This is a genomic window from Marinitoga hydrogenitolerans DSM 16785, assembly GCF_900129175.1.
GTDB lineage: Bacteria > Thermotogota > Thermotogae > Petrotogales > Petrotogaceae > Marinitoga > Marinitoga hydrogenitolerans.
Window position 1 is genome coordinate 57,672 of sequence record NZ_FQUI01000001.1, and the last position, 57,671, is coordinate 115,342.

Below are 57,671 nucleotides of genomic sequence, written 5' to 3' on the forward strand. Positions count from 1 at the left end.
TTATGGAAATACCGGTGCAGTTAGTATCCCTTTAACTTTATTTAAAACATACGGAAATTCAAAAATTCAATTAAAAGATCATTTATTAATTTCCGTTGGGGGTGGAATGACCACATCAGCAATTACTTGGAGGTGCATTGATGAATAGAGTTACAAAATTATTAAACATAGAATATCCTATTTTAGAAGGCGGAATGGCCTGGGTGGGAACAGCAAAATTAGCTGCCGCTGTATCCGAAGCTGGTGGATTAGGTACAATTGGTGCTGGAAGCATGACACCAGAAATTTTAAAAGAAGCTATCAAAAAGATCAAAACACTTACAAATAAAACATTTGCTGTTAATATAATATTAGTGAATCCCTATGCTGATCAATTAGTTGAAATTGCAAAGAATGAAAACGTACCAGTTGTAATATTTGGCGCTGGGAATCCCGGAAAATATATATCTTCATTAAAAGAAAAAAATATTAAGGTTTTAGCTGTTGTATCATCAGAAAATTTAGCTAAAAGATTGGAAAAGGCTGGAGTTGATGCCATTATTGGAGAAGGAATGGAATGTGGTGGACATATTGGTGATGTTACAACTATGGTTTTAATTCCAAAACTTGTTGACGTATTGAATATACCTGTAATAGCAGCTGGAGGAATTGCGGATTTAAGGGGTATGAAAGCTGTTGTTGAATTAGGGGCTGAAGGCATTCAAATGGGAACTCGATTTATAGCTACACCTGAATGTGAAGCACATGAAAACTACAAAAAAATAATATTAAAAGCCGGTATTAGAGATGCAATCGTTACAGGTGCAGCAATTGGACATCCTGCCAGAGTAATAAAAACAAAATTTGCAAAAAAAATCAAGCAATTAGAAGCTTCTTCACCAGAAGAAGCCGAAGAAATGCTCATTGGAAGTTTGAGAAAAGCTTTTATTGATGGTGATCTTGAAAACGGCTCTTTCATGGCTGGACAAAGTGCTGGATTAATTAATGAAATAAAATCTGTTAAAGATATAATAGATGAATTTGGAAAGGAATTTGAAAAGATGCTAATAGAAAAGGATGTGAAAAAATGATTGCTTTTGTTTTTCCAGGTCAAGGATCACAAACATTAAATATGGGAAAAGAACTTTTAGAAGAATATCCAGAATATAAAAAATACTTAGATATTGCATCTAAAACTATTGATGTTGATCTTGAATCAATTATATTTGGAGATGATGAAAAAAAATTAACCCTTACTGAAAACACACAACCTTCATTATTAACCATATCATATATAATGTATTTATATGCAAAAGAAAAATTAAATATTATTCCTGATATTGTTGCCGGTCATTCATTAGGCGAATGGACAGCTTTAGCTGCGGCAGAAGTTCTATCATTTGAAGATGCCGTAAAACTCGTACGATTAAGAGGAAAATATATGAGTGAAGCATGTCCTCCTGGAATTGGTGGAATGGGAGCTGTAATAGGATTATCAATAGATAAAATAAGCGAAATAATATCACAATTTGAAAATATTAACATCGCAAATCACAATTCACCTGAACAAATTGTCATTAGTGGTGATAAAAAAGAAATATTAGAAGCATTAAAATTATTAAAAGAGGCTGGAGCAAAAAAAGTGGTTGAACTTAATGTTAGTGGACCTTTTCATTCAAAATTAGTATTCCCTGCTCAGGAAAAAATGGAAAAAGAATTAAAAAAATTGAAGTTTAAAAAACCCATATATAAAATAATTCAAAATTATACTGCACAAATAGAAGAAAACCCTCAAAAGATAAGAGAAAATTTAGTAAAACAAATAACAGGTACTGTGAGATGGGTCGAAACTATACAAAAAATGAAGGATTTAGGTGTTAAAAAAGTTTATGAGGTGGGACCTGGTAAAGTTTTAGCTGGATTAATAAAAAGAATAGATAAAACATTAAAACCACAGAGTATATTAAAAGTTTAATATAACAAGACAGCCATTACAAAACACCCCCAAAATTTTTGGGGGTGTTTTGTAATTTTTATTTTAATTTTTCCAATACCTCTTTTAACTTTTCTTTTTTTATTGGTATAGCTAAAAAATCTTTTGCACCATTTAAAATAGCTTCTTTTACATATTCTTTTTCTGAAAATGATGAGGTTACAATAATGTTCGCTTCTGGATCATTTTCTAAAATAAAATTCATAGCTTCAATACCATTCATAACAGGCATTAATAAATTCATAAAAACAACATCTGGTAATAATTTAAAATATTTATTTATAGCTTCTTTACCATCTTTTGCTTCGCCTATAACAATATGCCCTAATTTTTCTATCATATCCATAAGTACTATTATATCAAATTTTGAATCATCAACTATTAAAATATTAAATTGCATCGAGTTCACCTCACATTAAACCTTCAAATAAATTAACCTGATTTTTTTCAGGTAATCCTTTTAAAATACCCATTTTTTTAAATGTTTCTACAGTTGTTTTATTTATACCCGTTCTATTTAATAAATCTTCTATAGATAAAAATTCCTTTTCTTCTCTCGCTTTAACAATACTTATAGCAGCTTTTTCTCCTAAATTGGGGACTTTAATAAAAGGTATTCTTAAATTATTTCCTTCAATAATAAAGTTTTTTGCATCTGCTTTATATATATCTGGCGGTAAAAAACCAAAACCTCTTAAAATCATCTCATATGCAATTTCCAATACCGTTAATTCGTTTTTTTCTTTTACATCCAATGACCTTGATTTTAAATCAAATATTCTATTTCTAATTGCATTTTTTCCTTTTAAAATAATTTCTGTATTAAATTCATCACCTTTTACTGAAAAATATGTCGCATAAAAAGCGAGGGGATAATGAACTTTAAAATACGCAATTCTAAATGCCATACTAACATAAGCAGCCGCATGTGCTTTCGGGAATAAATACTTAATTTTTTTACATGAGTTGACAAACCATTCTGGTACATTATTTTTCTTCATTTCATCTTCATCTTCTGGAGCTAATCCTTTACCTTTTCGTACTTTTTCCATTATAAAAAATGAATGTTTTTTATCCAATCCTTTATGTATTAGGTAATTCATAATATCATCACGACATGCAATAACCTCGTCAACAGTTGCCTTACCTGATACTATTAGATCTCTGGCATTATTTAACCATACATCGGTACCATGGGATAGCCCCGAAATTCTTACTAGTGCTGCAAATGTTTTAGGCTTTGTTTCTTCCAACATACCCCTAACAAATTGTGTTCCAAATTCAGGAATTCCTAAAGTTCCCACAGTTGTTCTTAAATCAGAGGTTAAATCTACACCTAAAGCTTTTGAAGAAGAGAATATGGACATTGTCTTTTTATCATCCATTTTTATATTTTTATATTCAATACCTGTTAAATCACTTAACATCTTTAAAAAGGTAGGATCATCATGCCCAAGTGCATCAAGCTTTACAAGATCATCATGAATAACATGATAATCAAAGTGCGTTGTCTTCGTATTCGCCTTTCTATCATTTGCAGGAAACTGAATTGGTGTAAAATCAAAAACTTCCATATTTTTAGGTACAATCATTAACCCACCGGGATGTTGTCCTGTAGTTCTTCTCGCACCTTCTATAATTTTAGCCAATCTAATTATTTCAGGATTTTTTAATCCCCCAGCATATTCTTCTGCATATTTTCTTACATATCCATAAGCTGTTTTTTCTGCAACTGTTGAAATTGTTCCTGCTCTAAATACATGATCTTCTCCAAATAATTCTTCAATAAACTTATGTGCTCTTGTTTGATATTCACCGGAAAAGTTCAAATCAATATCTGGAATTTTGTCTCCCTCAAATCCCATAAATGTTTCAAAAGGGATGTCTTGCCCATTTTTTTTCAATTCAATTCCACATTTAGGACACTTTTTATCTGGCAAATCATAACCAGATTCATATGATCCATCTGTGATAAATTCGCTATATTTACATTCAGGACATATATAATGTGGTGGTAAAGGATTTACTTCTGTTATTCCCATCATTGTAGCTACTAATGATGAACCTACAGATCCTCTCGAACCAACAAGATACCCATCATCATTTGATTTTTTTACAATTTTTTGGGCCATTAAATACAATACAGCATATCCATGATTAATTATAGATTTCAATTCTCTCTCTATTCTGGCTTTTACTATTTCCGGCAATGGTTCTCCATATACTTCTTTTGCTGTTTCCCAGGTTAATTCTCGAACAGTATCGTCGGCCCCTTCTATTATTGGAGGATGTAAATTCCCCTCTAAAGGCTTTATTTCTTCAACTAAATCTGCGATTTTATTGGTATTTTCGATTACAATTTCTTCTGCTATTTTTTTATCCTCAAATATCTCATAAGCTGCATCTAACATCTCTTTAGTTGTTCTAAAATATTTATTTGAATTATACACTTTCTTTTTTTGACCTTTTGTGGCTGATCCTATTATTAAAGCATCTCTTGCTTTTTTATCCTCTTTATTCAAATAATGTGCATTACCAGTCATAACTACTGGAATATTATAATTTTTTGCAGAATTATATAACAATTTATAAAATTCTTTAACTTTTTTCGAATCCATATTTCCATTTTCAGAATCTTTATCGGGATGTTCAATACTATCAAGCGGTTGAATTTCTATATAGTCAAACAAACTAATTAAAGCATTTATTTCCTCTATAGATGCACCTCTTGAATATTCTTCAAATATTATATTTTTTGTACAGCCACTTCCAATTAAAAGACCTTCTCTGTTCTCAAGTAACTCATTTAACAGCACCGTTGTATCTCTATAAAAATATTCAGTATGTGCTTTAGATATTAATTTATATAAATTCTTCAAACCAGTTCTGTTTTTAACCAATACTGTCATATGATATTTTCTCAATTTTTTAAAGTCTATCATCTTTTCAAGGTTAATTAAATCATTTAATGTTCTAATCCCTCTACCTTTTGCTTTTTCAAGAAGTTTTAAAAAAACATGTGCTGTAATCTTTGCATCTTCATGTGCCCTATGGTGTTCAAAATTTCCTAATCCTAATACCTTAACTACTTTATCAAGAGAATGTCCTCCTTTCAAATTCAACAATGCTCTGGACATAGAGAGTGTATCAATATACGGAATTTTTATTTCAATATTCATTATTTCTTTAACCCAACGTCTTAAAAATCTATAATCAAAATTGGCATTATGGGCAACCAAAACTGAATCGGATATAAAACTCATAAATTCAGGAAGTACCTCTTTTATAGATGGTGCATTTATTAACATCTCATTTGTTATACCTGTAATTTCTTGTATTTTTTGTGGTACATTTTTTTGTGGTTTTACCATTTTATGAAAAACATCTGTTATCTCACCATTTATTATTTTAACAGCACCAAATTCGATAATTTCTTCAATATTTGGATCAAGACCAGTTGTTTCAAAATCAAAAACCACAAAATTCGAATCAAAAGGTATTTCATCGCTAAAATTGTAAATTATTGATGCTCTATTATTTACAACATTTATTTCACAACCATATATAGGTTTAATATTCTCCTTCTTTGCAATATTATAAAAGGTTGGGATCGATTGAACAACTTCATGATCTGTAATAGCAACAGCTTTATGCCCCCATTTCGCCGCTGTTTTTACTAAATCTTCAACATCCAAAACAGAATCTAGCGCACTAAATTTGGAATGCGCATGTAACTCAACTCTTTTTTTCTCAAAATTATCAATTCTTTCTTTGGCCTCTATTTTCATAATATTTTCAGGTATTATAACATATTCTTTTTGATATTCATCATATGTAATTTTCCCTTCAACTTTTATAAACTCCCCTTCTTTAATATTATTATTTAATCTTTCTGCTGAATTTTTAAACGCCTTTATTATGATGGAATCTGTATTATCGGTAATATACATTGTTAGTATAATAGCTCTATCATTATATTCTTTATAAAACACCTTTCCTTCAATTACTACTTTTGAAGTTTGATACATAATATCGTTTAATTTATCTAGCGGAATAGACACCTTTTTAAATTTATTACCCAAAATTACATAATCATCCTGCTTTTTTGATTCAATGTTATTATCAACAGATTCATCTACAACAATTACATTATCAAATTCTTCTGATAATTCATAATCACCCTTTTTATTTGTTTCAAAATTTTTATAATCAATTGCTATTTTTTCATCAAAAACAAATTCATAGTCAGGTAAATAACCCAAACTTCTACTTAATATATTATCAATGATTTTTCTGTTTTTTTTCACTCTCTCAAGAGCAAATTTATTTGAAACTCTAAAAATCAATTCATTTTCAGAAATATCCGGTAATAAAAATCTTAGATAATTTTCTTCTTCATTACCATTTATTAAGTCTATCCAATTTTCTAAAATATAACTTAAATCTTTTTTGGAAAGCAATATGATTTTCACTGGCATTTTCATTAACCTTGAAAAAAATTTTTTTACTTTTTTTTCATCACTTTCATTAAGAGGATTATTCAATTTTAAAAGAAGAAAATCATTTATTTCAACTTCACCTTGAAGATTAAATGGATCAAATTCTAATTTGGAAAGTAAAAAATCTGATATTTTCATCGAAAGACCTCCTGAGAGTTTTGCTAAATTAACTATAACATATTTTTTTTAAATTTTATAGAAATTTAATAAAAAATGGAGTTCTATCGAACTCCGTTATAATTTTTTAACTGCTTGTGTTGCTGCAACAAGATCTATATCCCAAACAGGAGAAAATGGTGGAGAATAAGCTAAATCCATATTTCTTAATTGTGAAACTGTTCCATTTGTATAAATAAGAGATGTTATAGTATTTAATCTAGGATGAATTTCACCACCTATTAATTGAGCACCGAGTATTCTTCCTGTTTTCTTTTCAAATACTAATTTTATTTTTATTTTCTTTGAACCAGTATAATAATGCGCTCTACTTCCAGATTTAATAAACACAGAATCAGCGTCAAAACCTTTTTCTATAGCTTCTTTTAATGTTAATCCCGTTTTTGCATATTCAACATCCTCAAATTTAGTTATTAAAGATCCAACTACTCCTATAAATGAATCATCATCTCCTGCTAAGTTTTTCCCCGCTATTCTCCCTTGTTTATTTGCAGTAGTTCCAAGAGGTATATACACATTCTCTTTTGTAATAAAATGATTTACAGTTGCACAATCCCCAGCAGAATAAACATCTTTAATATTTGTTTCCATATTTTCATTTACAATAATTGCCCCATTTCTTGCCATATTTAAACCTTTCTCTTTTAAAAATAAGGTGTTTGGTTTTACTCCAATTGATACTATTATCATATCTGATTCAAAATTTCCATTTTTTGTAATTACTTTAAACTTATCATTCTCCTTTATTATATCATCAGCAAAAGTATTAAATAGGATCTTTACTCCTTTTTCTTTTAATCCATTTACAAACTCTTCGTGGATCTCCGGCTCTATGTTACCAAGAACATGATCTGTACCTTCAATAATTGTAATACCTATATTATGTTTTTTTAATGCTTCAGCTGTTTCAATTCCTATAAATCCTCCGCCAATTACAACTGCATTTTTAGGATTATTTTCATTTATATACTTTAAAATATTCTTCGCATCATCAGGATTTCTTAGCTTAAAAATTCCATTTTCCCCCCATGCCCTAAAAGCTGGAATAATTGGCGAAGCACCTGTTGCAATAACTAATTTATTATAAGAAACTTCTATTTCCCCATTATCTGATTTCACATAAACAATTTTATTTGAAAAATCTATTTCATATGCCTCATGATTAACGAAAACATCTGCACCTTTTTTTTCTTTAAAAATTTCAGGAGTCAATGCGATAACAGATTCGGGTGACTTAACATCACCACTAATTACATAAGGTAATCCACATCCACCATATGAAATATATGGTTCTTTTTGAAATATTGCTATTTTTAAATCTTTTTTTACTCTTTTAGCGCTAGCCGCCGCACTCGTCCCTGCTGCTACACCACCAAGAATAACAACATCATACTCCATTTTTTTCATATTTGCACCTCCAAATACAAATAAACTTATTTAACATTTATAAAATCCAATCAACTTTCGATGCTTATCAAAAAATTGTTTTACTTTATTAAATACTAATAATATTAATTATTAAATTTATACTACTATTATTAACATATAGATAATAAAAATATTAATTCAATATATCATAATATGATAATAAAGACAAAAATATCGAATAAGTTAAATATATAATACTTGGTATATAAAATACCTCATTTTTCCCTAAAGAAGTATTCCCAAATAGCGATGCTCCAAACCACTGAATACCGTGTTTGAAAATAAGATACAATATAGTAAAAATCATAATAACTGAAATTAAGAATTTTAGAAATGCTGTAATTTTTGTACCTTTTATACTCCTTTTTAAATAGTAAATTGCATTAAACTGTTCGAAAATACTGTATAACAGAAATAAAATACCAAGAACTATAATATTGGTTACATCGAGAGAAAATTGACTCCCCAACATACTTTGAATTAATGGCTTTTGAAAATAAACACCAAGAATTAATAAGGTTAAAATCAAAGAAATCAAAAAATTAAAACTGGAAAATATTATTTTCAACCAACCCATTCCAGCATTACCTAAAGGTAAGTTTTTAATTGCTTCACCTTTTTCCAAATTTTCGAAATGATTTATTTTTTCTTGTGTTTTACTTTTTTTAGATAATATATGTTTTTTTCTTTCTTTTTTCTTTTCGTTATGTATCTTTAAAGTTGCCATATCTTCCTCCTATAATCTCTTTTAACAAAAAAGCTCTGTTTTTATCTAAAAAACAAAATCTTATTTCACTTAAATTTTTTGCTTTTTTAGAAAATTCCTCGATAGCTTTAATATATACCTCACATGCTTTTTCAAACGGATATCCGAATATTCCTGTACTAATAGCTGGAAAAGAAATTGTTTTCAGTTTTAAATCATCTGCTTTTTTTAGAGAATTATATATTGCATTATATAAAAGCTTTTCTTCGTTATTGTTACTTCCGTTCCAAACTGGTCCTACAGCGTGAATAATATATTTTGCTTTTAAATTGCCTCCGGAAGTAACCCCAACTTCTCCTGTTTTTATTATACCATTTTTTCTTATATAATCATCGCTTTCTTTTTGTATTTGATATCCACCCGCTTTCACAATAGCTGCTGCTACGCCACCGCCATGCGCTAAATAAGAATTGGCTGCATTAACAATTACATCAACATTCTCTTTTGTTAAATCTCCAATGACAATTTTAAAAATAACCTTATTTATTTTTCTTTCAAAAATTTCTTTATTCATATTCTCACTTCCCTACTTATATGAAAAACAAATATATAGTTCCTAAAATAAGAGGTATCAAAACAGAAAAAAATGATTTTTTCATATATTCTCCAAAAGTTATTGTTTGATTATAGTTTTTCTCAAGCAAAGAAACTCCAACTATATTTTGAACAGCACCAAGTGGTGTTAAATTAGTCCCCAGATTAGCACCAATTGCATATGCATACCAAAGTTCATATGGCGCCCCATGTAAAACTAAAAGTTTAATAACTGGAGCTAAAATCAAAGTTCCTGGTACAGCACTTAAAAACGGAATAACAAATGCTGATAACCACATAATTACGACCATCAATAAAAATGGTGTTGCCATCAACGGATTAAAAACATTGGCTATTGCTTGAGTTACCCCAATTTCCTCAAGAGAAAAAGCTATTGTAAATAAACCACCATAGAAAAACATTGTATCCCAATCCAGATCCTTTGACATACTTTCAAAATCCTTCTGAGTTAATAACATTAATACTAAAGCACCAGCCATAGCTATCAATGCTAAATCGATTTTAATTAAAGAATGAAACATAAATCCTGTTAACACAATTAAGAAAACTGTTAACCCTTTATACATTAATGATTTATTTTCAATAGCTTTTTCAGGATCCATATCTGACAATTTCTTCAATCTTTCATTAAACACTTTTGAATCTACTTTATTATTTATTTTAAACATAATTATTACTGAAATAAAAGATAATATTGTTATTGGAAGCATCACATTTAAAAATTTAGTAAAGTGTAAATCGCCGATAGAACCTAAGACTATATTTAACGGGCTACCAATTAACGTACTCATACCTCCAATATTATCAATAGTTATTGTTAATAAAATTAAAGGCGTTGGATTCATTTCTATTGTGTCTGCAACCAAAAAAATAATTGGAGCCATCAGCATTATTGTGATTAAGTTATCTAAGAAAGCTGAAAAAAATGTTACCAAAACCATTAGCATTGTTAAAACTATCCAAAACTTATAGCGACTTAATTTAATTGCATTAACTGCTGCAAATGTAAAAAAACCACTTTCTTTAAGTATTTCAACAATAATCATCATCCCAAGCAAAATACCTAATGTTTCAAAACTAACAATCCTTCCAATATTTTCAAATTCCAAACCTTCAACAGGTTTCAAAATGAATAATAAAATACCAAAGAAGAATGTAATAATAGATTTTTTTACATTTCTCGCAAAAATAATAAAATAATACGCTATAATAGTTATTCCTAAAACCAATAGTTCTGACATTTGACCGCCTCCAATTTTCAAATTTTAGCATCCTTATTAAACTCCTTTTCTTTAAAGTTCTCTTGAAATATTTTTTACGTTTTTAAAAACTATTTCATTAGAATCTTAAAAATAAATTCTTCATAATTTAGGGAAAATGTGTTAAAATATTATTGAATATGGAGGTGATAATATGTTTGACAACTTTACAGATAGAGCCGCAAAAGTTTTTATCGAGGCACAAAATGAAGCAAGGTTTATGGGCCATCCTTATGTTGGCACTGAACATCTATTATTAGGACTTTTAAAAGTCAACGGAAAATTCTTATCACAAATATTTTCCTATTACAACTTAACTTATGGAAAAATCAAATCTGAAATAACTGGTATAGTAGGAGTAAATGCTTCTCATAATATAGTTGGTTCTTCTCCACAACCAACACCAAGAGCTAAAAGGATTATAGAATTAGCTTATGACGAATCTGAAATCCTTGGCACTTCGCAAATTGATGCAGAACATTTATTACTTGGAATTTGTCGTGAAGGCGAAGGAATTGCCGCTCATGTTTTAAGAAGATTAGGAATTAATCTTGTTGAAATGAGAAAAAAGCTTGCTGATTTAATGCTAAATAAGTCAGAACATGCAAATAGCGATATACAATCATTTAAAGAGGATGAAGAAGAAAAAATTAGACAAAGACAAAATGCTATAAAACAGCTGGAAGGGTATGGGACAGATCTAACTGAAAAGGCAGCAAAAAAAGATTTAGATCCCGTTATTGGTAGAAAAGTTGAAATTAGAAGATTAATGGAAATATTGGCCAGAAGGAAAAAAAATAACCCTGTTTTAATTGGTGAAGCTGGGGTAGGTAAAAGTGCTATTGTCGAAGGATTAGCAAAAAAAATAGTTGATGGTGATGTACCTGAGGTTTTAAAAAACAAATGTATCTTTTCTCTTGATTTAACCTCATTAGTTGCAGGAACAAAATACCGTGGTGAATTTGAAAAAAGAATGAAAAAATTAATGCAAATCTTAGAAAAAAATAAGGATATTATTCTCTTTATTGACGAATTACATATGATTGTTGAAGCGGGTGCAGCTGAAGGTTCTTCAATGGATGCTGCTAATGTTTTAAAACCTGCTTTAGCCAATGGAAAGGTTACAGTTATTGGTGCTACTACTCCTTCAGAATATAGAAAATTTATTGAAAAAGATCCTGCTTTAGAAAGAAGATTTCAAAAAATTTATGTAAATGAACCTTCATACGAAGAAGCGATTGATATATTAAAGGGCATAAAAACCAAATACGAAGAACATCATAAAGTGAAATATACTGATTCAGCATTAGAGGCCGCAGTTAATCTTTCATTAAGATATATTACAGATAGATTTTTACCCGATAAAGCTGTTGATCTAATTGATGAAGCTGGTGCAAGAGTACGTTTAAGCGCTCTTACTTTACCTAAAAACTTAAAAAAGATGCTAAATAAAATAACTGAGTTAGAAAATAAAAAAGAATATTTTATTCAAAATAACAAATATGATGAAATAGAAGATATAAAATCTCAAATAAATAATTTAAAGAAAAAATATTCAAAAAAGTATACTGAATGGCGTGAAAAAGCTGAAAAAGATATTATTGAAATTACAGAAGAACACATATCTGAGGTTGTATCTGATTGGACCGGTGTTCCATTAAAGAAATTAGAAATGTCTGAAATGGAAAGGTTACTCAACCTTGAAGCAGTCTTGCATGAAAGAGTAATCGGACAGGATGACGCCATAAAGGCTGTTTCAAAAGCTATTAGACGCGCTAGAAGTGGCATAAAAGACCCAAAACGTCCTACAGGTGTTTTCTTGTTCTTAGGACCTACTGGTGTAGGTAAAACTGAATTAGCTAAAACTATAGCTGAATATTTATTTGGCGATGAAAAAGCTTTAGTTCGCATAGATATGTCAGAATATATGGAAAAATTCAACGTTTCAAGATTAGTTGGTGCACCTCCAGGCTATGTTGGATACGAAGAAGGCGGTCAATTAACTGAAGCTGTCAGAAGAAGGCCTTATTCTGTTATTTTACTTGACGAAATAGAAAAAGCTCATCCAGATGTATACAATATATTATTGCAAATAATGGATGATGGACGATTAACCGACTCTCAAGGGAGAATTGTCGACTTTAGGAACGCTATCATTGTAATGACAAGTAATCTTGGAAGTGAAACAATAAATAAAACTAAAAGATCCATGGGTTTTGTTGATGAAGAATCAGAAGAGAAAAAATATAATGAAATAAAATTATCTGTTATGGAAGAGGTTAGAAAAGCATTTAAACCAGAATTTTTAAACAGATTAGACGAAACAGTTGTATTCCATCCTCTCACAAAAAAAGATATGAAAGAAATTATAAAAATTCAATTAAAAGACCTTGAAAAGAGATTAAAGGAAAAAGACTTACATCTGAAATTTAAAGAAGAAGCGGTTGATTTATTAATAGAAAAAGGATTTGACCCTATATTTGGAGCCAGACCATTAAGGAGAGCTATACAAAGATATTTAGAAGATCCTTTATCTGAAGAAATTCTAAAAGGTAGATTTAAAGAAAGCGATCGAATAATAATAGATGTTAAAGATAATAATATACATTTTAAAAAAGGTAGAAAATCTTCACCAAAACAGAAGGTGCTCTAATGGTAAAAAAGAAACAAAATTATTTTGTCTGTTCCGAATGTGGTTATGAAAGTACTAAATGGTTTGCAAAATGCCCTTCATGCAAGGAATGGAATACCGCGGTGGAATTCACCGCGGATGCTTTTGATGATAATATAAAATCTTCAACATCAGAAATATTATTTTTAACCGATAATATAAAAGAACCAATAAAAATTAATACAGGATTCAAAGAACTAAATGAAATATTATACGGTGGACTAGTTGAAAATGCTGTTTATTTATTAGCTGGTGAACCTGGAATTGGAAAAAGTACTCTTTTAACACAACTATCTTCTAATATCGGAAAAGAAAAAAGTGTTGTCTATGTTTCTGGAGAAGAATCTGCAGAACAGGTATTTCAAAGGTTTAATAGACTTAATGCAAAAACAAATAATAAAAGAATAGGATTGTTATTTGAAAATTCCTTAGAAAAGATCATTTCCTTAATTGAAAAGCTCAAAGAAAAGCCCGAATTATTAATAATAGATTCCATTCAAACTATAAAATCTGATAACTTTTCATCATATGCTGGTAGTGTTTTACAAGTAAAAGAAGTAACAAGATATCTCTCAGAATATTGCAAAAAAAAGGGAATAACTTTAATTATAGTCGGACATGTTACAAAAGGTGGAATAATTGCTGGACCAAAAATATTAGAACATATGGTTGATGTTGTACTTCAATTTGAATTAGAAAAAACATCTGGATTACGCATGCTCAGAATATTAAAAAATAGATATGGACCAACTGATGAAATTTTAATGTTTGAAATGACTCAAATGGGCTTAAAACCTATTTCAGAATATACTCATTATTTTTTAAAGGATTATAAAAATACATCTGGTAATGTTTTAACCATCGTAAAAGAAGGAAGTAAGTTAATTCCTATTGAAATTCAAGCGTTGGTAAGCAAGCCTGTATATGGAAATCCTAGGAGAGTTACATCCGGTGCTCCACTTGATAGACTCCTTATGATAATCGCTGTTTTAAGTAAACGACTAAGATTACCTATAGAATCTAAAGATATTTTTTTAAGTACATCTGGTGGCTTTAAAATCTCAGACACTTCAAGTGATTTGGCAATAGCTTATGCTTTGCTTTCATCCTTATTTGATATTTCAACATCTGATTCTATAATTGTATTAGGCGAAATTGGCTTAGATGGAAATGTAAGAAATATAAGAGATCTTAAAAAAAGAATTGATTTTGCAAAAAAACTTGGAATGGGAAATATTGTAATACCTAATTCTAAAATGAAATTTGAAAACACCTTGATGATTAAAAATCTGACTGACTTAGTTAAGCAATTCTTTTCTTAAAAGAGGTGAGCTAATATGAAAAACGACTTCTCTGAAATTTTTAGTTTTCTTGCCCCAGGTAAAAAACTAAGAAATGGTATAGATTTAATAATTTCAGCAAATTTAGGAGCATTAATATTTTTAACGGATAATGCTGAAGAGCTTCTAACTAAAGGGTTAATTCAATTAGGTTTTGTTATAGATTGCGACTTTGAACCCGAAAGACTTTACGAATTGGCAAAAATGGATGGTGCAATTGTTTTAAATAAAGATGCTACAAAAATATTATACGCTAACGCTCAATTGAATCCTTCAAGTGACATTCCAAGTTTTCAAACAGGTATGAGACATAGAACTGCTGAAAGAATGGCTAAAGAAACAAATGAAGTTCTTATTGCTGTTTCAAAAAGAAGAAATCAGGTATCTATATATCAAGGTAATCACAGTAGAGTATTATATCCAGAGATCATTATTTTACCAAGACTAAACCAGGAAATTGCAGTTGCTCAAAGATATAAACAGAGTTTTTTTGAATTATTATCCGAGATTAATATCTCAGAAATGGAAAATAGAGTAATATTGTCTAATGTGGTAGAAGCAATATCAAAAGGGTTTATGACATTAAAGGTTGCTGAAAAAGCCGAAAAATACTTATTAGAATTAGGAGAAGCTGCTGAAAGTTCAAGACTTGAAATTAATGAAATAAATAGAATAACCCCAAGATATTTAGGCGCTTTAATAATGGATTATTCAAAAAATTTATTAGAATATCAATATCCTCAAGACTCTTTAAACTTATTTTCCGGATTAAAAACTGAAGATTTTTTAAATATGAAAATAATTGCCCAAAAATTAGGTTATGACATAGAAACAGAAGACGATTTAGAAGAACTCTTTGTTTCACCAAGAGGTTTTAGATTATTATACTCAACAAAAATACCATCAATAATTGTGAGAAATGTTGTTGAAACATTTAAGAATTTAGATTCTCTAATGAAAGCTAATATTAACGAATTAATAAATGTACCCGGAATAGGGAAAAAACGTGCTGAAAGAATTAATCGAGCTATAAAAAGAAAAAGTGAGTTTTCAGAAAAACTTTCTTCTGAAATGGAGGAACTCGAATGAAAATAATAACCAATAACAAACATGCTACTTACCAATATCATATAATTGAAAAATATGAGGCTGGTATAGAATTAAAAGGTTCTGAAGTAAAATCTTTACGAGAAGGTCGTGTTAACCTAAAAGATGCTTTCTGTAAAATTGAAAAAGGTGAAATTTATTTATATAATGCACATATTAGTCAATATAAAAATGCATCTTTATTCAACCATGATCCTGAAAGGCCTAGAAGATTATTAATGCATAAATATGAAATCTTAAAGTTAAACCAAAAAGTAAAAGAAAAAGGGCTTACTATTATTCCTTTAAAAATGTATTTTAATGAAAAAGGGTTAGTTAAAGTAGAAATCGCACTAGTAAAAGGTAAAAAATTATATGATAAGAGAGAAGACATTGCTAAAAGAGATCTTGAAAGAAGAATTAGAAAAAGTTTCAAATATGATATGTGAGGTGTATTATGAGCAAGGCTATTGAAATGAAAAATGTTACTCGAAAATTCGGTGAAGTTATTGCTTTAAATAATGTAAATTTTGAAATTGATGAAAAAAAAATTGTGGGATTATTAGGACCAAATGGGGCTGGCAAATCCACATTAATGAAAATAATATCCACATTAATTTTACCATCTTCTGGTGAAGTAAAAGCTTTTGGAATTGATGTTATTAAAGAAAAAAATACGGTCAGAAATTTTATAAGTTTAGTTTCAGACTATACTGTTTTGGAAGATGAACTAACTCCATATGAAAATCTAATTTTATTTGGAAAAATAAGCAATGTAAAAGAAAATTTAAAATCAAAAGCTTTAAATCTTTTAGAAGATTTTGGACTTTCTCAATATAAAAATAGATTAACTAAAAATCTTTCTTCTGGAAATAAACAAAAATTAAATATAGCTCGTTCTCTAATAAAAGATCCTAAACTTCTGTTATTAGATGAGCCAACAATAGCAATAGATGTAGAAACATCAAGATTTATCAGAGAATATATTTTAGACCAAAATTTAAAAAATGATAAAACCATTTTAATTTCTTCTCATTATATGTGGGAAGTAGAGCAAATTGCTTCGGAAATTGCTATTTTAGTTGATGGAAAAATTGTTATTCAAGACAAAATGATAAATATTATACGCGATTTTGAAAATAAAATATCTATAATTGAGATAGAATTAGAAAGTTCTGATTATTTAACAAATCTTGAGTCACTTAAAAATGAAAAAAATATTTTTGGACTAAAAATTATTTCTCCAACAACTGCAATAATTGAAACACCTTTAAAACAAAATCATTTTGATGAACTATTAAAAAATCATAATATAAAAGGTTCATATAGAAATATGAAAATATCTTTAGAAGATGTATATTCATATATAACTAAAGGGAGATATTAATGGAAAGATTAGATAAATTTCTATCAAATGCAAAAATCGGTTCTCGAAAAGAAGTAAAAAAAATAATAAAAAATGGTTTAATAAAAGTAAACGGTACAATAATTAAAAAATTCGATTTCAAAATTTCTAATTCTGATATTATTGAATTCAACGGAAAACAAATTGAAGGACATAAATTAATCTATATTATTTTAAACAAACCTAAAGGATACCTCTCTTCAACATATGATACCAAAGATAAATATGTTTTACAATTAATTAATCACACATATAAAGACGAACTTAGTATTGCAGGAAGATTAGACAAAGATGCGCATGGATTATTATTTTTAACTAACGATGGAACTTTGATACATAAAATCATATCTCCAAATAAAAACATTTTTAAAACTTATGAGGTTAAAGTTAATGGAAAAATTACTAAAGAAAAAATCGAGAAGTTAGAAAATGGCATCCAATTAAAAGATTTTAAAACAAAACCTGCTATTATTGAAAAAGTTGAAAATAACATTATTACAATAAAAATTTCAGAAGGAAAATTTCACCAAATAAAAAGAATGATGGCATCTGTTGATCTTGAGGTGGTTGATTTAAAAAGAATAGCAATTGGGAATCTATATCTTCCCGAATATTTAAAAATAGGTGAATGGCTGGAAATTAAAAAACCAGATATTTTCAACGATAGCTCCCCAAAATAAATAATAACCAAGAGGAGCCTTTTCTTTCCTTTCAAATATCAACGAAATTATTACAGAAAAAATAATTATATAAAAGATATTTATTCCATAAACTAAAGATAATCCAAATAAAAGCTTTACATCTCCATAACCCAACTTATCTTTTTTCGCATACTGAATTAATAATAAAAATAACATAATTCCTATTGAAATATTTAAAAAAGTTGTATTCAATATTCCAAGAATAATCAACGTATAATTTAAAATATCTGGAATATACAATGTATTATAATCAATAAACGCTATTATACTTAATAACACAATAATTATATTTAATCTTCCAAAAAAAAGAACAAAAAGAACTCCCGAAAAAATCGGGAGTATTATTTTTTTATTTTTTAACAAAGATTCCCTAATTAAATTTAAGTCTTCATTAATCCACAAGTACAGTTTTTTCATTTTCATCAAGAATATCCTCAAGAATATTTTTCATACCATAATAATACCATGGGAATTTTTCTTTAATTTCTCTAATTATCAATTTTGCTTCTTCTGTTTTTCCGGATTTCAAAAGCGGTACAACTAATAATATCTTAAAATGTTCATATTCATTATTTCTATCTAAAAATTTATTGATAAATCTTTCAACCTTTTCATATTTCTCATTTTGAAACATTATTTTCGCCCAAATTTCAACATCACTTACATATTCTGGTTGAGATCGCGAAATTTCTGCTTTTAACTCATTTGCTTCTATACTTCTTTCAAGTTTTTTATAAACCTCCATTAATTCATACTTCGCTAAAATACTTTTTGGATATTTATTCAAAAATTTTTCTAATATTCTTGCTGCTTTTTTAAAGTTTCCACATTGTCTATATGCATCAGATATCATAAAATATGTTACTGTATTTTCTGGCATTAATTCAACTTCCTTCATCCATATTTCAGCAGCTTTTTCATATTCACCAAGATTAAAATACGTTTCACCAAGTTCAGACAATGCTGCTACATTCCAAGGATCCTGTTTAACTGCTAATTCTAAGTATTTTTTTCCCTCTTCTAAATTCCCTTCTTCTATTAACACTGAACCTAATATCTCATATGCTGGTGTATAATTAGGATCTATTTCAATCATAAACTTTATTATACTTTTCAAATCATCAAATTCATGATGATCTGCATAATCCAAAATTATATCATACAATTCATTTAAAGTAGCGTGATTAAAATCAGAAGGACTTAATTCAAATTCTTTCAAATAGGAAAGGAATTCGGAGAATATAAATGGTTTTGTAACAAAATTTGAAGATATGCCTGGTATTTTTTCTGAAATTTTTTTAATCTTTTTTGATTCAGTCATTAATTTTTCCTTTGATTTTAAATCTGCCATCATCAAATCAATATCACCCTCATACATAACATCTGCCAAAATAACTGGAAAAACTGTATTAGTATTTATTTCAATCTTTTCTCCCATTAAATCAATAATAGCCACTGTTTCCATGGGTATCTCCTCCCTATATTTAATATAGCCGTAATTTTATTTTATCATTTTTAACATAAAATAATAAATGCTATTTTTTCTTATAATTTAGTATAATACCTAATAAGAATTAAATATTTAGAATTACTTTAATAAATTTAAATATATATTAAGGCAGGCTAAAATATGACTTTTTTTAAACGCTCAACATTTCTAATAATAATAATAGTTATATATGCTTTTTTCATAGAACCTTTTTCCATTAAAAAAAATTATTTAAATATTAAAATACCCAATTTAAATTCAAAAATAAAAATTATACATATTACAGATTTACACATTTATAAATATATTTTTTTTCATGATAAAATATTAAATAATATAAAACAAGAAAATCCCGATTTAATACTTTATACCGGAGATTCTATTATAAAAAATACTGTTAAAAATGACTTAAATATGTTTTTTAAAGCACTAAATGAAATCTCCCCTGTTTACGCAGTTTACGGAAATTGGGATTATTATAATTTAAATTTAATAAATGATGTGTATAATAAAAATAACATTCATTTGATTAATGATAATACAACAAGTATTTACTTTAATGATTTCTCGTTAAAACTCGTGGGGCTTCCAATATATAAAAAATTAAGTTATTCTGATACTACTCCTGCCAGTTATACAATTGTGTTAGAACATATACCTGATACTATTTTATACAACAAAGAAATATTTGATCAGGCAAATTTAATTCTGGCTGGTCATACACATGGTGGTCAAGTTTATATTCCTTTTATAACAAAATATTTTCTAAAACAATATGCATTTTATTTAAGAGGCGAAATGGATTTTAGCAATAATAAAATAATGTATATAAATAGAGGATTAGGTTCATGGTTTAATCTTCGCCTTTTTTCTCCACCAGAAATTTTAATAATCAAATTATCTAATAATTAAATTTTAATATAATTGTTTATTAAAATATAAATACTTCCTTGACTAAGAAAAAAGAATATGTTATAATTTGTCAGACAAAAAAATTATAATATAGAGGTGAATAACATGAAAAAGGGAATACACCCAGAAATGAAACTCATCACAGTAAGATGCGCATGTGGTGCTGAACATCAATTATACAGCACAGAAGAGAACTTTCGTGTTGATGTTTGTTCAAAATGTCACCCATTCTATTTAGGAGAATCAAGTTCTCAAATTATTGATACAGAAGGTAGAGTTCAAAAGTTTAAAAATAAATATGCAAAATTTCTCAACTCATAAGTGGGAGGATAACCTCCCATATTGTTATATATAAATTATTTTATGGAGGTAGTATTTGTGGCTAAAAGTATGGCATTTGGAGAAACTGTGAAAGTAACGGTAAAAGACATTAAAAAATTTGGAGCATTTGTTACACTAGAATCTGGTGAAGAAGGTTTTATTCACATTTCAAAGATTTCAAATGACTATGTAAAAAACATTTCTGACTTTTTAAAAGTTGGTCAAGAGCTCGAAGGAAAAATCATAGGAAAAACAAAAGATGGAAAGGTTGAACTCTCCTTGAAAACTGAAGATGTCAAAGAAGAAAAGAAAGATGATGAGTTCGAAAAAAAGCTCACTAGATTCTTAAGAGACAGCGACAGAAAATTATCAGAGTACTCAAAAAGACTCGATAAGAAAAGAGGTGGCAAGGGGAAGAGATAATAATCTTATAATCCGTGGGGGATATAAGGCGGCTATGCCGCCTTATTTTTTTTCACTCGATGTTGACGATGTTGATTTAGATTTCGATGATTTACTTGATCCTTTCGAATCATTTATATAAAAACCGTTTCCCTTAAAACTAATTCCTATTCTTCCTATACCTTTTCTAGCTTTACCTCCACATTGCTCACAAAAAACATTTGGTTCTTCATTCATTCCATGCATAACTGTAAATTCATTTCCACAATCTTCACAAATATATCTATATATAGGCATATCTACACCTCCAATCTCTATATCATATATATTAATTCGAAAAAATTTTCACTACTTCTACACAATATCTGATAAATTTTAACAATATTATGTTTAAAATCTATTTCACACAATTTAATTTCCTAAAACAAAATACACTAAAAATTTTCTAAAAATCATTTTTTACTTGAATTATCAAAAGTTTTAGTGTATAATATTTTTTGAGACTAAGGAGAAAAATGTAAAGGAGGAAGATGAAGTGTCAATTTTAACAATATTAGCAGTTATTGTTCATATTATTTTATCTATTGCTTTAATTTATTTTGCATTACAAAGAATGCAAAAGAACGCTGAATTAGGCGGCGCTTTCGGATCAGGTGCTTCCCATACAATGTTTGGAAGAGAAAAAGGTCTTGACCCAGCTGCAAGAATGGCTTTATGGGCAGGTATTTTATTCATGATTTCATGTTTTGTTGTAGCAGCACTTCTTGCGAGGTGATTGAATAGTGGATTTTGAAAGGCATTTTGAAATTATAAAAAGAAATACCATAGATTTAATAACTGAAGAAGATTTAAAAAAGCGTTTAAAATCCAAAAAAACTTTAAGAGTTAAATTAGGTGTAGATCCTTCAAGACCAGATCTTCACTTAGGTCATGCTGTTGTTTTAAAAAAGTTAAGAGAATTTCAAAATTTAGGTCACCAGGTAGTCTTAATCATCGGAGATTTTACTGCACGAATTGGTGACCCATCGGGTCGTTCAAAAACAAGACCTATGCTTACAAAAGAAGAAGTTGAACAAAATGCAGAATCATATAAAAAACAAGCATTTAAAATTCTTGACCCAGAAAAAACCGAGATACGCTATAACAGTGAATGGTTGGATAAACTTTCTTTCTATGATATTATAAAACTGTCCTCTAATTATACTGTTGCGAGAATGTTAGAAAGAGATGATTTTGCAAAAAGATTGGCTAAAAATGAACCTATAAGTGTTTCTGAATTTATGTATCCTTTAGCTCAAGCATATGATTCAGTAATGGTGAAAGCTGACATTGAAATTGGTGGAACTGATCAATTGTTTAATCTTCTCGTTGGAAGAAAAATTCAGGAAGCTTATGGTCAAGAACCTCAAGTTGTGTTAACAATGCCTATAATAGAAGGAACAGATGGAAATTTAAAAATGAGTAAATCTTACGATAATTACATTGCATTTGAGGATGAACCTTTTGATATGTATGGAAAAGTTATGTCTATTCCAGATAGCTTAATATTAAAGTATATGAGATTAGCAACCGATATACCTGAAGATACTATTAAAACATATGAAGAGAAAATGAAAAACAATTCTATTAATCCTCGAGATATAAAAATGCTATTAGCTCATGAAATTGTTACGTTTTTCCACGGTAAAGAAAAAGCTGATTATGCTCAAAATGAGTTTATCAAGGTGTTCCAGAAGAAAGATATACCCGACGAAATTAACGAAATAGCTGTAAATTCTCCTATTAAAGCTATAGACTTAGTAATGGCAACCAAATCTGTGTCCAGTAAAAGTGAAGCAAAAAGGTTGATTAATCAAGGTGCCGTTAAACTAAATGACATTAAAATCAATGATCCTTTCCAATTATTAGAAATTAAGGGCGATGAAATACTAAGAATTGGGAAAAGAAGATTTTTTAAACTAAATACTAATTGACAAATTTTTAATATTTTATAGTATAATATAATTAGTGCGTTTTAGAAATCAAAAATTCAAAATTTAAAAGAGGGGGTAGAGCGTATGCGTAAAACACTTTTAGTATTGGCATTAGTTCTTTTTGGAGTATTATCTTTTGCATTTAAAGATGTTCCAGAAGATCATTGGGCATATGAGTATGTTATGGACTTAGCAAATAGAGGTATTCTTCCTATGGAAGATAATTTCAATCCAGACATTGTTTTAACAAAAGCTGAAGTTGCTGTATTATTATCAGATACATTGACTTATGTTGAAAATGACCCTGTTTTAGCAAAAGCCGAAGATATTAAAAGAGTAGAAACAGTTTTAAAAATGTTAGATAAAAAATTAGCAGGATTATCCTCGTTATCTGATGACGTTGCTGTAAATATCGAAAATATCGATGGATTATGGGAAGAATTAGATACAGTAAAATCTGATTTAGATTATGTTGCTGGACAAAATGTAAAAGAACATCAAGAATTAAAAGATATGATTTCAAAAAAAGCTGATATGGATACTGTAGATAAGTTATCAAAAGATTTAGAAAAGACAAATGCAAAATTAGAAACAATAACAAAAGTTGCTTACAGAGCATTTAACAACGCAGATATGTTAGTAGAAGATATGTTAGATCTTCAAGATCAAGTGGATGAATTATCTGGAAATTTTGACACTTTCAAAACTTATACAGCAAGAAGTTTAATGGAATTAAAATATAAAACTCTTGATTTAGAAGATAGATTGTCAAATGATGAAGATAAATTAGCAAAATTAGAAGGTATTAACACAAAATTAAATGCAATTGAATCAGCTGTAACTGCAAATCAAACAGTTTTAATTAGCTTAACAAAAAAGAGTAAAGATTTAGAAGATAAATTAGGAATGACTTCAAGTGATTTATCAAAAGTTCAATATTTATCTAAAGATTTATCAGATAGAATGGTTAATGTTGAAGGAAAAGTTGCTGCTAATGAAGAATCATCAAACAAGGCTAACATGTTAGCAATGGTTGGAATAGCATTAGCAGGTGTTGCATTAGTATTACCATTTGTAGTAAAATAATTAATCACCTGATTAATTAATTTGACGTTAAGAACTCTTGACTTTTATTTACAAATGTGATAAAATAATTGCAGTTTAATTCAAATTAAATTATATTTAAGGAGGTTGTTTGCATGAAGAAAGTTTTGGTATTGTTATCCGTATTAGTATTTTCTCTTTCGTTATTTGCTCAAACAAACGTAGAAGTTTCTACAGAAGCTTGGGTACAAGGAAGTGTTACTTTTACCTTAGGGTTAGATGAAAATGGTCTTGATTTGAGTTTTAATCAATTTGATAATTATGCAGGTTACACATTACACACAGGTATTTATATAACAATACCTACAGGTGTAAGTGCTGATGACTCAGCAACATTATCTGCAAATGTTTCAGGATCTTTTGGTTTAGATAGTTGGACAACATTTGGAATTAGCGATATGACATACGAAGATGCAAATGTAAAATTATATTTAGCTAACTATCCATACTATGGAACTTTCTCTTCATACACAGTTGCTAACTATGATAACAATTATGATGGTTCTACAGATGATCCTTTAGGATCTCATTATGCCGAATTAACTGTAAAAGATTTTGGATTAGACGTTTTATATGTTGATTTAAGTTCTAGTTATGATGTTACTGATCATTCAACATCTACAAAAGATGCTTCTTTCTTAAATTCTGATGTTTTTGCAGTAAAAAAATCTTTAGATCTTGGAATGTTTGACTTAACAGCTGCTGGTGCATTCTGGGCTTCAGCCCCAATGGCAAGAACATCTGGAGTAGCTTTAGGTTACTCAGCAGACGTTAATTTATCCGGTAAAGAAGGATTAAAAGGGTTAGGGGTAAATGCTGTATATGGTGCTCAAAGTGCTACAGAAACAGATTTATCAGAAAAAGCTATGAGAATATTCGTAGATTATAGTAAAGATTTTGAAGCTGGAATCGTGACATTATCACCATATGTTTCATTCAAATATCAAAAAGGTATAAATAAATTAGCTTTAGTAAACCAAGCATGGTCAGGAGATGCATCAGAAGTATATGCTTCTTTAACATCTAATTTTGATTTTGGTTTAACTTTAGGTGTAGACGGACTATACAAATTATCATCAGATGCTACTCCAGAATTTTCAGCTTATGCTAATTTCGCAAAGAAATTTGCTGATTTAGCAAATCTTGAAATGTTAAAAGTTACAAGAGAATGGGATACAACAGATGTTGCAACAAATGTTCTAAGATTCTCCGTTAAAGTTACAGGTTCTCAAACATTTGATATAGTAACTGCAGGATATAGTTTATTTGCAAGAGTTCCAAACTTATTAGATAATCCAGGGGAAACATATTGGTTATTTGCAAATCCATATGTAACTTTAAAACCTGTAGATAAAGTTTCTGTAGATGCTAATTTATATGCATATATCGACGCGTCTGAAGCTGATGCTGATAAAAAAGATGATTTTGGTTATTCTTTGAATATTGCATATAATCCAAATTCAGTTATTGAATTAGGTGCTCACTTAGGTAATGAAGTAAGTGGATATTCTTATGATGATGATTTTGGAGATTTCTATTATTATACAGGTAATGCTTCTGGATTTGGTGGATATCACTGGTATGCATACGTTACAGGAACTGTAGAATTTTAATATTAAAATCAAATCCCGGCAAAAGCCGGGATTTTTTATACTTTTAAAAAGTAAAATGTATTGGAGGAATGATATGAAAAAGTTATTAATTATATTTGTTTTATTTGCTACTATAATTTCTTTTTCTATTGATTTTAATATAGATTATTGGTATATACAATATAAACTTCTGTTAGATGAAAATGGAATTGATATAAAAAATAATCTTGATATTTCGTATAAAATAACATTTAGTGATTATTTGTTTTCTAAAAAATGGATGTTATCCTTTGAAAACTACAATGATTTTCCTGAATTTGATGAATTAAAAATTCATTTTAATGATGAGTATTCTTTTTTATTTAAATCCAATTACTTTGGAATTGATTATAAAGATAAAATTACCGCATATTATAAAGATTTATCAGAGGATTATGTTGTATCCGAAGATAAATTAAGCGAAGGTATTATCTTTAATTGGGAAAATTTATTGAACAATTCAGAATACGGATTTTTAATAGAACAATACAAATATAAAAATTTTAGAGTGGATTATCTTAATGTATATACAAAAAATGACATAAATACTTATTTGAAAAATATTTATTATATAAATTCAACAACAAAAAATAATGAAATAGAAAGATTAAATCAATTAAAAGCAACATTGGAATATTTAAAGAACAAATATATCAGTGAAATTTACATTTCTGATCCAGGAACAGATGTTTCTTCAAGTTCAACAATCGTTTCCATAAACAATGCTATTGAAGAAATTGAAGGACAAATTAATGCCTTAAACTCGTATTCTCAAACTATTAGTATAGACACTACATATATTGAAAATGGTATATATTCATACCTTAAATATAATGGTTTTTATTTTACTGGCGTATATTTAAAAAAAGAAAGTGAAAATATTGAAAGCGAAAAGTCAACTCCAATTGAATTAGAAGTTGCAAATTATATTAATTTTAATAATTTTGAATTAGATATAGATAATATATTAACTTCAAAAAATATTGAAATTGGAAATGAATATAACTATACTTTAGAAAAGGAATTAAAAGAAAAAAAGTATTTGAAATTTGGTTATAAAAACAGATTCAAAATATTTGATACTTACTTTCTTCCAAATATAAAATTTATCTGGAAAAAAGATAATACATTACCTTATTATATTTATCCAATTAGTTTAAGTGCAGAATATTTAAATTTTGATTCGATTTACAAAATATATTCAGAAGAATCGACCACACTTGTTCTTGGAAGTCAAATAACAAAACTTTTTGATAAAAATTCTTTATATGTTAATTATAACTTTGCAATTGATTTTAATAAAGATAAATTTGTTTATAATCAAGTGTTGGATAGTTTTTTTAGACTACAACTTGGAAAAAATTATGCTAAATTCGGATATAAAAATTTTACTGTAAATTTGAATGATGAAGAAAATAAAGATGTTTTTCAAAAATATTATTTCGAAGGCGTTTTAATTCCTATTAAGAATTTTTATATTAATACTCAATTATGGAATTATAATTATGAAAAATTAAATGATATTGAACATGAAATAGGTTATGAAATCAATCTTTATTATAAATTAAATGAGATGCGAACAGGTTTTGAATTTGGAAATGCTATTATTGATAAAACGACAAAGCTTATTATAGGTTCTAAAGATAACAATTACTGGCAATTTTATATAAAAATAGATGTAACTCCATCAAGTGACGAAGCCTTTGAATATAATGAATGATATGTGTGATGTAAAATAAAAAACTCCTGGATTTCTCCAGGAGTTTTTTGGCGGGGACGACGGGACTCGAACCCGCGGCCACCGGTGTGACAGACCGGCATGCTAACCAACTGCACCACGTCCCCAACCGACCGAATATATTTTACCAAAAGAAATATTACATTTCCAGTCCTAAGTGGTTTCTAATCAATGACATGTTTTTTAGTATTTTTTTAATAAACTAAGTATAAGCTCTATGAATTCAAAATTATTATACAGTAAAAATCTCTAAAATTTACATTGCTGCTTGATTTTAAAAAAAAAATGTGGTAAAATTCCAGTGAAATGTGTTTATTATCAATATATAGGGGGTGCATGTATGAACAAAAAGGAACTCGTTAGCGCATTAGCTGAAAAAGTTAATGTTACAAAGAAAGAAGCCGCTTTATTTGTTGATTCTTTTGTTGAAGTTGTATCTGAAGCTTTAGGTAACGGTGAAAGCGTTAAGATCGTTGGTTTTGGTACATTTGAAGTTGTTGAAAGAAAACCAAGAAAAGGCGTTAATCCACAAACAAAAGAAGCTATTGAAATCCCTGGTGGAAAAGTACCTAAATTCAAAGCTGGAAAAGAATTAAAAGCAAAAGTAAAAGGATAATAATTTAAACGGAGCCTTTAGGCTCCGTTTAAATTTAGAAAGAACGGAGGTTGTTATGACTTTAATTTATATAGGCCTTGGAGGCTTTTTAGGCGCTATTTCAAGATATTTAGTATCAAAATATATAAATACTATCTTTGCGCTGGGAAATATGCCTTATGGCACCTTATTAGTTAATATTAGTGGAGCATTTATATTGAGTTTTTTAATGTCATTGAGTATGCATAAATTAGAAATACCTAAAAATTTTATGTTGTTTTTTTCAACTGGTTTTATAGGTTCTTATACTACATTCTCCACTTTCATGTATGAAACCATAATGTTAAATGAAGAGTCCTTTACTTTATATTCTTTTTTATATCTAATTATAAGTATTATATTAGGCCTTATTGCTGCATTTTTAGGTTATGCTTTGGGGAGGATGGGAACATGAATTTTTTAAGAATTTATTTAGGTGAAAGTGATCATTGCGGACATGAACCTGTTTATAAACATATTGTAAAACTATGTTATGAACATGGATTAAAAGGAGTTACTGTATTAAAAGGTGTCATGGGGTTTGGTGAAAAACATCATGTTCATAGAGTAGATTTTTTAACTTTAAGTGAAGATTTACCTATAGTTATTGAGGTTGTTGATGAAAATGAAAAAATTAGAAAACTAATTGAAGAAATTAAAAAATGTAATTTTGATGGTTTAGTAGTTTATTGGGATGTCAGTACCCTAAGAATAAAGAAAGAAGCCCTCTAATGGGCTTCTTATATTAAGTTATTACTCATATATATCTTTTCTAATGCTTCTTCTCTAAAGCTTTCTACTAATCCATCTACTTCGCTTTCAGAAGCTCTACTTAACATATAATCTAATTTCTTATTTAAAAAATCTTTTATGATTCTCATGTCTCTCCCTCCCCTTTATAATGATTTCAATATTATTATATCTTTATTTTTATACAATTAGGTATCCGAACTATTATGTTATTTATCATTTATCTTTTCACTTCTATTAACTTATATTATTTCAACATGGAGCAGACATGAGCTATTAATATCAACTTAATAATCAAGCCTTTTTTGAATTTTTCTTAAGATAATCAATGCATTTGGCAATAATTTTCTTTATATCCTCTTTTGTGTAATCAAAATTTTTTTCTCCATATTCCTTTAGAACAAAAAGATTTGTTAAAAGTTCAAATTCTTTTGAACTATCTGTTTTATATAACAATTCATAAGGTGTTAAATGAGAAAGTGGTTTAAAAAATCTTTTTCTAATATATTTATATCCAACATCTATTAAATCTGGTATGTTTTCTTCTTCATATTTCTCAATAGAGAATTCCTTTACAAATTTTTCTTCTTTTTCTTGTTTGTTTAAAAATTTTATTATTATAAAAAGTAAAAGTATTCCAAATAATATAGTACTTATCAAATATATCCATTTTATTTCCTGATATAATTTTAAATACGCAGTTCTTGGCGATGATGCAATTTCTCTAAAAATATTCATTTGTTGTTCTGAAGATATAGCATTACGATTTGAAAGTTGATTTGATGAATCAATTGAATTTATTTCTTTATCAACCATTAATTCTCTTCCTCTTTCTAAATAAACAATACCTGTTCCAAGTAAAACTATTATAGTAAAAAATACAATTGTTGAAATAATTACCTTTCTCTTTTCGTTTTTGGTTAAATATCTCCATGTAATAAAAGCTGTAACTATAGCTAAAATCCCTCCAATAATAACATTGATTAATATTATTGCATCTACAATATTATTATTTTTTTTAATAATATTTTTTTCTTCTACTGTAATATCTTTTAAAATCTCTTCTTTTTTCTTTTGAACAACTTGTTTTTCATTTTGTTCATTCAAATAATTGTTCAACTCCGAGTTTTCAAATTGTTTTTCTTTTAAAAGAGATGTATCTGGTGAAAAATGGAAATCTTTAAAAGGATTATAATATACATTAAAGTTCAAAAGGCTAAAAATAATAAATATAGCATACATGGCAATGATTATTTTTTTATTTTTTTGTTCTTTCAATAATTCAAATAATGATATCAATAGCGTAATTAGTGGGAATATTGGATTAATTAAATGCCTCAAAAGAATTATTAATATTAAGAATATAAAGGTATATTTTATTATTTCTTTTGATTCTTGAGGCAAATAATAAGATAAAATAGAAATTGCTATAATATTCAAGCTATAATATAAATTCATTGAACCAAAAGCATTAAGTATAAAAAATGTAATCATAAATATACCAAATAAGGCAAGAAATGCTATATAATAAGGCATTCCAAATTTTCTAATTTTTATGTATATAAAAGAAAATAGTATTCCCATTATTAAAAGAGGTATACCGGTATTCAAATTAAAAGGTATAAAGGTTAAAAAAATTGAAAAAAGATATATAAGTCCTTGCTTTTTCAATAAAACCCCCTCCTTAGATTGTTTCAAAAATTTCTGTTAATGAATTATTAGGTGACACTAATCTTACAATTATATGATTTTCTTCAAGCAAAATAGTTTTTTTTTCAAGATCTATAGCTTCTATCCTGAACATATCATGCTCTTTTATATTTAATTTTCCTTCATGTTCTATTCTAAAACCATATGGCATTATTAATACTATAACCTTAGAAGTTTTTGCTCTTAACTTAATTAAATCTGGAATTATTTTATCTGTTAAATGTATTGATATTATAATTACAGTATCTTCATATGTAAAATATGGAAGATCATGTTCTATTATCTCCTCTATTTTGTACTCTGGTTCTTCTGTTCCTGTGGAAATTGAAAGAATATCATAATAATTTATCCAATCATTTGAAGAAATTCTCTTTATTTCTTTTCCTATCACAACGAGATTAACATCTTCATGTTTTAATTTTTGATTTCTTATAATACTTGCAGCTGCCTTTAATGCATACTCTTCATATATCTTTCTTTCACTTTTCCAAAATATATTATTCTTAGGAATACCATCTGGAAGATTCAAATCAACAAACATATAAACTTTTCCTGTTGATGTATGTGCATATTTTTTTACCATTAATTTATCGTATTTTGCAGAAACTTTCCAATTTATTCTATTCATTGGTTCATTGTTATATTCATCAATATTTTCCACATAGGTTACGTCTTCTAAAACCCTAATATTTGACTTCTGTCCAGGAAGTAATTTTTTTAAACTTTCTTTGTTAAATTCAGAATATATGAATTCTGGCAAAACCTCTATAGTTTTATTAACCTTTTTTATTTTCCAAAATTCAAATCCCAAAGGCGTCTTATAATTTATACTTATATAACCAATCTCTTTAATTCCTCTCGTACCAAAAGATGTAATAAATGTTATTTTTTTCTTTTCGTTTGATAATAATTTTATTCTTTGAAACGGTGGTTTTAATCTGCTTAATAAATTTGATGGTGATATTGTAATATAGATATCTTCATTGGAGTTATTTTTTAAATATATTCTATATTCAATTTCTTCTTCAATAAAGCATTTTTCATATTCTAAATCATATTCAATTTCTAAATTTTCAAATACTTTTTTCTTTTGAAAAAATTCATACCATCCAAACAAAACCAACACTAATAGCAATATTGTATAATTGCTAAAATAAAATATATTAAATAATATAGAAGCTATAGACATCAATAATAAACCTTTTATTTTATATTTCATATTATCATCTACTTTATTACCTTTACTTCTTCAAGAATTTCGTTTACTAATTTATATGTTGAAACTTTTTTTATTTTTGCTTCAGCTTTTAATATAATTCTATGAGCTAAAACATATGGCGCGATTTTTTTTACATCATCTGGAATTACAAATTCTCTACCTTCTATTGCTGCCATACTTTTTGATAATTGCATTAATGATATTGATCCCCTTGGACTGGCACCAACCTTTATATCTTTATGATTTCTTGTCCTGTTTATAATATCAACTATATATCTTTTTATTTCATCTGAAACATGAATACCCTTTATTTCTTTTTTTACTTCCATAATTTCATCAATATTCGAAATACTATTTATATTGTTTATCGGATGCACTTTCTCCTGTGAGTCAAGCATTTTTATTTCATTTTCTATATCCGGATACCCCAAACTAAGTCTGATCATAAATCTATCTAATTGTGCCTCAGGTAATGGAAATGTACCTTCAAATTCAATAGGATTTTGAGTTGCAATAACAAAAAAACTTTGGGATAATTTATGAGTAATTCCGTCAATAGTAACCTGACTTTCTGCTAATGACTCTAATAAAGCTGATTGAGTTCTTGGGGTTGCTCTATTAATTTCATCTCCTAAAAGAATGTTGGTAAAGATTGGTCCTTTTTTTAAAACAAACTCATTTTTATTCTTGTCATATATATATAATCCTATCAAATCATTAGGTAATAAATCTGGTGTAAATTGAACCCTTTTAAAATTTAGATCAAAAGACTTTGCCAGAGCTCTTGCTAACATAGTTTTTCCTGTTCCTGGTACATCCTCTAATAATACATGACCATTAGAAAAAAACACAGATAAAACCATTTTAATTTGTTCTTCCTTCCCCTTTATCACCTTCCCCACGTTTTTTATAATTTTTTGTGATAATTCTGCTGTTAGCATCCTACACCTCCAATATTTCTTGATTTTATACATAAAAATTATATCATAAAAAAATGCTCCCATAAGGGAGCCAATGTTGGTTATTTTATTATTTATATTAAGGGGTTGTAATACTATTATATACTTTGTTTCTTAAAATTGTCTTAGAATTGTTTTTCATTCCCATTTCTTCATTCTTTCTTTTACGTTATTTAATTCTTTATAAGATAAATATATAGTTAAGAATATTAAGATTATAGGCAATACTCCCCCGAGAAAATGGTATAAAGCAGTTGAGTCAAATAAGAAATCAATTAATTGTTCTTTTATTTCTATATTTTTTAAAGAGGAAATATATAAATTTCCTGGCAAAAATATTCCAAGTCCAAGTCCAAGAATAATGCCTTCAAGATAAAAAACTTCTTTTCCACTTATAATATTTTTTTGGGATAAATCTCTTTTAGGATTTTTTAAATAAAGACTAATTCCGAGTATGGAAGAATACATAATTATTAAAATTACTGGAATAATACTCCAAAAAACCTCTATAGATGCTTTTCCTGATAAATATATTAATACTGTTATAGCAATATACTCAACAACGTATATTATAAAAGGCATAAATGCTTTTGAAAAAATTAAATGTCCTATTTTGATAGGGTATAATTTTGGTACTGGCCATAATTTCCCTTCATATGAAATGGCGTAAATAGCAACCATTGCAGCATAAATAGCAGCGATCATAACAAAAATAATACTTATCATATCAAGTGATGTAGAAGAAAACATAAATATTATTGGAAAAAATAAAGGATATAATAAAAGGAAAAACGTTTGTGAATCTCTAAAAAGCAGTTTAAAATCTTTTTTTAATATTGGGAATTTTGAGCTTTTAAACTTAATTTCTGCTTTTTTCTTTTTTCCCTTTTTTCTTGATACAGAAAATTCAAGTGTATTTGATAAGTAATAAATTACATAAGATAATATAAGTATAGTTGAATACAGCAAAATCAAGAAAGGAATACTACCTTTCATTACTTTAATTACCCATGTATGAGGCCAGAAAATATTTAAGATTATATTTGACATTCTTTCAAGGGCGTTGGCTAATTGAGAAGGAGGAGTATTTGCAAAGTTGGGGAGTAAATTACTAATTCCAACATAGAAAAAAATACTTATAAAATACATAATCATTGTCCAGCGCTTAGCGGACGTTTTTGTTAAAAATTTTGAAAATAATATACCTCCTAAATTTGAAATTAATAACAATAGAATTAAAAATCCAATGCCTCCAAGTATGCTGAAAATAATGCTATTTTTAGCTATTAAAGCATAAACTGCAAAAATTGGTATCATCATTCCCAGAGGGAGCCCGGCCATTATTAAACTATCAATGGCACTTGCTATATATATCGATGAACGCCTTATTGGCATAGAAAGCAACAATTGAGTCATTTCACTTTCATATAAATTTGCAACAATAGCAGGTGAATAATTTAAGAAAAACATGAATCCCATAAGTAGAAACCACATTCCAAAAATCACATCTAAAATAGTCCAGGGCAAATTTATACCTAATTGAGAAAACGGAATGTTTAATTCTTTAAACATAAAATACATCATCGGGGCGAGAGAACCTCCAAATATTATAGCAGGAAGTATATAAGCCATTAAAGCTCCCCATGGGCCTCGCTTTTTATATGTGCCATCTTTTTTCTGTTTTGGTCTTAATTTATTTTGATATGAATATTTTAATATTAATATAATCTTATTTTTCATTAGATCCCCCCTATAATTCCTTTATTATATCATCTAATTCCCCAGCACCTGTTAATTCAAGGAATAAATCTTCAAGTGTTTGTTTTTCACCAGTTTTTGATAGGCTTTTTAATTCTTCCAATGTTCCTTCAGCTATTAAATTACCACTTGATATTATACCAATTCTATCACACATTTTTTCTGCAATCTCAAGAATATGTGTTGTCATAAATATTGTTGCACCTTCATGAGCGTATTTTTCTATTAGCATTTTTAATATTTTTGCAGATTTTGCATCGAGGCCAACTGTAGGTTCATCTAAAAATATAACTTTTGGTTTTCGCATTAATACAGAAGCAACCATTAACTTTTGTTTCATTCCATGAGAATAATCTCCAATAAAAGAATCAAGATAATCAATTTCAAAGGCATCACAGATTTCATCAAGCCTTTTTTTTGCATCATCTTTTCTGACTTCATATATATCCATAATAAATTCAATAAATTCCGATCCTTTTAAGTTTTCATACATTTTTGGTTCGTCAGGAACTACTCCGATATTAGCTTTGATTTTAATTTCATGTGTTTTCATATTCATTCCAAGAATTTCGATATTTCCATCTGAAGGTTGTAATGTTCCGGTTAGCATCCTTATAGTAGTGGTTTTTCCTGCACCATTTGGGCCTAAAAAACCATAGATTTCTCCGGGTTTGATATCAAGGTTTATGTTATTTACCGCAGTGAAATCCCCAAATTTCCTCACCAAATTCCTTGCTTTAATCATAAGTTGCACCTCCGTTTAAAAATTGAATTTATTTTTTATATAATTTAAATGGCTTCTGCCAATTTTCAGTTCAGTTCCATTATCAAGTTCTAAAATATAATCCCGAACAAAAAATTTTTTAAATTTTTTTATATGTTCAATTGAGACAATATAACTTTTGTGTATTCTAATAAATTTTTCCGGGTCTAATTTCATTTCTAAATTTTTTAAAGTATCATCATAGTAATATTCCTGATTTTTTGTACATAAAAAAACATATTTATCCTCTGCCTTGAAGTAATATACATCAGTTTCTGGAATTATTAATATAATATCTCTGTCTTTTACCGAAAATTTATTTATGTATTGTATATTAATATTATCTAATATTTTTTTAGTTAATAACTTTTTTCTTTCCGTTGTTCTATCTATAGCTATTTTTAATCGTTTTAAATCAAAAGGTTTTAGTAAATAATCTATAGCATTTTCTTCAAAAGCTTTTATAGCATATTCTTGATATGCCGTTATAAAAATCACAAGTGGTTCATAAGATAAATTTTTTAAAATTTCAAAACCACTTTTTTCTGGTAGATTAATATCAAGAAATAATAGATCAGGTCTTTTTTCTTCTATTAAATCAATGGCTTCGTCACCATTTTTGCTTTCACCTATTATTTCAATGCTTTCAAAATTTTCCAGCATTTTTTTTAATCTATTTAAAGCTCTCTCTTCATCCTCGATTATAATACATTTAATCATCATATTTCCCCCATATTTTGTATTGATATAATAACTTTTATACCTGATGGATTATTTTGATATATATTAAAATTAGCATTATTTTTATATATAAGATTTAGTCTATTGATAACACTTGAAATGCCAAAGCCATATCTTATATTTTCAACTTTTCCTATACCATTATCAGATATTTCTATTATAAATAAAGTGTTTTTTAGATGTATATTTATATTTATAAAACCGCCATTTTTTTTTGGAGCAATGCCATGGATTATGGCATTTTCCACCAAAGGTTCTATAATTAGTGTAGGAATTTTATAATTTAAAGTTTTTTTATCAATGTTTATATAATATTTTAATCTATCTCCAAGTCTCACTTTTTCAATTTCTAGATATTTTGTTACTATATTTAATTCATCTTCAACAGTACAAAAATCTTTGTCTGAAGAGTATAATATTTTTCTATATATGTCTGAAAGATTTATAATAATTTGTTCAACTTTTTCAGGAGATTCATATGCCAGATCTATTATAGCATTCAATGTATTAAAAAGAAAATGTGGGTTTAATTTAGCCCTAAGCGCTATTAATTCTGATTTTAACTTTTCGCTTTTTAATTTTTCGTTTTCAATGATTTTAATTCTGAGTTTTCTATATATTAAAATTATTGATACAATTAAAAAAATAAGTATAATATTAACAATTAAAAATAAGTATTTATATGAAGGGGAAAGATTAAATGATAATAAATTTGACATAATATATTCTGAAATAACTATACCAGAAAAAAAACTAAAAATCAAAATTAAAAATTGTAAAATTTTTCTTAAAAATTGTATTTCAATTTTTATAAACGAATACAATAATTTTTCCAGTAAAAAATATATTATTCCAATTGAATTAGAAAAAATTTCGGCAATTATTAATCCATGCCAGAAATTAAAATAAGGAGAAAAAATATATATGAGAATTAATATAAATATAGAACTTATCTGATTTTCTACTAAAATAATGTGCAATTTTTTATTTTTCATAATATATCAACCTATAATAATTTGGATATTCTTTTAATTTTTTTAATAAAGATTTTGCTTTTTCTTTATTATCAAATTCATATATCCGGTATAATTTATACAATACTTCACCAAAGTCAAATTTATTTTTGAAATCATCATTCACTCTAATATAAATATATTCAAAATCATTAATAAAAATTTTTCTCGCAAAGTCATATGATAAAATTTCAAATGCGGTTTTTCCTCTTATATATCGATATATGAGGTTGTCAAAATTCTCTTTGACAACCTCTTTCATTTCCAGCATTCCACTATAAAGATAATAATATTTTAAAGGTAAAAACCATTCATGTTTTGCTTTTTTAACCAACACACTCCCATGGATTATTTTATTTAATCCATTTTTACTCGATTCTGTAGTATTTAATATCTTATTTAATTCAGCCTTATTTAATTTATCAAAATTATTCAGATAGTAATTTAATATATTTTCTGAAAATACGTATGAAGAAAGTAAAAGTAATATAATTATAATCCGTTTTTTCATTAGAACCCCCAGATAATTCCCGCTCCAAATGAATAATAGTAGTTATAATTAGGCACATTATCCGTTATTTGATATTCTCCTTCAATTTTCCAGTTTTCGGGTGAATAATTATATGTGAATTTACCTTCTATTACAACACTTAAGAATTCCATTAGGTTTAAATAAATTTTAGCTCTTGGGGAAATAGAAACTTCTTCTCTTTTTAATTGTACCACATATGGAACAGAATCAATATTATTTACAATATCATCAATAGATTTTCCATTTCTTGATTCATCAACTTTTTTACTTACAATAGTTTCTCCGCCACCCAGGCCAATTCCAACATCAATATTTATTATGTTTAAATTAATTTGTTTTCCGAAAGTGAAATATCCTTGAGAAACATATAATTTATAATTTCCGTTTGTAGTTTCACCACTATAACCTTCTCCACCAAAGTAAGAACCGCCTGGTATTATACCAAAACCGCCACCACCTTGTAAAATTAATTCATCGAAAGATAAATAATCTTTTAAAGGGTTAATCTGTTTTACCTGATCTTTAGGAATGTAATTAAGTATATATCCACCGCCACCAAAATTAATTGAAAATATTGAAACAGAAAATACCAGAGTAAAAATTAAAATCATTTTTTTCATAATATACACCTCCTCAATATTTTATAATTTGAATATTTTTATTTGAATTTATCTTACCAGTATTATTTTTATTCATTTTTACTGTTATATTTTCTGAAATAGAATTTATTTTAATATTTCTGGAATCATTCCATGTATCCAGAAAAAAGATATTGCCACTTATAGATATGCTATCAAGATTTATATTTTTTAACATTTTAGCCTTTATGTCTATAATCAGCGAAACACTATCAACATTTAAATTTTTTGCAAAAATATTTCCATTGATCCTTATACTTGTTCCATCAATATTTAGAGTATTTCCAATAAAGGTGAATGTATTTTTTAGTATAATATTAGTTCCAGATATTTCTGCAATATTACTATTTACATTGCCATTTAACGTTATATTTAATCCGTTTATTTCAATATTTTCATATGTATATTTAGTTCCAATAATTATTTCGAGATATCTATTTCTACTTCCGCTATTTAAAATTAATTCTTTATCTCTTTTTTTAATTAATATTTTAGATGGATAATATATTTGCGTGGCTTCAGGATCGAATTTTATATTTACATTTAAACCAGTAATTTTTATTTCTTTAATATCTTTTAAATTCATGGTTTTATCTGGTATTAGCGAATAATCGTTAATGCTATATTCTGTAATTTGAAGTGCCATTAAAATAAAAACGATTCCAACTAAAGGAATAAAATACCAATATTCTCTCATATTATCACCTCCCATATCTATAATAACTCTGATAAAAAATCATTCAAAATACTTTTTGATAATATGTCATATAAATTGATATATTGTCAATAAAGTAAAAAGCAGTTCCAAATCGGAACTGCTTTTTACTTTATTTTATTTTCAATAATTTTTTTAAAAACACTTCATTCTCTGCACTTTCAAAAGGATTACCTGTAAATATTACATAGTTTTTATTAAGAATAAATCCTCTTTCTTTACCTTTAAATAATATTTTAAATCCATTATTAAAGTATAATTTATTTAATATTTTATTATTAAATTTTTCAGTTGTTATCTCATATTTAGTTGGAATTAAATTTAATAAATTCTCATTAATTTCATCTAGAACTATTCCAATCCTTTTATTTTTAGATAATTCAACAATTTTATTATACATAATTTCATCTTTTAAAGCACTTGAGGATATCAAAATAATATAAGAATTTTCTGAAAGGTTATTTTTAATTGTATATTTTCCCTTAAAAATTTCCGGATTAATATCTATAGCTGATATAATTATTTTATCTTTTAAAATAATATCATTTTCATACCATAATAAGTTATTAATATAGATTTTTAAATTTATTTTGTCTTTATCAGGGGTTTTTAACATTGTATTTATCATCCTTTTCTCAAAAGAAGATAAATTAATTTTATTATCATATTTTAATGAATCATCTATATATATTTTTATATCAGCACTGGATTTTTTATTAAGAACGTTATATAAATAAAAATTATAATTATTTCCTGAATTTTTATACATAACAGTTTTTGGCAAGTCAAAAAGCCTTATACCATCTTTCGATTCATACCATATCGCTGTAGAAACTACCTTATCTCCATCTTCTTGTTCTAAACTTGCAAAAACAAAGAAATATGGTGAATCTATAGGAATTTCAATTTCTTTTTCAAATTCAAAAGGTAAATTATCAAAAACATATAAATTATTTGGTGTATAAATTTTTAACTTTTTCACATTTTCTTTATCAGGATCTTTATAATAAACATTTAATTTTATATTTTCAGGTATAGAGTTATAATAATATATGTCACCCATCATAGCTTTATTTGTTTCAATCCAAAGTTTAACATTTTTATCTTCAGTTCCATATGTTTTTCTATTGAAAAAAGAATTTAATATTTCTTTTTTTGTCCTTGATTTTACCCATAATGCCGTTCTTGAATCATTTCCTGTCCCCCAATTGGCAGCATGATTGTCTTGACCAACTGTTGCTCCCACATGCCAACCTTTTTTTAATGCTAAAATATAATTAGAAAACATTTCATCATTTATTGTATCATTTTTCGACCAGCTTCCATTTCCTACTTCAATTAAATTTATATATTGATCAACTTCAGGATAATATTCAAAATTTTTGAATATACCAAACATAGAAATCGGATGATTAAATTGAGCTACTGCTTTTTCGTTAACCAGCCAGTTATAAAACTCTTCTGTAGTTGTTTTAACATTTCGACTAGTCCACGTATTTGCTTGAAAAACATTTATATGACCACTACCTGATGTCCATTCAAAACCGGCTAATGCTACAAAATTTTTTGTTGTTTCTTTTTCAGCCATTTCTTTCATAACTTCAAATTTATCCCGGTTGTTATATTTAGCCTCAAAATAATAAGCGTGGTCTGTAACTGCTAAGAAATCAATATTTGCAACATCCCTCGCATATTTATATGCATCCTCTGGTATTGTTCCTGGTTCTCCATCAGAAAATGATGTATGAGAATGTGGATTACCAAATAATAGTATTAAGTCATTTGGAAAAGAGAAAATTAATATAGAATTGATAATCAAAAAAATTAAAACATAGTATCTTTTCATTTTTCCACCTTCCTTTTGCAAAATAATTATAACCTTATATTATATCATAAAATAACAAAAAACCTCCAAAAACCGGAGGTTTTTTGTTATTTATCAAACGACCAACTTTCCTGTTGCCACCAGAATAATAACAACAACAGAAACACTCCACATTATCCCGTATATAGTTTTTTGCATTCCTGACAACATTTCTCCTTTTTCTCTTTTAGCTACTGGATAAGCAAAAATTCCAAATGAATAAATTACCAATGCCGTTATAATATAAATCCAACCAACTGCATATATTACCCATGCTGTATAAATAACTGCAATCCATCCAAAGAACTTATATAAACCACTGTTCTCTTCACGGGCAATTTTTACACCAAATATCGCTGAAAAAAGATACGGTAACAATATTGTTGTTGTTGCTATATAGAAAATTGTATTATATACATTTTGTAATGTATCTGATAATAATGACAATAAGAAAATTTGAGTAATTATATTTGTTACTGTTAAAGAAAATACTGGTGTTGCATGTTCATTTTGTTCTGAAAATTTTTTAGGGAATACATTATCTTTAACCGCAGCAATATAAGGGATTTCTGCTGTTAATAATAACCAACTTAATAAAGCACCAAATACAGAAAATAAAAATCCAAAATCTAAAATATATTGGCCAGGTTTTCCTATTATTTTGCTCAAAACTGTTCCAAGTGGTGATGTTGAATCGACTAATTCACTTGGTGGAACAACTCCCATTGTAAATACGGAAACCGATATATATATTACTAATGTAATTAAAAATCCTATTACAGTTGCTTTACCTACATCTTTTTGAGACTTTGCTTTATTAGATAAAACTACAGCACCTTCAATACCTATAAATGCCCATAACATTGTTCCAAAGCTATTATTAATTTGATTAAATATAGAAGAAGTTTCACCTGTTGCCGCTAATTTTGTTGAGAAAAATATATCTTTTACAAGATCTGGATTAAAGGCAAAGATTGATAATACTGCTACTAAAAATAAAGGAATTAATTTTAAAATTGTTAAAATTGCATTTGTAAAACCTGCTGTTCTTATCCCGCTTATAATTAAGAAATGATATACCCATAATATAATACTTGAAAATATTAAAGCTATTATTTTATTTTCTGCTAAAATTGGAAAATAACCACTTAAAATTTTCATTATAACTGCGAAAAATGCAATATTACCTAGTAATGCTGACCACCAATATCCCCATGCAGAATTAAATCCTACAAACTCTCCAAATTGCTCTTTAGCATAAGAATAAATACCGCCTTCAAGTTCTGGTTTTTTGTAAGATAAAAATTGAAAAACCATAGCAAGAGAAAAAACACCAAAACCTGTAATCAACCAACCTATTAAAATAGCACCTGGATTAGCGACGCTTCCTAAATCAGCTGGCGAATTAAAGATCCCTGCTCCGATCATTGAACCTATAACTATCATAGTTAAAGCAAATAAACCTAATACCTTATTTGTCCCCACACCAACACCTCCTATTTGAATTTATATTATCCTCTATTCATAGGCATTGACATACATCTTGGCCCACCACGACCTCTTGATAATTCACTTGATGGTATCTCTATAACATTAATTCCGTTTTCTCTTAATAAAGTATTTGTCACGTAATTTCTATCATATGCTATTACAACTCCGGGTTTTATAGCTAAAACATTTGACCCATCATTCCATTGTTCTCTTTTTGCGGCAATTTCATCTTCTCCACCACATTTCAATATTTTAACTTCACCATTATTAAGATATTTTTGCAATATTTTTTCTAAAGATGTTTTTTCCTCAATTACTTCTAAATCTTTATCTCCTTTTTTAATTACATAAACTAATAAACTTGATTCTAATTTAGAATGAGCTAAAAACTTATCTGTATCCACCATTGTAAATATTGTATCTAAATGCATATAAGCTCTTTTCTTAGGAATATTTATAGCTAATATTGTTTCAAAGCTTTCATCTGTTTCAAAGAATAATTTCTTAGCCAATATTTCAACAGCCTCCGGCTCAGTTCTTTGAGATATTCCTATAGCTAATACTTTATCTGTTAATATTAAAATATCTCCACCCTCTATTGCAAAATGATTATTCATATCATAATATACTGGAGTATTTTTAAAATCCCTATTATACTTTATCACATATTTCATAAATAATGATTCTCTTCTTCTAGCTTTTGTTCTCATTTTATTAATAACTATGCCTATACCAACAAAAGCTATAGGATCTCTCTGGAAATATAGGTTAGGTAAAGGTAATAAATAAAACTGTTTGTTCATTCTAACTTTTGTAGAAAATGTTTCTTTTTTTAATTTAAATTCATTTATTCTTATTCCGCTAACAATCTTATTTATCATATTTTTTGTATCAAAACTCAACAAATAATCTTTTAAAGCATCTAAAATATATTTATTTTTCACTTCGCTTAATTGCAAATATTCATTTATAAACTCTTTTTTTATTTCATCTTTGCTCAAAGCTGTAGATAATAAATCGGTAATGTATTCAACATGTATACCATTTGTTCTTAATACATCAGCAAAATAATCATGTTCCTGTTGTGCTTTTTTTAAATAAGGTATATCTTCGAATAATAATTCTTCTAATAAATCTGGTTCCATATTTTCTAATTCTAACCCGGGTCTGTGTAATAATACTCTTTTTAATTCTTTCACTTCCGAATATACATTTATACTCATCTTAAACCCTCCCATTATAATTTTTAAATCAGTAATATTATACTTTATATAACAAAAAAATAAAAACTCGAAATTTCTTGAATTTTTATAAGTATGATAAATTTTTCACGGTTATGAGAATTTATTATAAGTATGCGTGAGTATGCTTCATAAAACAATGAAAATTTTTTCAATAATAATGTTATGAAATTTTCTATCAACACCCGATGTTGCAAACGGGTAATAAGTTCTTAATCGTTAGGTAATTGACAGAAAAGTTTTTATCTGGTATAATAACCCACGGATGAGTTGCCGACGTAGCTCAATTGGCAGAGCGGCTGACTTGTAATCAGCAGGTTGGGGGTTCAAGTCCCTTCGTCGGCTCCATATTTTTTTAATTTTTTTACTTACCGGTGGTGAGGTGCCCGAGTGGCCAAAGGGGGCGGACTGTAAATCCGCTGGCGGATTGCCTTCGAAGGTTCGAATCCTTCCCTCACCACCATTTCATTAATTATAATGTTATGTGAGGTGAATAAAATGGCAGCAAAAAGTCCTGTTTTAACCGTATCTTTAAAATGTACAGAATGCAATAGAAGAAATTACTACAAACAAAGAAAAAGAACATTTAAAAAGAAATTAGAATTCAAAAAATATTGTCCTCACTGTAATAAACATACTTTACATGTTGAATCAAAAATATAAATTGTGAAGTTTTCTAAAAAAGAAAATCAACCCCCTAATTTAGGGGGTTATGATTAAATCTTGGGGGTGTTTTGATGTCAAAATTTTGGTTGTTTTTAAGTTCAGTTATGCAAGAATCAAAAAAAGTAAAATGGCCTAACAAGAAAGAAGCAATGACCTCAACTTTAATAGTATTAGCTATTATAATATTCGTGTCTTTGTATTTGTTCATTGCTGATTACGGGTTATTAAATTTATTTTCTAAAGTTATTTATCCTATAATAGGTATAAAAAGTGGTTTAGGCACAAGCGCTTCTCAATGATGTTGCAAAGCAGGTGAATAATTATGCGTAAAAAATGGTATATTTTACAAACTTTCTCTGGAATGGAATACAAAGTTAAAGAATTAATAGAAGAAAAAGCAAAATTATATGACAAAGAAAAAATGTTTGGTAAGATATTAATACCAGAGGAAAGTGAGATTGATTTAACAAATAAAAAAACCGATAGAATTGTTGTTTCTGAAGAAGCTCAAGTTTTTGTGAAAAATGGAGAAAATGTAAAAAAAGGAGATTTACTTGCTGAAGAACCTCCTGTAATTGTAAAAAATGCAGGAATAATCTCTGAAATTAAAAATTTTAGAAAAATAATTGTTGAAACGAAAGATAAAAAATTTACAAAAACTTTCTTAATTCCTGAAAGCGCTAAAATAATTGGTGGTTTAAAAGTGAATTCAAGAATTCATGCTGGCATTCCTTTAGCAAGAGAAGATGGATATGAAGCGGATTTAGATGGTATTATTATTTCTGTTGAAAAATTGAAAAGAGTTACTATACAAACAGAAAATAATACAAAGGATGTTTATTTAATATTTAAAGATAATTTTGACTCTGCAGCTTTTAGAAAAGGTACATATGTTGAGAAAGGCCAAATTTTGGGAAATAAACGACAATATAAAGCAAAGTCTTCTGGAAAAGTCGAAATAAGAGATTTTGCATCAAGAAAAGAGATCATAATTTTAAAAACAAAGATTTCAAGATTATTCCCAGGTTATATGTTTATTGAAATGATTTTAAATAAAGAAACACAAGAAATGGTTAAAAATATCCCTTATGTTATTAATTTCATAAATATCGGTGGAACTCCTGTTCAATTAAAAACCAAAGAAGTAAAAGCATTATTGAGATTAACAGGAGAAGAAGGATATGAAGTAAAAGAAAGTAAATTAAGAGCTGATTACGTAATTGGCGAACATGTAAGAATAATTAATGGACCATTTGAATTCTTTACTGGTAAGATAACTAATATCGATCTACACAAACAAACTGTTAAAGTAACTATAAATATGTTTGGTAGAGAAACAGAAGTAGAATTAGGTTTAACTGAAATAGAAAAAATTGATTGATAATGGTGGGAGGGTTACCCCGCTAATACCACAAAGGAGGGAAACATATGGCAAAAAAAGTTGCTAGATTAGTAAAATTACAGTTGCCTGCAGGTAAAGCTACACCTGCTCCACCAGTTGGTCCAGCTTTAGGACAACATGGTGTTAATTTGATGGAATTTTGTAAAAAGTTTAATGCTGCAACAGCAGACAAAGCTGGAATGATTATTCCTGTTGAAATTACTGTTTATGAAGACAGATCTTTTACATTTACTTTAAAAACCCCCCCAGCATCTTTCTTGATATTACAAGCTGCTGGATTAAAAAAAGGTGCTTCAAATCCAGGTAGGGAAATCGTTGGAAAAATTACATTGTCTCAAGTGAAAGAAATAGCAGAAATCAAAATGCCCGATTTAAATGCAAAAACAATAGAAGCAGCTATGGAAATAATAAAAGGTACTGCAAGAAATATGGGCATTGAAGTAGTCGAAGGTTAAGGGGGTGTATGCGAATGTCAAAACATGGAAAAAGATATTTGGAAGCAAAAAAATTAATCGATAGAGAAAAATTTTATACTCTAGATGAGGCTTTAGAATTAATTCCTAAAATTGCTAATGCTAAATTTGATGAAAGCATAGAATTGCACATGGTTCTAGGTATAGATCCAAGAAAAAACGATCAACAAGTAAGAGGTAATATTTCATTACCGCATGGAACAGGTAAAAAGGTAAGAATTTTAGTTTTTGCAAAAGGTGAAAAAGTTCAAGAAGCTTTAGATGCTGGCGCAGATTATGCTGGCTCCGATGAATTTATTCAAAAAATACAAGGTGGATGGACAGATTTTGATATTGCTATCGCCACACCTGATATGATGAGAGAAATTGGAAGATTAGGTAAAATTTTAGGTCCAAGAGGATTAATGCCATCACCAAAATCCGGTACAGTTACAAATGATGTTGCTGATGCTGTAAAAGCTTTTAAAGCCGGAAAAATCGAAGTAAGGAATGACAAAACTGGTAATTTACACGTTGCTGTTGGTAAAAAATCTTTTGATTCTTCAAAGTTAAAGGAAAATATTGTAGAAGCTATACAACAGATTGAAAAAATGAGACCATCTGGAGCAAAAGGTAAATTTATAAGAAAAGTAGCATTAGCTCCTACAATGGGTCCTGGATTGAAATTAAACGTTTCTGAATTTTTAACTGAAAAGTAATAATCATTGTGTTATAATACTCACGTGAATATGTACTGAAGACAGCAGGTATATATAATGTGGTGAAAACCCGCCTGCCGAGGTACGCTGAAGATAAAACAATAAATGTTTTAGTGCTTCTGCGGTCCTCGGGACCGCAGATTTTTTTAGAGGAGGTGTGAGTCGGTGTTAACAAGAGCTCAAAAAGCTGAGTTGTTAAAAGAATTAGAAAGCGTTTTTAAAGATTCTTCAATAGTTACTTTTGTAGACTTTAAAGGTATGACTGTAGCACAATCTAATGCATTTAGAGGTGAATTATATAAGAAATTTGAAAATAAGGTAACCTTCAAAATTACAAGAAATGCATTGATTAAAACAGCAATTAAAAATGCTGGATTAAATTTAGAAGATTTCGAAAAATTCTTAGAAGGCAACACTGCACTTCTTTACACTAAAGAAGCGGATCCAATTGAGACATTAAAAGTTTTAGTTGAATTCAAAAAGAAAAACAAATTAGATGTTCCTGTAATTAAAGCCGGTGTTTTAGAAGGTAAAATCTTTACTGCTGAAGAAGCGGAAGAATTGGCAAAATTACCTTCCAAAGAACAATTACTTGCTATGTTGGTTGGTGGCTTAAACGCTCCTATTTCCGGTTTAGTTGGCGCATTAGGTGGAATATTAAGAAAATTCTTATATGCTTTAAATGCTATAAGAGAAGAAAAAGAGAAACAATAAGACAGATTTTATAAAAACAGTATTTAAGAAATTTCAGGAGGTGTTTTGGAATGACAAGAGAAGAATTAATTCAAGCAATTAAAGAAATGACTGTAGCAGAATTAGCAGAATTAGTAAAGGCTTTAGAAGATGAATTTGGTGTATCAGCAGCAGCTCCAGTTGCAGTAGCAGCAGCTCCAGTTGCAGCAGCAGCAGCTGAAGAAGAAAAAGATTCATTTGATGTTGTATTAAAAAGCTTTGGTGCTAAAAAGATAAATGTAATTAAAGTTGTTAGAGAAATTACAGGTTTAGGTTTAAAAGAAGCTAAAGATTTAGTTGAAAAAGCAGGTACTCCAGATGCTGTAGTTAAAGAAGGCGCAACAAAAGACGAAGCAGAAGAACTTAAAAAGAAATTAGAAGATGCTGGCGCAGAAGTAGAATTGAAGTAATTTCTTAAAGAAATATAAACTTTTATATGATATAATTTACCCGCATCAGGCTCTAGTCTGATGCGGTATTGTTTTGCTAATAAAAAATTAGGAAGACGAGGTGATTCTTTGTGAACACCCGAGTATTGAAGGTGGGAAAAAGAGAAAGGCATTTTTTTGGAAAAGTTGATGAAGATTTTGAGCTTTTCCATGATTTATTGGAAATCCAACTTAATTCTTTTGAATGGTTTGTTAAGGACGGTATAAAAGACGTTCTAAACAAATACACTCCTATTACAGTTGAATTAAAAGGGAAAAGGAAAACTAAAATTTCTTTAGAGTTTACCGATGTATGGACGGAAGATCCTACATTTGATGAAATGGAATGTAAAGAAAAAGGTTTGTCTTATACAGTTCCATTAAAAGCTAAAATAAGAATCACAGATCATAGTACTGGGGAAATAATTGAACCCAGTGATTCGTTATTTTTTGGAAATATTCCAAAAATAACTGATAGAAGCACCTTCATAATTAATGGTGCAGAAAGAGTAGTTGTAAATCAGCTTGTTAGATCTCCTGGCGTATATTTTGTTAGCGAGGAACAAAAAAGTGTTAAGCAAACAAGACCTTATTTTGTTGCCCATTTTTTACCTGTAAAAGGTGCATGGTTGGAAATAATATATAACCCAAACCCTGGTAAAGATTTTTTACAAATTAGAATTGACAGAAAGAGAAAATTTAATTATTTCCTCTTTTTAAGAGCTTTGGGTTATGATTCTGATCTTGCTATTTTAGATTTATACCCTCAAAAGATAAATTTAAACTATGATTTATCAGAATATCTTGAAAAGAATATAACTATTCTTTCTGATATCAAAGTTCCTGAAACTTCTGAATTTTATAAAGAATCAAAAACATATAGAGGACTAAGATTAACGGAAAAAATTGTAGAAGAATTGATTGATTTAGATATATCCGAAATAACAGTTGCTCATATTGTTGCACAAAATACTTTAGACTTGTTTAAAAAAACTTATGAATCAGAAGACTCTATATTAACTCCAGAAGATGCTTATAAAGAATTATTTAAAAAATTGAGACCTGGTGAAATTCCAAGAGTTAATATTGCTACAGACTATATAAATAATTTATACTTTAATCCTAACACTTTTGATTTTTCTATGATCGGAAGGAAAAAGATTGTTAATAGGATGGAAGATGTTTATAAAAAATATTTAATTGAAGTTGAAGGAAGAAATATCGAAAAAGGTGAAGATATTGAATATCCTTATAAAGAAGAAAAAACTTTGACAAAATTAGACCTTATTTTAGCTTCAAGGCATTTATTGGAAATGAAAGAAAATCCAGAATTGCTTGACACTCGTGACCATTTGGGTAATAAACGTGTAAGGTCCGTTGGAGAATTAATGCAAATAGAATTTGAACGTTCATTCTCTAAAATGTTGCCTATATTAAATGAAAAGCTCAGCATTATTCCAAACATACAAAAATTAAATCCAAATTCTTTAATAAATTCCAGAGCTATAATGACAACTATAAACCAATTCTTTGCAACCAGTCAGTTATCACAATTTATGGATCAAGTGAATCCATTATCTGAGTTAACCCATAAAAGAAGATTATCAGCTATTGGTCCTGGTGGATTAAAAAGAGAACATGCTAAATTTGAAGTTCGTGATGTTCACCACTCACACTACGGAAGAATGTGTCCTATAGAAACACCTGAAGGGGCTAATATAGGTTTAATAACATCTTTAGCTATACTTGCAAGAGTTGATGAATTTGGATTTTTAGAAACACCTTATTATAGAGTAAAAGATGGTAAAGTTTTATATGAAAAAGGTGTATATTGGCTAACTGCTGATCAAGAAGAAGAAAAAATTATAGCTCCCGCTTCAGTAGAAATTGATGAAAATGGAATAATAAAGGCTGAGTATGTTGAAATTAGGCATGCTGGTAAGGTTACCTATGTTCATAGAGAAGATGTGGAATTTATAGCTGTAACTCCTAAACAGATTGTTAGTGTTTCTACATCATTAATCCCATTTTTGGAACACGATGATGCTAATCGTGCTTTGATGGGGTCTAACATGCAGAGACAAGCCGTGCCTTTAATGATTACTGAAGCCCCTTTTGTAGGAACAGGTGTTGAATGGCTTGCTGCAAGAGATTCGGGGTATGTAATTAAAGCAAAACATAGAGGAAGAGTTTCATATATTGATGCTAAAACTATAATAATAAATAGAATAGATGAAGATGGAAAAGATATAATAGATAATTTTGGAAATCCAGTTCAAGATAAATATACATTATGGAAATTTATTAGATCTAACCAAGATACTACAATAAATCAAAGACCTATCGTTGAAATGAATGAAATCATTGAAAAAGGTGACCCTATTGCTGATGGCCCTGCTATAGATATGGGAGAATTAGCTTTAGGTAAAAATGTATTAGTGGCCTTCATGCCATGGGAAGGTTATAATTTCGAAGATGCTATTTTGGTAAACGAAGAATTACTTGAAAGAGATACTTTCACTTCTTTACATATAGAGGTATATGAAACAAAAGCTATGGACACCCAATTGGGACCAGAAGAGATTACCGCTGATATCCCAAATGTAAAGAAAGAATCATTGAGAAACCTTGATGAACATGGAATTGTAAGAGTGGGTGCTTATGTATCTTCAGGAGATATTTTAGTTGGTAAGGTTACACCAAGAGGCGAATCAGAAACCTCACCTGAAGAAAAATTGATTAGATCAGTATTTGGAGATAGAGGAAAGGACGTAAAGGATACTTCATTAACTGTTCCACATGGAATTGAAGGAAGAGTTATTGATGTTAAAGTTTATACAAGAAAAGATATTCCTGATTTAGAAACTGGTGTAAATCAATATGTTAAAGTTTATATAGCATCAAAGAAAACTTTAAATGTTGGAGATAAATTAGCTGGAAGACATGGTAATAAAGGTGTAGTTTCGAATATTTTGAGAAAAGAAGATATGCCATTCTTACCAAATGGAAAACCTATAGAAATGATACTTAGTCCTTTAGGTGTTCCATCACGTATGAATCTTGGGCAGGTATTAGAAATGCATCTTGGATGGCTAGCAAAATTAACAGGAAAACACTTTGCTACTCCTATTTTTGACGGTGCAAAAGAAGCTGAAATAATGCAAGCATTATACGAAGCAAGAAAAAATAATCGTATGGATGAATTAGATAAAGTTCGTAAGGAATACGGATTAGATTTAGGAGATTCTGTTGAAATAGAAAGTGGTAAGATTGTATTAAGAGATGGTAGAACTGGTGAACCTTTTGACTATCCAATAGCTATTGGATATATGTATATGTTAAGGTTAGTTCATATAGCAAAAGATAAAATGCATGCACGTTCCACAGGTCCATATTCTTTAATTCACCAGCAACCACTTGGCGGTAAAGCTCATTTTGGTGGTCAGAGATTTGGTGAAATGGAAGTTTGGGCTTTAGAAGCATATGGTGCTGCACATACATTAACTGAAATGCTAACATATAAATCAGATGATATAAAAGGTAGAAATGAAGTTTATAAAGCTATTTTGAATGGCAAAAATCTTCCTGATCCTGGTATTCCAGAAAGTTTTAAAGTATTAGTAAAAGAATTACAGGGGTTAATGTTAGATGTTCGTTTGTTTGATGAAGACGGCAATGAATTAGATGTAGATAAATTATAAATCCCCTCAAGGAGGGTAAAGCATGGGTAAAATGACATCATCATTTAAAAGGAAAATTGCAAAAATCAAAGTGGGTATTGCTTCTCCAGAAAGAATAAGAGAATGGTCAAGCGGAGAAGTTAAAAAGCCTGAAACTATTAATCACAGAACATTTAAACCAGAAAGAGATGGCTTGTTCTGTGAAAAGATTTTTGGCCCTGTTAAGGATTATGAATGTACTTGTGGCAGATACAAAGGAAAAAAATATGAAGGTACTGTATGTGAAAGATGTGGAGTAAAGGTTGAGTCAAAAGAATCAAGAAGAAGAAAAATGGGGCATATTGAATTAGCTGCTCCTGTTGTTCATATTTGGTTCTTAAAATCATCTCCTTCTATCTTATCTATATTATTAAATATACCAGTTAAAGAATTAGAAAATATTATTTACTACGGTTCCAAAAGAGTTGTTGAAAAAATCTGGTTAATTACAGATCCAAAAGACTCAGACATGTTTGATTACGGCGATATGCTACACAACACTGAATACGAAATATTTAAAGAAAAAATGGATTTTGAAGTTGAACAAGCCGTAAAAGTGTTACATGTTAAAGAAAAACCAATATCCAAAAGAAGTGGTGTTGTAAGTATAGAAAGTGAAATGACTCAGGCAAAACATGAAGTAACTTGGATTAAAATAAAAGATGATAACGGTGTTGAAGAAAAGTGGCCAATATTTGAAGGATCAACATTATTTGTTGAAGATGGTGACGAAATTGAAGAGGGTACACAATTAGCTGATACATTCTTATATGAAGAAGAAATATTAACAGCTAGTGAATACCTTATATTCGAACAATTCTATCCATCAGCAATTGAAATTGAAAGAGATATTGAAAGAGATACTCCTATTTTAGTAATTACGGATATTGATCCCGAAGTAGAAAAAGAAATAGGAAAAGGTATTGGCAACACATTGTTGCAGGAAGAATATGAAGCTTATAAAGAATTATATAATGACAAAATTACTGCTGATTATGGTGGAGAAGCTATTAAAAAATTACTTAAAAATATTGATTTACATGAATTAAAAATACAATTAGAAGCTGAATTAGCAAAATTAGATAAAAAAAGTGCAAAAGCCTTAAAATTAATAAAAAGATTAAAGGTTGTTAAAGACTTTTTAAAGTCCGCTAATAAACCTGAATGGATGATTATTGAAGCACTACCTGTTGTTCCACCAGATATAAGACCTTTAATTCAAATAGATGGTGGTAGATTTGCTGCTACTGATTTAAATGATTTATACAGAAGAGTTATTAATAGAAATAACAGACTTCAAAAATTATTTGAGATCGAAGCTCCTGAAATAATAATCAGAAATGAAAAAAGAATTTTACAACAAGCTGTAGATTCATTAATTTATAACGGCCGTGTTGGAAAGGCAATGACAGACAGAAGCGGAAGGCCTTTAAGATCTTTAACTGATTTAATAAAAGGTAAAAAGGGAAGGTTTAGAAGGAATCTTCTTGGTAAACGTGTAGACTATTCTGGAAGGGCTGTAATTATTGTTGGTCCTGAATTAAAAATACATGAATGTGGTCTTCCAAAGAAAATGGCAATGGAATTATTTAAACCTTTTGTTCTAAATAAATTATTAAAAGATTCTAATGCTTCAAGTAAAAATGCAAGAAAATTAAAGAAAACTATCATAGAAAAAGAAATGCCTGAAGCATGGGAAATGCTTGAAGAAGTTATCAAAGGACATCCTGTAATGTTAAACAGAGCTCCTACATTGCATAGAATTTCTATACAAGCTTTTATCCCAAGATTAATTGAAGGTAATTCTATTCAGTTACATCCATTAGTATGTCCTCCATTTAATGCCGATTTTGATGGAGACCAAATGGCTGTACACGTTCCATTATCAAACATTGCACAAGCTGAAGCTAAATTCTTAATGTTATCAAGATATAATATCATATCCCCTGCAAATGGAAAACCTATTTCTATGCCAGGTAAAGATATGATTGCTGGTGCATATTATTTAACAACAGTAGATCCAAAATATTTTGAATCTAAAAAGCTTCCTAAAAATATAAAAGATTTAGAAACCAAGAAAAGTATTAAATATATTTTTGGAGATGAATTCCAAGCATTTTATGTTCATGAATATGAAAAAATAACAAAACATGAAATTCTTGTTGAAAATAATAAATTAAAATGGAATAAGCCAACTCTTAATTTGCATGAACCTATTGGCTTATATTATAAAGATAAATTAATAAAAACAACTGTTGGAAGATTAATTTTTAAAGAAATATTACCAGAACCTATTGGAAGATTTAATCCTGACTTCAATAAAATTTATAAAAAGAAAGAAATTAAAAATTTAATCTTTGATACATTTAAATATCATGGAATAGATAGAACTGCCGATCTGCTAGATGACATTAAATTTTTAGGTTTCCATTATGCTACTGTTTCTGGTTTAACAATTTCTGTAAGAGATATTGTTGAACCAAAAGAAAGATTAGAAATTATAAAGGAATCCGAAAAAACAGTTATGGAAATTGAAAAATACTTTGAAGAAGGATACTTAACAGATGAACAACGATATAAAGAAGTTGTTAAAGTATGGGAAAAAACTATTAGTGCAGTTACAGAGGTTACAAGTAAAGAATTCAAAAAATATCCTTTTAATCCAGTTTGGATGATGGTTGACTCTGGAGCAAGAGGTAATATTGACCAATTAAAACAATTAGCTGGTATGAGAGGTCTTATGGCCGATCCTTCAGGTAAGGTTATTGAATTACCAATTAAATCAAACTTTAGAAATGGTTTATCAGAATTAGAATTCTTTATTTCTACTCATGGTGCTAGAAAAGGTTCTGCTGATACAGCTTTAAGAACATCAACTGCCGGATATTTAACAAGAAGATTGGTTGATGTTGCACAATCAATTACTGTAACAGAACCAGATTGCGGTACAGAAAAGGGTATTGAAGCAAGAGAGTTAATTGCTGATGGATTAAGAATAGAAAAACTTGCTGATTATTTATTTGGTAGAGTTTTAGCTTCAGATGTATTAGACCCACAAACAGATGAAATTATTATCAATCCAGAAACTGGAAAAAAATATGTAAGAGATGTTATGCTTGATGAAGAAGATGCCGAATTTTTAGCAAATTATAAAACAAAAATTCCAGTTGTAGAAATTAAAGAAAATATAAATATTGATGATATTAACCTGTACCTATATAATATCTTAAACAATGATGTCTTAATTGATGGTGAATTGTTATTTTCAGAAGGAACAGAAATTGATAAAGATATAATTCTCTCGCTAAAACAACATAATGTAAAAACTGTGAATATTAAAGAATATAAAGCTGTTAATTTTGTATTTGTTGGAGATAATCTAAAAGTTGAAGATGAAAATGGAAAATTAATTACTTTAACTAATTATCAAGAAAAAATTGACGCTGATACAGCAAAAAAACTTGAAAGATATAATGTTGAAGAAGTTGAAGTTAGACCATCTATTTATGTAAGGTCTATTTTAACCTGTGAATCTGAGCATGGTGTTTGTGCTAAATGTTATGGAATGGATTTATCAAATCATAAAATTGTGAATATTGGTGAATCTGTTGGTATTATAGCTGCTCAATCAATTGGAGAACCAGGAACACAATTAACAATGAGAACATTCCATACTGGTGGTATTGCTACTACAGGAGATATTACACAGGGTCTTCCAAGAGCAGAAGAATTATTTGAAGCAAGAAAAAATTTAAAAGGTCCTGAAGCAGAATTTTCTACTGTAAAAGGAATTGTTAGAAAAATTGATAGAGATGAAAAAGGTAAACTTATTTTTATTGTAGAAGATTTCACAGGTGAATTACATACCTATATAGCTGATCCAAAAGTTAAACCAACTGTTTCTGAAGGAGATAAAGTAGAACCTGGTTATAGGCTTACATCTGGTAATATTAAACCAAGAAGATTGTTAGAAGAACTTGGTGCAGAAGTCACTTTCGATTATCTTTTGAAAGAAATTAAGAAAATCTATGCCGAACAAGGTGTTGAAATTCATGATAAACATTTTGAAATTATCATAAAACAAATGTTTAATAAGGTTGAAATAACATATGCTGGTGATACTGATTTTATGCCGAGAGATTTGGTTAATATAAAAGCAGTTGAAAAAGTAAATAAGAAAATCTATGAAGAAAATAAAATGATAGAGCAAAATAGAGAAGACGTCATAGGCAAAAAACTGGCTGAAAAAATTTCTATAAAATTAGATGAGACTCCTGAAATTATAGGTAATATTGGTGATGAAGTAACAGAAGAATTATTAAATAAGATAATAGATGTTGGTATAAAAGAAATAGAAGTGTTTAAAACAGAACCACAATTATTAGAAACAGATGATGGCGAAATAAGATTAGTTGGTGAAAAGAAAGTATATCTAATTAACGCCAAAGAACCCGCAAGATTTGAAAGAAAATTATTGAGAATTACAAAATCTTCTTTAGAAAGAGAAGGATGGTTAGGTGCAGCATCTTTCCAACAAACAGTTCAAGTATTAACAGAAGCAGCATTAGAAGGTAAAGAAGATTACTTATTGGGACTAAAAGAAAATGTTATTGTTGGACAACCTATACCTGCTGGTACTGGTTTAAAAGCATTTCTTGAATCTGAAATTTCAATATTTGAATTGCCAACATTTCCAACTGAAGATTCTGAATCTGAAGAAAGCGCAGCATCTTAAATAACCAAACCCTGGAGTTTTTTACTCCAGGGTTTTTTTGAATTGACTCTCACAAATATTCATTTTTTTATTTATTAATAACAACTATAATAACATTATTTTTCTAATATGAAAAATAAAAATAAGGAACCTCAAGGGCTCCTTATTTTTTAACTACTGAAATTCTTACCATATTTTTTTCTATTTCAGCTTGAACTTTGGCTTTTTCTGCAGCATTTTCTACTTGATTTAACTTATCTTTAGCCGATTCTATCGCTTTCATTGCAGTTTCAACATCTATTTCTTCTGGCCTTTCAGCAGCTGTTGTTAAAACAATCATTTCTTTGCCATCCATTTTTATTATTCCACCATGAACAGCAAATAACTCTTCTTTATCATCTTCTGTTTTTATTTTCAAAGGAGAAACTTTTAATTTCGCAACTATTGGCAATCTATCAGTTAAAACTCCCATTCCACCTTCTACAGTTGTAAACTCTGCATATTTTGCTTTTATATTTGCTTTAATTCCTCTGGGGGTTACAATTTTTAAAACAAACATTTTTACCCCCTCCTCACACTTTTATTCCCATTTTCTTTGCCTTTTCTAATACTTGTTCAATAGTTCCAACCATATAAAATGCCTGTTCTGGTATATGATCATATTTACCTTCTAATATTTCCTTAAATCCTTTTACTGTATCCTCTATTTTTACATATTGTCCATCAATTCCAGAGAACTTTTCAGCAACAAAGAATGGCTGAGTTAAAAACCTTTGTATTTTTCTTGCTCTTTGAACTGTTAATTTATCTTCCTCTGATAATTCTTCAATACCGAGGATAGCAATGATATCCTGTAAATCTTTATATCTTTGTAATACTTGTTGCACTCCACGAGCAACTTGATAATGTTCATCTCCTAAAATCGTTGGATCTAATACCTTAGATGTTGAATCTAACGGATCAACCGCTGGATACAATCCTAATTCAGCAATTTGCCTAGATAAAACAATTGTGGCTTCAAGATGTGAAAAGGTTGTTGCAGGAGCAGGATCTGTAATATCATCAGCTGGTACATATACTGCCTGAACAGATGTAATAGAACCATCTTTTGTGGATGTAATCCTTTCTTGCAATTGACCAACATCCGTCGCCAATGTTGGCTGATAACCAACTGCAGATGGCATACGACCTAAAAGCGCAGAAACCTCTGAACCGGCTTGAACAAATCTAAAAATATTGTCAATAAATAACAATACATCTTTCTTTTGAACATCTCTAAAATATTCTGCCATTGTTAATGCTGTTAATGCAATTCTGAACCTTGCTCCTGGTGGTTCATTCATTTGTCCAAATACCAAAGCTGTATTAGGTAAAACACCTGA

The 57,671-nt window shown here is 28.5% G+C and carries 54 protein-coding genes, 3 tRNA genes and 1 other annotated feature (2 of these 58 cut by a window edge); of the genes, 31 read left to right on the forward strand and 26 right to left on the reverse strand.

Translation table 11 applies throughout. The features are described from left to right. The 3 genes in view from BUA62_RS00265 to fabD are tightly spaced (each overlapping or abutting the next) and all read left to right on the forward strand, a layout consistent with a single transcriptional unit that may run on beyond the window. Positions 1–148, forward strand: the final stretch of a protein-coding gene (locus BUA62_RS00265) for a 3-oxoacyl-[acyl-carrier-protein] synthase III C-terminal domain-containing protein (protein ID WP_072862196.1). The gene continues 734 nt to the left of window position 1, outside the view; the window shows 148 of its 882 coding nt (coding positions 735–882); its start codon lies off the left edge, out of view; it ends in the stop codon at positions 146–148. Then, positions 141–1,070, forward strand: coding sequence for a nitronate monooxygenase (locus tag BUA62_RS00270; protein ID WP_072862198.1), 930 nt, complete (start codon positions 141–143; stop codon positions 1,068–1,070). Before BUA62_RS00265 ends, BUA62_RS00270 begins: the two co-directional genes overlap by 8 nt. Then, on the forward strand, positions 1,067–1,954 hold the full coding sequence (gene fabD, locus BUA62_RS00275) for an ACP S-malonyltransferase (protein WP_072862200.1): 888 nt from the start codon (positions 1,067–1,069) through the stop codon (positions 1,952–1,954). Before BUA62_RS00270 ends, fabD begins: the two co-directional genes overlap by 4 nt. Positions 1,955–2,012: 58 nt before the next feature. Here fabD and BUA62_RS00280 read toward each other — a convergent pair whose 3' ends face one another. From BUA62_RS00280 to BUA62_RS00305, 6 genes are all read right to left on the reverse strand, one after another. After that, positions 2,013–2,372 (reverse strand): response regulator, encoded by a 360-nt coding sequence (locus BUA62_RS00280; protein WP_072862202.1) that lies wholly within the window; start codon positions 2,370–2,372, stop codon positions 2,013–2,015. A 10-nt stretch (positions 2,373–2,382) separates the two neighbouring features. Further along, the gene (locus BUA62_RS00285) at positions 2,383–6,609 is read right to left on the reverse strand and encodes a PolC-type DNA polymerase III (protein WP_072862205.1); all 4,227 of its coding nucleotides are present in this window, start codon (positions 6,607–6,609) and stop codon (positions 2,383–2,385) included. A 96-nt stretch (positions 6,610–6,705) separates the two neighbouring features. Further along, positions 6,706–8,055 carry an FAD-dependent oxidoreductase gene (locus tag BUA62_RS00290; protein ID WP_084670624.1) on the reverse strand — a complete coding sequence of 450 codons (1,350 nt, stop codon included), beginning with the start codon at positions 8,053–8,055 and terminating at the stop codon, positions 6,706–6,708. Between the two features lie 154 nt (positions 8,056–8,209). Further along, positions 8,210–8,803 (reverse strand): hypothetical protein, encoded by a 594-nt coding sequence (locus tag BUA62_RS00295; RefSeq protein ID WP_072862207.1) that lies wholly within the window; start codon positions 8,801–8,803, stop codon positions 8,210–8,212. Beyond that, a complete protein-coding gene (locus BUA62_RS00300; protein WP_072862210.1) occupies positions 8,781–9,356 on the reverse strand; it encodes a macro domain-containing protein in 576 nt (191 codons plus the stop codon). The genes BUA62_RS00295 and BUA62_RS00300 overlap by 23 nt, the downstream gene beginning before the upstream one ends. 16 nt (positions 9,357–9,372) lie before the next feature. Next, a complete protein-coding gene (locus BUA62_RS00305) occupies positions 9,373–10,638 on the reverse strand; it encodes an ArsB/NhaD family transporter (RefSeq protein WP_072862212.1) in 1,266 nt (421 codons plus the stop codon). 172 nt (positions 10,639–10,810) lie between these two features. Here BUA62_RS00305 and BUA62_RS00310 point away from each other — a divergent pair, with 172 nt between their 5' ends. From BUA62_RS00310 to BUA62_RS00335, 6 genes are read left to right on the forward strand one after another with little or no spacing between them, the layout of a single operon-like run. Continuing rightward, positions 10,811–13,309, forward strand: coding sequence for an ATP-dependent Clp protease ATP-binding subunit (locus BUA62_RS00310; RefSeq protein ID WP_072862215.1), 2,499 nt, complete (start codon positions 10,811–10,813; stop codon positions 13,307–13,309). Beyond that, complete coding sequence (radA, locus tag BUA62_RS00315; protein WP_072862217.1) at positions 13,309–14,649, forward strand: DNA repair protein RadA; 1,341 nt, start codon at positions 13,309–13,311, stop codon at positions 14,647–14,649. Before BUA62_RS00310 ends, radA begins: the two co-directional genes overlap by 1 nt. A 15-nt stretch (positions 14,650–14,664) precedes the next feature. Further along, positions 14,665–15,756, forward strand: a complete 1,092-nt coding sequence (gene disA, locus BUA62_RS00320) for a DNA integrity scanning diadenylate cyclase DisA (protein WP_072862219.1) — start codon at positions 14,665–14,667, stop codon at positions 15,754–15,756. Beyond that, on the forward strand, positions 15,753–16,202 hold the full coding sequence (smpB, locus tag BUA62_RS00325; RefSeq protein ID WP_072862221.1) for an SsrA-binding protein SmpB: 450 nt from the start codon (positions 15,753–15,755) through the stop codon (positions 16,200–16,202). The genes disA and smpB overlap by 4 nt, the downstream gene beginning before the upstream one ends. Before the next feature lie 8 nt (positions 16,203–16,210). Continuing rightward, positions 16,211–17,140: an ABC transporter ATP-binding protein gene (locus tag BUA62_RS00330; RefSeq protein WP_072862224.1), complete on the forward strand. Its 930-nt coding sequence runs from the start codon at positions 16,211–16,213 to the stop codon at positions 17,138–17,140. Further along, entirely contained in the window at positions 17,140–17,838 is a 699-nt protein-coding gene (locus BUA62_RS00335) for a pseudouridine synthase (RefSeq protein ID WP_072862226.1), read from the forward strand. The genes BUA62_RS00330 and BUA62_RS00335 overlap by 1 nt, the downstream gene beginning before the upstream one ends. Here BUA62_RS00335 and BUA62_RS00340 read toward each other — a convergent pair. Next, the gene (locus tag BUA62_RS00340) at positions 17,773–18,282 is read right to left on the reverse strand and encodes a prepilin peptidase (RefSeq protein WP_072862228.1); all 510 of its coding nucleotides are present in this window, start codon (positions 18,280–18,282) and stop codon (positions 17,773–17,775) included. The two genes, BUA62_RS00335 and BUA62_RS00340, sit on opposite strands and share 66 nt — an antisense overlap. Further along, complete coding sequence (locus BUA62_RS00345; RefSeq protein WP_072862230.1) at positions 18,251–19,324, reverse strand: tetratricopeptide repeat protein; 1,074 nt, start codon at positions 19,322–19,324, stop codon at positions 18,251–18,253. Before BUA62_RS00345 ends, BUA62_RS00340 begins: the two co-directional genes overlap by 32 nt. A 165-nt stretch (positions 19,325–19,489) precedes the next feature. On the opposite strand from BUA62_RS00345, the gene BUA62_RS00350 reads away from it, so the two are divergent. From BUA62_RS00350 to BUA62_RS00360, 3 genes are all read left to right on the forward strand, one after another. Beyond that, entirely contained in the window at positions 19,490–20,260 is a 771-nt protein-coding gene (locus BUA62_RS00350) for a metallophosphoesterase (protein WP_072862232.1), read from the forward strand. Between the two features lie 105 nt (positions 20,261–20,365). Then, a complete protein-coding gene (gene rpmE, locus BUA62_RS00355) occupies positions 20,366–20,581 on the forward strand; it encodes a 50S ribosomal protein L31 (RefSeq protein WP_072862234.1) in 216 nt (71 codons plus the stop codon). Positions 20,582–20,650: 69 nt separating this feature from the next. After that, a complete protein-coding gene (locus BUA62_RS00360) occupies positions 20,651–21,004 on the forward strand; it encodes a S1 RNA-binding domain-containing protein (RefSeq protein WP_072862417.1) in 354 nt (117 codons plus the stop codon). 42 nt (positions 21,005–21,046) lie between these two features. On the opposite strand, the gene BUA62_RS00365 is transcribed toward BUA62_RS00360, so the two are convergent. Continuing rightward, on the reverse strand, positions 21,047–21,280 hold the full coding sequence (locus BUA62_RS00365) for an FmdB family zinc ribbon protein (protein WP_072862236.1): 234 nt from the start codon (positions 21,278–21,280) through the stop codon (positions 21,047–21,049). 238 nt (positions 21,281–21,518) lie between these two features. On the opposite strand from BUA62_RS00365, the gene secG reads away from it, so the two are divergent. The 5 genes from secG to BUA62_RS00390 all read left to right on the forward strand — a co-directional run bounded on the left by secG (position 21,519) and on the right by BUA62_RS00390 (position 27,411). After that, positions 21,519–21,758, forward strand: coding sequence for a preprotein translocase subunit SecG (gene secG, locus BUA62_RS00370; RefSeq protein WP_084670625.1), 240 nt, complete (start codon positions 21,519–21,521; stop codon positions 21,756–21,758). A gap of 7 nt (positions 21,759–21,765) precedes the next feature. Beyond that, entirely contained in the window at positions 21,766–22,956 is a 1,191-nt protein-coding gene (gene tyrS / locus BUA62_RS00375) for a tyrosine--tRNA ligase (protein ID WP_072862238.1), read from the forward strand. Between the two features lie 84 nt (positions 22,957–23,040). Then, positions 23,041–24,042, forward strand: a complete 1,002-nt coding sequence (locus BUA62_RS00380) for an S-layer homology domain-containing protein (protein ID WP_072862240.1) — start codon at positions 23,041–23,043, stop codon at positions 24,040–24,042. Between the two features lie 113 nt (positions 24,043–24,155). After that, positions 24,156–25,673: a hypothetical protein gene (locus tag BUA62_RS00385; RefSeq protein WP_072862242.1), complete on the forward strand. Its 1,518-nt coding sequence runs from the start codon at positions 24,156–24,158 to the stop codon at positions 25,671–25,673. A 73-nt stretch (positions 25,674–25,746) separates the two neighbouring features. Further along, positions 25,747–27,411: a transcriptional regulator gene (locus tag BUA62_RS00390; protein ID WP_072862247.1), complete on the forward strand. Its 1,665-nt coding sequence runs from the start codon at positions 25,747–25,749 to the stop codon at positions 27,409–27,411. 48 nt (positions 27,412–27,459) lie between these two features. Here BUA62_RS00390 and BUA62_RS00395 read toward each other — a convergent pair. Beyond that, positions 27,460–27,536 (reverse strand) — tRNA-Asp (locus tag BUA62_RS00395). Positions 27,537–27,769: 233 nt separating this feature from the next. Between BUA62_RS00395 and BUA62_RS00400 the strand changes: the two genes are divergently transcribed. Genes BUA62_RS00400 through BUA62_RS00410 form a run of 3 tightly spaced genes read left to right on the forward strand, consistent with a single transcriptional unit; the run spans position 27,770 to position 28,795 of the window. Next, complete coding sequence (locus tag BUA62_RS00400; RefSeq protein WP_072862249.1) at positions 27,770–28,045, forward strand: HU family DNA-binding protein; 276 nt, start codon at positions 27,770–27,772, stop codon at positions 28,043–28,045. Positions 28,046–28,100: 55 nt separating this feature from the next. Further along, entirely contained in the window at positions 28,101–28,478 is a 378-nt protein-coding gene (gene crcB / locus BUA62_RS00405) for a fluoride efflux transporter CrcB (RefSeq protein ID WP_072862251.1), read from the forward strand. Then, positions 28,475–28,795, forward strand: a complete 321-nt coding sequence (locus BUA62_RS00410; protein ID WP_072862253.1) for a DUF190 domain-containing protein — start codon at positions 28,475–28,477, stop codon at positions 28,793–28,795. Before crcB ends, BUA62_RS00410 begins: the two co-directional genes overlap by 4 nt. Positions 28,796–28,803: 8 nt before the next feature. Here BUA62_RS00410 and BUA62_RS11410 read toward each other — a convergent pair whose 3' ends face one another. The 14 genes from BUA62_RS11410 to arcA all read right to left on the reverse strand — a co-directional run bounded on the left by BUA62_RS11410 (position 28,804) and on the right by arcA (position 43,439). Further along, positions 28,804–28,944, reverse strand: coding sequence for a hypothetical protein (locus tag BUA62_RS11410; RefSeq protein ID WP_159429479.1), 141 nt, complete (start codon positions 28,942–28,944; stop codon positions 28,804–28,806). A gap of 163 nt (positions 28,945–29,107) precedes the next feature. Next, positions 29,108–30,484: a hypothetical protein gene (locus BUA62_RS00415; RefSeq protein ID WP_072862255.1), complete on the reverse strand. Its 1,377-nt coding sequence runs from the start codon at positions 30,482–30,484 to the stop codon at positions 29,108–29,110. 13 nt (positions 30,485–30,497) lie between these two features. Next, positions 30,498–31,742: a DUF58 domain-containing protein gene (locus BUA62_RS00420; RefSeq protein WP_072862257.1), complete on the reverse strand. Its 1,245-nt coding sequence runs from the start codon at positions 31,740–31,742 to the stop codon at positions 30,498–30,500. A gap of 8 nt (positions 31,743–31,750) precedes the next feature. Beyond that, a complete protein-coding gene (locus tag BUA62_RS00425) occupies positions 31,751–32,683 on the reverse strand; it encodes an AAA family ATPase (RefSeq protein ID WP_072862259.1) in 933 nt (310 codons plus the stop codon). A 156-nt stretch (positions 32,684–32,839) separates the two neighbouring features. Beyond that, positions 32,840–34,441, reverse strand: a complete 1,602-nt coding sequence (locus BUA62_RS00430) for a hypothetical protein (protein WP_072862261.1) — start codon at positions 34,439–34,441, stop codon at positions 32,840–32,842. A gap of 10 nt (positions 34,442–34,451) precedes the next feature. Continuing rightward, the gene (locus BUA62_RS00435) at positions 34,452–35,204 is read right to left on the reverse strand and encodes an ABC transporter ATP-binding protein (RefSeq protein ID WP_072862263.1); all 753 of its coding nucleotides are present in this window, start codon (positions 35,202–35,204) and stop codon (positions 34,452–34,454) included. A 15-nt stretch (positions 35,205–35,219) separates the two neighbouring features. Then, complete coding sequence (locus BUA62_RS00440) at positions 35,220–35,942, reverse strand: LytR/AlgR family response regulator transcription factor (RefSeq protein ID WP_072862265.1); 723 nt, start codon at positions 35,940–35,942, stop codon at positions 35,220–35,222. Continuing rightward, the gene (locus BUA62_RS00445; protein WP_072862269.1) at positions 35,942–36,958 is read right to left on the reverse strand and encodes a sensor histidine kinase; all 1,017 of its coding nucleotides are present in this window, start codon (positions 36,956–36,958) and stop codon (positions 35,942–35,944) included. The genes BUA62_RS00440 and BUA62_RS00445 overlap by 1 nt, the downstream gene beginning before the upstream one ends. Then, a complete protein-coding gene (locus tag BUA62_RS00450) occupies positions 36,948–37,487 on the reverse strand; it encodes a hypothetical protein (protein ID WP_072862271.1) in 540 nt (179 codons plus the stop codon). Before BUA62_RS00450 ends, BUA62_RS00445 begins: the two co-directional genes overlap by 11 nt. Beyond that, positions 37,487–38,128, reverse strand: coding sequence for a hypothetical protein (locus BUA62_RS00455; RefSeq protein WP_047267741.1), 642 nt, complete (start codon positions 38,126–38,128; stop codon positions 37,487–37,489). The genes BUA62_RS00450 and BUA62_RS00455 overlap by 1 nt, the downstream gene beginning before the upstream one ends. 13 nt (positions 38,129–38,141) lie before the next feature. Beyond that, the gene (locus BUA62_RS00460) at positions 38,142–38,843 is read right to left on the reverse strand and encodes a hypothetical protein (RefSeq protein WP_072862274.1); all 702 of its coding nucleotides are present in this window, start codon (positions 38,841–38,843) and stop codon (positions 38,142–38,144) included. 130 nt (positions 38,844–38,973) lie between these two features. Further along, positions 38,974–40,707: a CehA/McbA family metallohydrolase gene (locus BUA62_RS00465; RefSeq protein WP_072862276.1), complete on the reverse strand. Its 1,734-nt coding sequence runs from the start codon at positions 40,705–40,707 to the stop codon at positions 38,974–38,976. A 93-nt stretch (positions 40,708–40,800) separates the two neighbouring features. Beyond that, a complete protein-coding gene (locus BUA62_RS00470; RefSeq protein ID WP_072862278.1) occupies positions 40,801–42,210 on the reverse strand; it encodes a basic amino acid/polyamine antiporter in 1,410 nt (469 codons plus the stop codon). A gap of 26 nt (positions 42,211–42,236) precedes the next feature. Beyond that, positions 42,237–43,439: an arginine deiminase gene (gene arcA, locus BUA62_RS00475; RefSeq protein ID WP_072862280.1), complete on the reverse strand. Its 1,203-nt coding sequence runs from the start codon at positions 43,437–43,439 to the stop codon at positions 42,237–42,239. 290 nt (positions 43,440–43,729) lie between these two features. On the opposite strand from arcA, the gene BUA62_RS00480 reads away from it, so the two are divergent. The 11 genes from BUA62_RS00480 to BUA62_RS00530 all read left to right on the forward strand — a co-directional run bounded on the left by BUA62_RS00480 (position 43,730) and on the right by BUA62_RS00530 (position 56,310). After that, positions 43,730–43,805, forward strand: a tRNA-Thr gene (locus BUA62_RS00480). Positions 43,806–43,833: 28 nt separating this feature from the next. Next, positions 43,834–43,920, forward strand: a tRNA-Tyr gene (locus tag BUA62_RS00485). 35 nt (positions 43,921–43,955) lie between these two features. Beyond that, positions 43,956–44,120 carry a 50S ribosomal protein L33 gene (gene rpmG, locus BUA62_RS00490; protein ID WP_072862282.1) on the forward strand — a complete coding sequence of 55 codons (165 nt, stop codon included), beginning with the start codon at positions 43,956–43,958 and terminating at the stop codon, positions 44,118–44,120. 74 nt (positions 44,121–44,194) lie between these two features. Then, positions 44,195–44,422 (forward strand): preprotein translocase subunit SecE, encoded by a 228-nt coding sequence (secE, locus tag BUA62_RS00495; protein ID WP_072862284.1) that lies wholly within the window; start codon positions 44,195–44,197, stop codon positions 44,420–44,422. Positions 44,423–44,445: 23 nt separating this feature from the next. After that, on the forward strand, positions 44,446–45,504 hold the full coding sequence (locus tag BUA62_RS00500) for a transcription termination/antitermination NusG family protein (protein WP_072862287.1): 1,059 nt from the start codon (positions 44,446–44,448) through the stop codon (positions 45,502–45,504). Between the two features lie 47 nt (positions 45,505–45,551). Further along, the gene (gene rplK / locus BUA62_RS00505; RefSeq protein ID WP_072862290.1) at positions 45,552–45,980 is read left to right on the forward strand and encodes a 50S ribosomal protein L11; all 429 of its coding nucleotides are present in this window, start codon (positions 45,552–45,554) and stop codon (positions 45,978–45,980) included. Between the two features lie 14 nt (positions 45,981–45,994). Next, complete coding sequence (rplA, locus tag BUA62_RS00510; RefSeq protein ID WP_072862293.1) at positions 45,995–46,696, forward strand: 50S ribosomal protein L1; 702 nt, start codon at positions 45,995–45,997, stop codon at positions 46,694–46,696. A 17-nt stretch (positions 46,697–46,713) separates the two neighbouring features. Next, positions 46,714–46,852: a sequence feature (ribosomal protein L10 leader region), on the forward strand. Positions 46,853–46,861: 9 nt separating this feature from the next. Then, positions 46,862–47,410 carry a 50S ribosomal protein L10 gene (gene rplJ / locus BUA62_RS00515; RefSeq protein WP_072862296.1) on the forward strand — a complete coding sequence of 183 codons (549 nt, stop codon included), beginning with the start codon at positions 46,862–46,864 and terminating at the stop codon, positions 47,408–47,410. 50 nt (positions 47,411–47,460) lie between these two features. Next, positions 47,461–47,838, forward strand: coding sequence for a 50S ribosomal protein L7/L12 (gene rplL, locus BUA62_RS00520; protein WP_072862298.1), 378 nt, complete (start codon positions 47,461–47,463; stop codon positions 47,836–47,838). A gap of 110 nt (positions 47,839–47,948) precedes the next feature. Continuing rightward, on the forward strand, positions 47,949–51,557 hold the full coding sequence (gene rpoB / locus BUA62_RS00525) for a DNA-directed RNA polymerase subunit beta (protein ID WP_072862300.1): 3,609 nt from the start codon (positions 47,949–47,951) through the stop codon (positions 51,555–51,557). A gap of 22 nt (positions 51,558–51,579) precedes the next feature. After that, on the forward strand, positions 51,580–56,310 hold the full coding sequence (locus BUA62_RS00530) for a DNA-directed RNA polymerase subunit beta' (RefSeq protein WP_072862303.1): 4,731 nt from the start codon (positions 51,580–51,582) through the stop codon (positions 56,308–56,310). Between the two features lie 142 nt (positions 56,311–56,452). Here BUA62_RS00530 and atpC read toward each other — a convergent pair whose 3' ends face one another. Beyond that, complete coding sequence (gene atpC, locus BUA62_RS00535; protein ID WP_072862305.1) at positions 56,453–56,848, reverse strand: ATP synthase F1 subunit epsilon; 396 nt, start codon at positions 56,846–56,848, stop codon at positions 56,453–56,455. Between the two features lie 13 nt (positions 56,849–56,861). Then, positions 56,862–57,671, reverse strand: the 3' portion of a protein-coding gene (gene atpD / locus BUA62_RS00540; protein WP_072862308.1) for a F0F1 ATP synthase subunit beta. The gene runs 600 nt beyond the window's last position; the window shows 810 of its 1,410 coding nt (coding positions 601–1,410); its start codon lies beyond the right edge, outside the window; it ends in the stop codon at positions 56,862–56,864.

Excerpts from the sequence above, each read along its gene's own strand:
- BUA62_RS00270 (WP_072862198.1), top strand. The coding sequence starts at position 141 with ATGAATAGAGTTACAAAATTATTAAACATAGAATATCCTATTTTAGAA.
- fabD (WP_072862200.1), top strand. The coding sequence starts at position 1,067 with ATGATTGCTTTTGTTTTTCCAGGTCAAGGATCACAAACATTAAATATG.
- BUA62_RS00280 (WP_072862202.1), bottom strand. The coding sequence starts at position 2,372 with ATGCAATTTAATATTTTAATAGTTGATGATTCAAAATTTGATATAATA.
- BUA62_RS00285 (WP_072862205.1), bottom strand. The coding sequence starts at position 6,609 with ATGAAAATATCAGATTTTTTACTTTCCAAATTAGAATTTGATCCATTT.
- BUA62_RS00290 (WP_084670624.1), bottom strand. The coding sequence starts at position 8,055 with ATGAAAAAAATGGAGTATGATGTTGTTATTCTTGGTGGTGTAGCAGCA.
- BUA62_RS00295 (WP_072862207.1), bottom strand. The coding sequence starts at position 8,803 with ATGGCAACTTTAAAGATACATAACGAAAAGAAAAAAGAAAGAAAAAAA.
- BUA62_RS00300 (WP_072862210.1), bottom strand. The coding sequence starts at position 9,356 with ATGAATAAAGAAATTTTTGAAAGAAAAATAAATAAGGTTATTTTTAAA.
- BUA62_RS00305 (WP_072862212.1), bottom strand. The coding sequence starts at position 10,638 with ATGTCAGAACTATTGGTTTTAGGAATAACTATTATAGCGTATTATTTT.
- BUA62_RS00310 (WP_072862215.1), top strand. The coding sequence starts at position 10,811 with ATGTTTGACAACTTTACAGATAGAGCCGCAAAAGTTTTTATCGAGGCA.
- radA (WP_072862217.1), top strand. The coding sequence starts at position 13,309 with ATGGTAAAAAAGAAACAAAATTATTTTGTCTGTTCCGAATGTGGTTAT.
- disA (WP_072862219.1), top strand. The coding sequence starts at position 14,665 with ATGAAAAACGACTTCTCTGAAATTTTTAGTTTTCTTGCCCCAGGTAAA.
- smpB (WP_072862221.1), top strand. The coding sequence starts at position 15,753 with ATGAAAATAATAACCAATAACAAACATGCTACTTACCAATATCATATA.
- BUA62_RS00330 (WP_072862224.1), top strand. The coding sequence starts at position 16,211 with ATGAGCAAGGCTATTGAAATGAAAAATGTTACTCGAAAATTCGGTGAA.
- BUA62_RS00335 (WP_072862226.1), top strand. The coding sequence starts at position 17,140 with ATGGAAAGATTAGATAAATTTCTATCAAATGCAAAAATCGGTTCTCGA.
- BUA62_RS00340 (WP_072862228.1), bottom strand. The coding sequence starts at position 18,282 with ATGAAAATGAAAAAACTGTACTTGTGGATTAATGAAGACTTAAATTTA.
- BUA62_RS00345 (WP_072862230.1), bottom strand. The coding sequence starts at position 19,324 with ATGGAAACAGTGGCTATTATTGATTTAATGGGAGAAAAGATTGAAATA.
- BUA62_RS00350 (WP_072862232.1), top strand. The coding sequence starts at position 19,490 with ATGACTTTTTTTAAACGCTCAACATTTCTAATAATAATAATAGTTATA.
- rpmE (WP_072862234.1), top strand. The coding sequence starts at position 20,366 with ATGAAAAAGGGAATACACCCAGAAATGAAACTCATCACAGTAAGATGC.
- BUA62_RS00360 (WP_072862417.1), top strand. The coding sequence starts at position 20,651 with ATGGCATTTGGAGAAACTGTGAAAGTAACGGTAAAAGACATTAAAAAA.
- BUA62_RS00365 (WP_072862236.1), bottom strand. The coding sequence starts at position 21,280 with ATGCCTATATATAGATATATTTGTGAAGATTGTGGAAATGAATTTACA.
- BUA62_RS00380 (WP_072862240.1), top strand. The coding sequence starts at position 23,041 with ATGCGTAAAACACTTTTAGTATTGGCATTAGTTCTTTTTGGAGTATTA.
- BUA62_RS00385 (WP_072862242.1), top strand. The coding sequence starts at position 24,156 with ATGAAGAAAGTTTTGGTATTGTTATCCGTATTAGTATTTTCTCTTTCG.
- BUA62_RS00390 (WP_072862247.1), top strand. The coding sequence starts at position 25,747 with ATGAAAAAGTTATTAATTATATTTGTTTTATTTGCTACTATAATTTCT.
- BUA62_RS00400 (WP_072862249.1), top strand. The coding sequence starts at position 27,770 with ATGAACAAAAAGGAACTCGTTAGCGCATTAGCTGAAAAAGTTAATGTT.
- crcB (WP_072862251.1), top strand. The coding sequence starts at position 28,101 with ATGACTTTAATTTATATAGGCCTTGGAGGCTTTTTAGGCGCTATTTCA.
- BUA62_RS00410 (WP_072862253.1), top strand. The coding sequence starts at position 28,475 with ATGAATTTTTTAAGAATTTATTTAGGTGAAAGTGATCATTGCGGACAT.
- BUA62_RS11410 (WP_159429479.1), bottom strand. The coding sequence starts at position 28,944 with ATGAGAATCATAAAAGATTTTTTAAATAAGAAATTAGATTATATGTTA.
- BUA62_RS00420 (WP_072862257.1), bottom strand. The coding sequence starts at position 31,742 with ATGAAATATAAAATAAAAGGTTTATTATTGATGTCTATAGCTTCTATA.
- BUA62_RS00425 (WP_072862259.1), bottom strand. The coding sequence starts at position 32,683 with ATGCTAACAGCAGAATTATCACAAAAAATTATAAAAAACGTGGGGAAG.
- BUA62_RS00430 (WP_072862261.1), bottom strand. The coding sequence starts at position 34,441 with ATGAAAAATAAGATTATATTAATATTAAAATATTCATATCAAAATAAA.
- BUA62_RS00435 (WP_072862263.1), bottom strand. The coding sequence starts at position 35,204 with ATGATTAAAGCAAGGAATTTGGTGAGGAAATTTGGGGATTTCACTGCG.
- BUA62_RS00440 (WP_072862265.1), bottom strand. The coding sequence starts at position 35,942 with ATGATTAAATGTATTATAATCGAGGATGAAGAGAGAGCTTTAAATAGA.
- BUA62_RS00445 (WP_072862269.1), bottom strand. The coding sequence starts at position 36,958 with ATGAAAAATAAAAAATTGCACATTATTTTAGTAGAAAATCAGATAAGT.
- BUA62_RS00450 (WP_072862271.1), bottom strand. The coding sequence starts at position 37,487 with ATGAAAAAACGGATTATAATTATATTACTTTTACTTTCTTCATACGTA.
- BUA62_RS00455 (WP_047267741.1), bottom strand. The coding sequence starts at position 38,128 with ATGAAAAAAATGATTTTAATTTTTACTCTGGTATTTTCTGTTTCAATA.
- BUA62_RS00460 (WP_072862274.1), bottom strand. The coding sequence starts at position 38,843 with ATGAGAGAATATTGGTATTTTATTCCTTTAGTTGGAATCGTTTTTATT.
- BUA62_RS00465 (WP_072862276.1), bottom strand. The coding sequence starts at position 40,707 with ATGAAAAGATACTATGTTTTAATTTTTTTGATTATCAATTCTATATTA.
- arcA (WP_072862280.1), bottom strand. The coding sequence starts at position 43,439 with ATGAGTATAAATGTATATTCGGAAGTGAAAGAATTAAAAAGAGTATTA.
- rpmG (WP_072862282.1), top strand. The coding sequence starts at position 43,956 with ATGGCAGCAAAAAGTCCTGTTTTAACCGTATCTTTAAAATGTACAGAA.
- secE (WP_072862284.1), top strand. The coding sequence starts at position 44,195 with ATGTCAAAATTTTGGTTGTTTTTAAGTTCAGTTATGCAAGAATCAAAA.
- BUA62_RS00500 (WP_072862287.1), top strand. The coding sequence starts at position 44,446 with ATGCGTAAAAAATGGTATATTTTACAAACTTTCTCTGGAATGGAATAC.
- rplK (WP_072862290.1), top strand. The coding sequence starts at position 45,552 with ATGGCAAAAAAAGTTGCTAGATTAGTAAAATTACAGTTGCCTGCAGGT.
- rplA (WP_072862293.1), top strand. The coding sequence starts at position 45,995 with ATGTCAAAACATGGAAAAAGATATTTGGAAGCAAAAAAATTAATCGAT.
- rplL (WP_072862298.1), top strand. The coding sequence starts at position 47,461 with ATGACAAGAGAAGAATTAATTCAAGCAATTAAAGAAATGACTGTAGCA.
- BUA62_RS00530 (WP_072862303.1), top strand. The coding sequence starts at position 51,580 with ATGGGTAAAATGACATCATCATTTAAAAGGAAAATTGCAAAAATCAAA.
- atpC (WP_072862305.1), bottom strand. The coding sequence starts at position 56,848 with ATGTTTGTTTTAAAAATTGTAACCCCCAGAGGAATTAAAGCAAATATA.